At 70.6% G+C, this 57671-nt stretch carries 46 protein-coding genes and 1 pseudogene (1 of these 47 running past the window's edge); 15 read left to right on the plus strand and 32 right to left on the minus strand.

Annotated features, from left to right (window positions below; translation table 11 throughout):
• On the minus strand, window positions 1-1272 hold a 1272-nt coding region (locus AB0I18_RS17025), incomplete at its 3' end, for a diacylglycerol kinase family protein (protein WP_363106275.1).
• A gap of 156 nt (window positions 1273-1428) precedes the next feature.
• Here AB0I18_RS17025 and AB0I18_RS17030 point away from each other — a divergent pair.
• Window positions 1429-2271 (plus strand): hypothetical protein, encoded by an 843-nt coding sequence (locus AB0I18_RS17030; protein ID WP_363106276.1) that lies wholly within the window; start codon window positions 1429-1431, stop codon window positions 2269-2271.
• 97 nt (window positions 2272-2368) lie between these two features.
• Here the strand turns inward: AB0I18_RS17030 and AB0I18_RS17035 are convergent, their stop codons facing one another.
• From AB0I18_RS17035 to AB0I18_RS17055, 5 genes and pseudogenes are all read right to left on the minus strand, one after another.
• Entirely contained in the window at window positions 2369-4078 is a 1710-nt protein-coding gene (locus tag AB0I18_RS17035) for a serine/threonine-protein kinase (RefSeq protein WP_363106277.1), read from the minus strand.
• A 121-nt stretch (window positions 4079-4199) separates the two neighbouring features.
• Window positions 4200-5471, minus strand: a pseudogene (locus AB0I18_RS17040) (serine/threonine-protein kinase); the annotation flags it as partial.
• A 156-nt stretch (window positions 5472-5627) separates the two neighbouring features.
• Window positions 5628-7598 carry a protein kinase gene (locus tag AB0I18_RS17045; RefSeq protein ID WP_363106278.1) on the minus strand — a complete coding sequence of 657 codons (1971 nt, stop codon included), beginning with the start codon at window positions 7596-7598 and terminating at the stop codon, window positions 5628-5630.
• A 161-nt stretch (window positions 7599-7759) separates the two neighbouring features.
• Window positions 7760-10657 carry a protein kinase gene (locus AB0I18_RS17050; protein WP_363106279.1) on the minus strand — a complete coding sequence of 966 codons (2898 nt, stop codon included), beginning with the start codon at window positions 10655-10657 and terminating at the stop codon, window positions 7760-7762.
• A 154-nt stretch (window positions 10658-10811) separates the two neighbouring features.
• Window positions 10812-12974: a serine/threonine-protein kinase gene (locus AB0I18_RS17055; RefSeq protein WP_363106356.1), complete on the minus strand. Its 2163-nt coding sequence runs from the start codon at window positions 12972-12974 to the stop codon at window positions 10812-10814.
• A 233-nt stretch (window positions 12975-13207) separates the two neighbouring features.
• Between AB0I18_RS17055 and AB0I18_RS17060 the strand changes: the two genes are divergently transcribed.
• Entirely contained in the window at window positions 13208-14356 is a 1149-nt protein-coding gene (locus AB0I18_RS17060; protein WP_363106280.1) for a serine hydrolase domain-containing protein, read from the plus strand.
• A 130-nt stretch (window positions 14357-14486) separates the two neighbouring features.
• Here AB0I18_RS17060 and AB0I18_RS17065 read toward each other — a convergent pair whose 3' ends face one another.
• Entirely contained in the window at window positions 14487-16193 is a 1707-nt protein-coding gene (locus AB0I18_RS17065) for a glycerol-3-phosphate dehydrogenase/oxidase (RefSeq protein WP_363106281.1), read from the minus strand.
• 272 nt (window positions 16194-16465) lie between these two features.
• Between AB0I18_RS17065 and AB0I18_RS17070 the strand changes: the two genes are divergently transcribed.
• Window positions 16466-17671, plus strand: a complete 1206-nt coding sequence (locus AB0I18_RS17070) for a nucleotide sugar dehydrogenase (protein ID WP_363106282.1) — start codon at window positions 16466-16468, stop codon at window positions 17669-17671.
• Between the two features lie 702 nt (window positions 17672-18373).
• Here AB0I18_RS17070 and AB0I18_RS17075 read toward each other — a convergent pair.
• The 4 genes from AB0I18_RS17075 to AB0I18_RS17090 all read right to left on the minus strand — a co-directional run bounded on the left by AB0I18_RS17075 (window position 18374) and on the right by AB0I18_RS17090 (window position 23066).
• Entirely contained in the window at window positions 18374-19498 is a 1125-nt protein-coding gene (locus tag AB0I18_RS17075) for a GuaB3 family IMP dehydrogenase-related protein (RefSeq protein ID WP_363106283.1), read from the minus strand.
• A 156-nt stretch (window positions 19499-19654) separates the two neighbouring features.
• Window positions 19655-21160 carry an IMP dehydrogenase gene (guaB, locus tag AB0I18_RS17080; protein WP_363106284.1) on the minus strand — a complete coding sequence of 502 codons (1506 nt, stop codon included), beginning with the start codon at window positions 21158-21160 and terminating at the stop codon, window positions 19655-19657.
• A gap of 366 nt (window positions 21161-21526) precedes the next feature.
• The gene (locus AB0I18_RS17085) at window positions 21527-22114 is read right to left on the minus strand and encodes a sigma-70 family RNA polymerase sigma factor (protein WP_363106285.1); all 588 of its coding nucleotides are present in this window, start codon (window positions 22112-22114) and stop codon (window positions 21527-21529) included.
• A 340-nt stretch (window positions 22115-22454) separates the two neighbouring features.
• The gene (locus AB0I18_RS17090; protein WP_003948568.1) at window positions 22455-23066 is read right to left on the minus strand and encodes a response regulator transcription factor; all 612 of its coding nucleotides are present in this window, start codon (window positions 23064-23066) and stop codon (window positions 22455-22457) included.
• Window positions 23067-23457: 391 nt separating this feature from the next.
• Between AB0I18_RS17090 and AB0I18_RS17095 the strand changes: the two genes are divergently transcribed.
• Window positions 23458-23787: a WhiB family transcriptional regulator gene (locus AB0I18_RS17095; protein ID WP_363106286.1), complete on the plus strand. Its 330-nt coding sequence runs from the start codon at window positions 23458-23460 to the stop codon at window positions 23785-23787.
• A gap of 109 nt (window positions 23788-23896) precedes the next feature.
• Here the strand turns inward: AB0I18_RS17095 and AB0I18_RS17100 are convergent, their stop codons facing one another.
• Entirely contained in the window at window positions 23897-24847 is a 951-nt protein-coding gene (locus AB0I18_RS17100) for a LysR family transcriptional regulator (RefSeq protein ID WP_363106287.1), read from the minus strand.
• A 79-nt stretch (window positions 24848-24926) separates the two neighbouring features.
• Between AB0I18_RS17100 and AB0I18_RS17105 the strand changes: the two genes are divergently transcribed.
• The 3 genes from AB0I18_RS17105 to AB0I18_RS17115 all read left to right on the plus strand — a co-directional run bounded on the left by AB0I18_RS17105 (window position 24927) and on the right by AB0I18_RS17115 (window position 27601).
• Entirely contained in the window at window positions 24927-25634 is a 708-nt protein-coding gene (locus AB0I18_RS17105) for an MOSC domain-containing protein (protein WP_363106288.1), read from the plus strand.
• A gap of 363 nt (window positions 25635-25997) precedes the next feature.
• Window positions 25998-26771 carry an SDR family oxidoreductase gene (locus AB0I18_RS17110; protein WP_363106289.1) on the plus strand — a complete coding sequence of 258 codons (774 nt, stop codon included), beginning with the start codon at window positions 25998-26000 and terminating at the stop codon, window positions 26769-26771.
• A gap of 122 nt (window positions 26772-26893) precedes the next feature.
• Entirely contained in the window at window positions 26894-27601 is a 708-nt protein-coding gene (locus tag AB0I18_RS17115) for an ester cyclase (protein ID WP_363106290.1), read from the plus strand.
• A 106-nt stretch (window positions 27602-27707) separates the two neighbouring features.
• Here AB0I18_RS17115 and groL read toward each other — a convergent pair whose 3' ends face one another.
• From groL to AB0I18_RS17135, 4 genes are all read right to left on the minus strand, one after another.
• Entirely contained in the window at window positions 27708-29333 is a 1626-nt protein-coding gene (groL, locus tag AB0I18_RS17120) for a chaperonin GroEL (RefSeq protein ID WP_363106291.1), read from the minus strand.
• 149 nt (window positions 29334-29482) lie between these two features.
• Window positions 29483-29791: a co-chaperone GroES gene (gene groES, locus AB0I18_RS17125; protein WP_003998759.1), complete on the minus strand. Its 309-nt coding sequence runs from the start codon at window positions 29789-29791 to the stop codon at window positions 29483-29485.
• Window positions 29792-30152: 361 nt separating this feature from the next.
• A complete protein-coding gene (locus AB0I18_RS17130) occupies window positions 30153-30917 on the minus strand; it encodes a polysaccharide deacetylase family protein (protein ID WP_363106292.1) in 765 nt (254 codons plus the stop codon).
• A gap of 11 nt (window positions 30918-30928) precedes the next feature.
• The gene (locus AB0I18_RS17135) at window positions 30929-31912 is read right to left on the minus strand and encodes a polysaccharide deacetylase family protein (protein ID WP_363106293.1); all 984 of its coding nucleotides are present in this window, start codon (window positions 31910-31912) and stop codon (window positions 30929-30931) included.
• A gap of 90 nt (window positions 31913-32002) precedes the next feature.
• Here AB0I18_RS17135 and AB0I18_RS17140 point away from each other — a divergent pair, with 90 nt between their 5' ends.
• Window positions 32003-33184: a methyltransferase domain-containing protein gene (locus AB0I18_RS17140; protein WP_363106294.1), complete on the plus strand. Its 1182-nt coding sequence runs from the start codon at window positions 32003-32005 to the stop codon at window positions 33182-33184.
• Between the two features lie 159 nt (window positions 33185-33343).
• On the opposite strand, the gene AB0I18_RS17145 is transcribed toward AB0I18_RS17140, so the two are convergent.
• From AB0I18_RS17145 to AB0I18_RS17155, 3 genes are read right to left on the minus strand one after another with little or no spacing between them, the layout of a single operon-like run.
• Window positions 33344-34534, minus strand: a complete 1191-nt coding sequence (locus AB0I18_RS17145; RefSeq protein WP_363106295.1) for a dipeptidase — start codon at window positions 34532-34534, stop codon at window positions 33344-33346.
• A complete protein-coding gene (purE, locus tag AB0I18_RS17150; protein ID WP_363106296.1) occupies window positions 34531-35100 on the minus strand; it encodes a 5-(carboxyamino)imidazole ribonucleotide mutase in 570 nt (189 codons plus the stop codon). The genes AB0I18_RS17145 and purE overlap by 4 nt, the downstream gene beginning before the upstream one ends.
• A complete protein-coding gene (locus AB0I18_RS17155; protein ID WP_363106297.1) occupies window positions 35097-36320 on the minus strand; it encodes a 5-(carboxyamino)imidazole ribonucleotide synthase in 1224 nt (407 codons plus the stop codon). The genes purE and AB0I18_RS17155 overlap by 4 nt, the downstream gene beginning before the upstream one ends.
• A 142-nt stretch (window positions 36321-36462) precedes the next feature.
• On the opposite strand from AB0I18_RS17155, the gene AB0I18_RS17160 reads away from it, so the two are divergent.
• Entirely contained in the window at window positions 36463-37023 is a 561-nt protein-coding gene (locus AB0I18_RS17160) for a GtrA family protein (protein ID WP_363106357.1), read from the plus strand.
• Window positions 37024-37067: 44 nt separating this feature from the next.
• Here AB0I18_RS17160 and AB0I18_RS17165 read toward each other — a convergent pair whose 3' ends face one another.
• Both AB0I18_RS17165 and AB0I18_RS17170 read right to left on the minus strand, forming a co-directional pair.
• Window positions 37068-38345 carry an ATP-binding protein gene (locus AB0I18_RS17165; protein WP_363106298.1) on the minus strand — a complete coding sequence of 426 codons (1278 nt, stop codon included), beginning with the start codon at window positions 38343-38345 and terminating at the stop codon, window positions 37068-37070.
• Between the two features lie 206 nt (window positions 38346-38551).
• Window positions 38552-39229, minus strand: a complete 678-nt coding sequence (locus tag AB0I18_RS17170; protein WP_363106299.1) for a response regulator transcription factor — start codon at window positions 39227-39229, stop codon at window positions 38552-38554.
• A 419-nt stretch (window positions 39230-39648) separates the two neighbouring features.
• On the opposite strand from AB0I18_RS17170, the gene AB0I18_RS17175 reads away from it, so the two are divergent.
• A complete protein-coding gene (locus tag AB0I18_RS17175) occupies window positions 39649-41145 on the plus strand; it encodes an oligopeptide:H+ symporter (protein ID WP_363106300.1) in 1497 nt (498 codons plus the stop codon).
• 75 nt (window positions 41146-41220) lie between these two features.
• Here the strand turns inward: AB0I18_RS17175 and AB0I18_RS17180 are convergent, their stop codons facing one another.
• The 6 genes from AB0I18_RS17180 to AB0I18_RS17205 form a co-directional block, all read right to left on the minus strand.
• Window positions 41221-42513 carry a hypothetical protein gene (locus AB0I18_RS17180; protein ID WP_363106359.1) on the minus strand — a complete coding sequence of 431 codons (1293 nt, stop codon included), beginning with the start codon at window positions 42511-42513 and terminating at the stop codon, window positions 41221-41223.
• Window positions 42514-42587: 74 nt separating this feature from the next.
• Complete coding sequence (locus tag AB0I18_RS17185; RefSeq protein WP_363106301.1) at window positions 42588-43844, minus strand: hypothetical protein; 1257 nt, start codon at window positions 43842-43844, stop codon at window positions 42588-42590.
• The gene (locus tag AB0I18_RS17190; RefSeq protein ID WP_363106302.1) at window positions 43841-44758 is read right to left on the minus strand and encodes a hypothetical protein; all 918 of its coding nucleotides are present in this window, start codon (window positions 44756-44758) and stop codon (window positions 43841-43843) included. The genes AB0I18_RS17185 and AB0I18_RS17190 overlap by 4 nt, the downstream gene beginning before the upstream one ends.
• A gap of 34 nt (window positions 44759-44792) precedes the next feature.
• Window positions 44793-45488 carry an LPXTG cell wall anchor domain-containing protein gene (locus tag AB0I18_RS17195; protein ID WP_363106303.1) on the minus strand — a complete coding sequence of 232 codons (696 nt, stop codon included), beginning with the start codon at window positions 45486-45488 and terminating at the stop codon, window positions 44793-44795.
• A 282-nt stretch (window positions 45489-45770) separates the two neighbouring features.
• Window positions 45771-46274, minus strand: a complete 504-nt coding sequence (locus AB0I18_RS17200; protein WP_363106304.1) for an ATP-binding protein — start codon at window positions 46272-46274, stop codon at window positions 45771-45773.
• A 318-nt stretch (window positions 46275-46592) separates the two neighbouring features.
• The gene (locus tag AB0I18_RS17205) at window positions 46593-46970 is read right to left on the minus strand and encodes an STAS domain-containing protein (RefSeq protein WP_363106305.1); all 378 of its coding nucleotides are present in this window, start codon (window positions 46968-46970) and stop codon (window positions 46593-46595) included.
• Window positions 46971-47221: 251 nt separating this feature from the next.
• Between AB0I18_RS17205 and AB0I18_RS17210 the strand changes: the two genes are divergently transcribed.
• From AB0I18_RS17210 to AB0I18_RS17220, 3 genes are all read left to right on the plus strand, one after another.
• A complete protein-coding gene (locus AB0I18_RS17210) occupies window positions 47222-48139 on the plus strand; it encodes an RNA polymerase sigma factor SigF (RefSeq protein WP_363106360.1) in 918 nt (305 codons plus the stop codon).
• A 749-nt stretch (window positions 48140-48888) separates the two neighbouring features.
• Entirely contained in the window at window positions 48889-50484 is a 1596-nt protein-coding gene (locus tag AB0I18_RS17215) for an RICIN domain-containing protein (RefSeq protein ID WP_363106306.1), read from the plus strand.
• Between the two features lie 210 nt (window positions 50485-50694).
• Complete coding sequence (locus AB0I18_RS17220) at window positions 50695-51969, plus strand: DUF418 domain-containing protein (RefSeq protein ID WP_363106307.1); 1275 nt, start codon at window positions 50695-50697, stop codon at window positions 51967-51969.
• Between the two features lie 227 nt (window positions 51970-52196).
• On the opposite strand, the gene AB0I18_RS17225 is transcribed toward AB0I18_RS17220, so the two are convergent.
• Window positions 52197-53108 carry a hypothetical protein gene (locus AB0I18_RS17225; protein ID WP_363106308.1) on the minus strand — a complete coding sequence of 304 codons (912 nt, stop codon included), beginning with the start codon at window positions 53106-53108 and terminating at the stop codon, window positions 52197-52199.
• A gap of 33 nt (window positions 53109-53141) precedes the next feature.
• Complete coding sequence (locus AB0I18_RS17230; RefSeq protein WP_363106309.1) at window positions 53142-53555, minus strand: ATP-binding protein; 414 nt, start codon at window positions 53553-53555, stop codon at window positions 53142-53144.
• A gap of 231 nt (window positions 53556-53786) precedes the next feature.
• On the opposite strand from AB0I18_RS17230, the gene AB0I18_RS17235 reads away from it, so the two are divergent.
• Together AB0I18_RS17235 and AB0I18_RS17240 are read left to right on the plus strand one after the other, a co-directional pair.
• Window positions 53787-54638: a helix-turn-helix transcriptional regulator gene (locus tag AB0I18_RS17235; protein ID WP_363106361.1), complete on the plus strand. Its 852-nt coding sequence runs from the start codon at window positions 53787-53789 to the stop codon at window positions 54636-54638.
• A 9-nt stretch (window positions 54639-54647) separates the two neighbouring features.
• Window positions 54648-54851 (plus strand): DUF397 domain-containing protein, encoded by a 204-nt coding sequence (locus AB0I18_RS17240; RefSeq protein WP_363106310.1) that lies wholly within the window; start codon window positions 54648-54650, stop codon window positions 54849-54851.
• Window positions 54852-54936: 85 nt separating this feature from the next.
• Here AB0I18_RS17240 and hutI read toward each other — a convergent pair whose 3' ends face one another.
• The 3 genes from hutI to AB0I18_RS17255 form a co-directional block, all read right to left on the minus strand.
• Window positions 54937-56130 carry an imidazolonepropionase gene (gene hutI / locus AB0I18_RS17245; RefSeq protein ID WP_363106311.1) on the minus strand — a complete coding sequence of 398 codons (1194 nt, stop codon included), beginning with the start codon at window positions 56128-56130 and terminating at the stop codon, window positions 54937-54939.
• A gap of 101 nt (window positions 56131-56231) precedes the next feature.
• Complete coding sequence (locus tag AB0I18_RS17250) at window positions 56232-57566, minus strand: formimidoylglutamate deiminase (protein WP_363106312.1); 1335 nt, start codon at window positions 57564-57566, stop codon at window positions 56232-56234.
• Window positions 57563-57671: the final stretch of an allantoate amidohydrolase gene (locus AB0I18_RS17255; protein ID WP_363106313.1), read on the minus strand. It continues 1094 nt past the right edge of the window; the window shows 109 of its 1203 coding nt (coding positions 1095-1203); its start codon lies beyond the right edge, outside the window; it ends in the stop codon at window positions 57563-57565. The genes AB0I18_RS17250 and AB0I18_RS17255 overlap by 4 nt, the downstream gene beginning before the upstream one ends.

Below are 57671 nucleotides of genomic sequence, written 5' to 3' on the forward strand. Positions count from 1 at the left end.
CTGGTTCAGGGCGGCGTTAGCCGTGCTGGGCGTCATTGCCAAGGCAGCGAACAGGAGCGCTGCCGAAGCTATGACCTTCTTGGTCTCCGGGCGGTCGGCGTCGACGACCACCTCGCGGGCCGTCAGCACCGTGAGCCCGGTGGAGTTCCGCCCCAGCAGCAGGCCCGCGGCCTCGGCGGCGCTCCCCACCTTGACGCCGAGGACGCCCAGCACACCGGACTCCAGCCGCTCGCGGTACCCGAGCCCCGCCGGATCGTCCATGCGGTAGGGGTTGTTGCTGACGAGCAGAGCCTGGGGCGCGTCGATGACGGCCGCCCCTCCGGTCTCACCGGCCTTCCCGGTCTCACCGGCCTCCCCGATCCGGGCGGTCAAGCGCGGTCCGCGCTGGTGCGTGAGCAGTTCGGGCAGCAGCTCCAGCGTCGTACGCACCTTGTCGTCCCGGTACTCGGGGCTCTGCACGACCGCCGCGTACGCCCCGAACGAGGCGTTGTTGACGAAGGGGTGACCGTCGGCGAAGCCGAGGTCGACGCGGAGTTCGACTCCGTCGGTGAGCGCGTCGAGGCAGCCGGCGGGGTCGTCCCGGTCGAGCCCGAGGTCCATCGCGAAGTGGTTCCGGGTCCCGGCGGAGACGACGAGGAACGGCAGCCCGTGCTCCGCCGCGACGGCGGCGACGAGGGCCTGCGTGCCGTCACCGCCCGCCACCCCGAGCAGATCCGCCCCGCCCGCGACGGCGCGCCGGGCCAGCACGGTGACGTCCTCCACATGGTCCGGGTCGAGGAGATGGACGCGCGCTCCGAGCCGCTCCGCCTTCTCCTTCAGCCCGAACCGCTCGACCTTTCCGCCCCCGGACCGCGGATTCATGATGAGAAAGGGGCTGGCAGGGGCGGGAGTCCGGAACTCGGGCACGCGCACGACATGCGACTTCGTGCTGCTGAGCGCGAACTTCCCCGCCCAGACCGCGAAGCCCCACAGGCCCAGGGACACGAAGGCGACCCACAACAGGTTCGCGGTGGCGAAGATACCGACCACGGCGACCGGTGCCGCGAAGGCCAGCGCCCCGGCCGCGCCCCGGGCCGGTCCCCTGCGGGTCAGCACCCACCACAGGGCGGCCACGGTCACCGCCGTGCCGAACACTCCGACCACCACCAGGAGCAGACTCCCTGCCCCGGCGTACGCGAGCGGCAGCAGGACGGCGAGACCGGCGGCCGTCAGGGCGCTGCGCGCCGCCCACCGCTGCCGGGCATGCGCCCGCCCGTCGAGATCCAGGCCCACGCCCGTCGCCTCCCTCTGCGGGGAAGGGTCCGCCGCTGCCGTTCCTGTTCTCCGTCAGGGCAGCAGTATGCCGTTCCCGGAACGGACTTGACGTTTCCTTGACCTCACCACAGACTCCACCTTTCACCTCATCTCCACCGAAGGAACATTCGAATAATGAAGAGATCCGCGCTGTCGCGCACCGGCGTCGCAGCAGTCGTGTCGGCCCTCTCGCTCGCCCTCATAACCGGCTGCTCGGACAGCGGTTCCGACTCCGCGTCGGACGCCGGCTCGGGCGACAAGGCCGGCACCAAGGAGCCTGCCGCGGCAGCGAAGACCCTCAGCGACAGCGAGTTGGAGAAGCTGATCGTCGCGTCGGCCGACGTCAAGGGCTACAAGGTCGGCCCGGCCGACCAGTCCGACGCGTTCGCCTCCTCCAAGGAGGAGCTCAAGGTCGTCGACGAGAAGTGCGCGCCCCTCGCGTACGTCCTCACCGGGTTCGCGCCCGGCGACTCGACCGCGTACGTGAACCGCATGGTCCAGGAGGACCCGACGGCCAAGCCGAGCGCGTCCCCCACCAAGAACATGGACGACATGACCGAGGAGGAGATGGAGGAGGCGCTGGGCTCGATCACCGACTCGCTCGGTCTGACGATGACCATCGTCTCGCTCTCCTCCTACGAGGGTGACGGCGCCGAGGAGACCATGTCCTCGGTCTCCGCTGCGCTGGAGGGCTGCGGCGGCGGGTTCACGATCTCGGCGGGCAAGGAGCCCCAGAAGTTCACGAAGATCGAGGCGGAGAAGGCCTCCGGGAGCGGCGACGAGTCGCTGGCGTTCGCGGCGACGGCCGACGCCGAGGACGGTGGCTCGCCCACCGTGCACGCCGAGGTCGTGCGGCACGGGAACACGGTCGCCACGTACTACGCGATCAGCCTCGCGGCCCTCGCCGACGACGCCAAGACCGGCGCCTACAACGTGCCGCCCGCCATCATCAAGGCCCAGACCGCCAAGCTCGGCTGAGCCTGCTCCTGATCTGCTCCTGACCTGTTCCTGATTCTGGATTGAGTGCGCTTGTCGCGAGGGCGGGCCCGGTTCTCCGGTCCGCCCTCGCACGTGTTCACAGTTTGCTGATGTCCAGGTTCGCGATGGCGGTCTTCGCGACCTCACGACCGCGCTCGGTGAAGTCGCCCCTGCCCGGATAGCCGATCATGAGCTTGTACATGTCGCCGGCCTCGGTCTTGTAGTAGAGGACCTGGATCTCGCGGGGACGCGGGTTGTCGGTGTCCGTGGTCGAGTAGACGACGGTGTTCCGGGCGGCCTTGCGCTCCTTGTACTTGGTGTCCCGGGGGTCGCTCCTGGGAACGGGTTCGGCGGCCATGCCCAGGCCGTAGGCACCGCTCTTCTTGTACGTGTCGTTGTCCTCGTACATCTCGGCCGACGCCGTCTCGGCGATCCCGTCGGCGGTGTCCTCGGCCTTCTTGTCCAGGGTCAGACTGATCCAGACGGCACCGCTCAAGTCGGTGTACTGGACCCAGTGTTCGTCCTCGGCGGCGTCCTTCTCGGGCACCGACTTCTGATAGCCGTCGGGTACGGCCATCGTCGCGCCCAGGGCCTTCACGTCCCGCGTCTTCCAGTCGTCCGGGAGCGGCCCCGCGAACGGGTCGCCGAGCGCCAGAAACGCCGACGCCACCACCGCCACGACCAGCGCCGCACCGATGCCGATCCACGCCTTGCGGCCGATCCGGATCGACCTGCCGGCCGGACCCGCGAACTGGACGACCTGGGTGGGCTGGACCGACGCCGGCCGGGGCGGCTCGGCTGCCTGTTCCAGAAGTCGGCGGACCTGCGCGGCGTTCGGGCGGCCCGCCGGGTCCTTGTTCAGGAGGCCGTTGATGGCGTCGCCGAGCGGGCCCTGGGCCGTGTTGGGCGCGGCCGGCGTGGCGTTGAGGACGGACTGGAGCGTCGCGGGCGTGTTGGTGCGGCGGAACGGCGACACGCCCTCCGTGGCCGCGTACAGGACCACGCCCAGCGACCAGAGGTCCGAGGCCGGCCCCGGCCGCTGGCCCAACACCCGTTCCGGCGCGATGAATTCGGGCGAGCCGACGAAGCCGCCGGTGTCGGTCAGGTTCGTCTCGCCCTCGATCTGGGCGATGCCGAAGTCGGTGAGGACGACCCGGTCGTTGCTGCCAAGGAGCACGTTGTCGGGCTTGACGTCGCGGTGCAGGATGCCGGCCGCGTGGGCGGCCTCCAGCGCGCCCAGGACGTCGAGGCCGATTCTCGCCGCCTCACGCACCCCGATCGTGCCCTCCTGCAACGCCGCACCGAGCGAACGCCCCCGCACCAGCTCCATCACGATCCACGGCCGGCCGTCCACGACCGCCACATCGTGCACGTTCACGACCGACGGGTGGTCGAGCCGGGCCGCGGCACGTGCCTCGCGGCGCATCCGCTCGAAGGCGTTGTCGCGTTCGCGCTCGGGAAGATGGTCCGGCAGGCGGGGCTCCTTGACGGCGACCTCCCGGTCCACCGTCTCGTCCTTCGCCCGCCATACGGTCCCCATGCCGCCGTGGCCCAGCTTGGCGAGCAGCCGGTAGCGGCCGGCGATGAGCCGCCCGGCACCCGGGTCCTGCGGCGCCTGCGGCCCTTGGTTCGACGGCGGCACCTGCTGCGCCTGCGGCACTTGCCGCTCGGGGACGACCTGGGTGGGTGCCGCGTACGGATTCCCCGGGTACGGAACGCCGGGGGCGACGCCACCAGGCTGGGGCGGTTGCAGACCAAAACTCGTTGGCTCGTCCGGCCCGTAAGGGGATCCCCCGCTGCTGCTCATGGGTCCATCCCTATCGCGGCAACGGCTCGGGGTACCACCCCAGACGCTTTCCGGTCACAGACCCGTGACTCACGACGTTCCTTATGTTCCTTTTATGAGTTCATCCGGCGTGCGCGGTCCCGGGGTCCTGGGTGAGGCGGTACCCGTAGGGCGCGGTGCCGGTGGTGGCGGGCGGCGGGGACGGGCTCGGGGTGCGGGTGACGGTGACCGTGGGCCCGGGGCTCACCGACGGGCTCGTCGTCGCGGAGGTCGTACGGGACTCGGAACTCGGGGGCGGCGTGGGCCCGTCGCTCCCGTCGTCGTTCATCAGCAGGGCGGCCGCCGACACGCCCGCCACGGCCATCGCGGCGACGAGCGTTGCCGCGATCAGCACGTTGCGCATGGACGATAAGGAGGTTCTCGGCCGCAGCGGCCCATAGGCCGGTCGCGTCGATGACGTCGGTGGCATCGAAGACGTCGAAGGCATCGGGCGGGCCGGCGAGAACACCGGCTCCCGTCTCGCCGACTCCCGTCTCGGCACGTGCCGCCGCGTCGGCGTGTACCCGGGCGCCACGGGCGGCGTACGGCCCGTTTCGAGGAACGCCCGCAGCAGCCGCTCGGCCTCCACCGCGTCGAGCCGCCGTTCCGGATCACGCTCAAGAAGGCCTCGTACGACGGGAAGCAGCGGGGCGGCAGCGGCGGGCGGACGTATCTCGTCGACCACCACCGCGTGCAGGATTCCGCCCAACGAGTCCCGCCTGAACGGCGATTCGCCGCTCAGGGCCGTGCAGAGCAGCGCGCCGAGCGACCACAGGTCCGACTCGGGGCCGGTCCTGACCCCGGACATCCGCTCGGGCGCCGTGTACTCGGGCGACCCGACGAACGACCCGCTCTCGGTGAGCGTCGTGGCGCCCGCGACCTGCGCGATCCCGAAGTCGGTGAGCACGACGCGGCCCTCGTCGGTGAGGAGGACGTTCGCGGGCTTCAGGTCGCGGTGCAGAACGCCCGCGCCGTGCGCCCTGCGCAGCGCGCCGAGGAGGTCGATCCCCATCCGGGCCGCCTCGGCCGCGTCGACGGGCCCGCGCCGCGAGATCCGCTCGGCGAGCGAGCCGCCGCCGATCAACTCCATGACGATGTACGGGCGTTCGTCCTGCTCGACGACGTCGTGCACGACGATGATGTGCGGATGGCTCAACTGCGCGACCGCGCGTGCCTCACGCAGTGTGCGCTCACGCTGGAGCCGGGACTCCTCCGCCGTCAGCGAGGCGTCGAGGGCGAGTTCCTTGACCGCGACCTGCCGGCCGAGGAGTTGGTCCGTGGCCCGCCACACGACGCCCATGCCGCCCCGGCCGAGCCTGGCCTCCAGCCGGTAACGGCCCGCTATGACCCGGACGTTCTCCCCCTCGGTCCCCATACGTCTCATCATGCCGCACCGGACGGAACCCCTCCGGGGTGCTGCGGCCGGGGTGGCCGACAAGCGACGTACGCGGCGAGTACGCAGCCGCCCCGGTCGCCACTGTGCTGACGCGGGACGGTCGCCGGGGTTTCACCGGACCGGTCATCGGGCCGGTCACCGGGCCGGCGGCCGCCAGCTGCGCAGGATCGCGTCGAAGCGCTCCCGGGCGGTCGCCCAGTCCGTCGCGGGCGCCGACATGTAGATCACGTACTCGACGCCGTCGCGGCTGAGATACGCCTGCTCGATGGCCCGGCGCGGGCCGGGGAACTTCGTGTCCTTCGGCAGCGCGGTCCAGGTGAAGTCCCACAGCGCGCCCGGGCGGTCGCGGAAGGTGTTGGACTCCAGGCTGACCCGCCGGTAGTCCCTCAGCCGCGCCAACTGCTGTTCCAGGTCGAGCAGATGTGCGTCGGGGCTGTCGAAGTCCGGGGAGTCGTCCATGGCGATGCGGACGAAGTGCTCGCCGTTGTCGGGCGTGTAGTCGACCTGCTGTCCCTCGACGACCTGCCGCTTCCAGCCCTTGGGCAGGGCGAGGCTGAAACCCTGGACGTCGTTGACGCGTTTCCAGCCGTCGGGGACGGCGTCCGGCCCGGTCTGGTTCCCCTGCCCGCCCTTCGTCGGGGCCGAGGAGGACGGGGAGGACGGGGAGGACGAGGACGATGTTTCGGTCATCCAGCCGTCCGCGTACATCATCGCCGCGGCGCCACCGCCACCGACGAGGGCGGCCAGGGCCACGACGAGGGCGACGGTACGGCCTCGGCGGCGCTTCCGCGTACCGGCCGCCGACTGCTGGTGCACGGTGGCACCGGCCGGGTCCGGCACCGGCCGGCCGTTGGCACCGTAGGTGTCGTGAGCGCCGTGGGCACCGCTGGCGCCGTAGGTGTCGTGAGCACCGTAGGCATCGGGAGGGCCGTACATGTCAGAAGGGCCGTAGCCACCTTGGGCCCCTTGCCCGACGGCCGGGGCTCCCTGGCCGATTTGCGTGCCGTGTGCCCCATAGGCGCCCTGAGCTCCTTGAGCACCATGGGTGCCATGGGTGCCATGAGAGCCGTGGGTGCCTTGGGGCCCGTGAATGCCCGGGGTCCCATGAGCACCCTGGGGCCCGGCAGCCCCTTGGGTCCCGGCCCCGGCAGACCCTTGGGTCCCGGGAGCACCCTGAGTCCCGGGAGCGCCCTGGGGCCCCAGGTTCCCGAAAGCACCCGAGGCTTCCTGGGCGCCCGGTCCGTCGACCACCTGCTGAGTCGTCGGCACATAGGCCTGCGCCGAGCTCGGCGCCCGCCCCTCCGCGGCCTCGGCGAGCATCTGCTCGGCCTCCTCCGCCCCGGGCCGCTCGGCGGGATCCTTGCGCAGCAGCGCGGTGATGACGGGTGCGAGCGGACCCGCGTTACGGAGCTCGGCGGGCTCCTCGCCGACCACGGCCTGCATGGTGGTCAGCGGTGTGGTCCGCCGGAACGGCGACCGCCCCTCGACCGCCGTGTAGAGCGTCGCGCCGAGCGCCCACAGATCGGCGGACGGGCCCGGATCGTGGCCGCGTACGCGCTCCGGCGCCAGATAGTCGACCGAGCCGACGATCTCGCCGGTGCGCGTGATCGTCGTGTCGCCCTCGACCTGTGCGATCCCGAAGTCGGTGAGCAGGACGCGCCGGTCGTCGGCGAGGAGTACGTTGCCGGGCTTGATGTCGCGGTGCAGTACTCCGGCGGAGTGCGCGGCCCGCAGCGCGCGCAGCACCCACAGTCCGATCCGGGCCGCCTCCCGGGGCTCGATACGCCCCGCCTCCTTGACCGCGTCGGCGAGCGAGTGCCCCTCGACCAGCTCCATCACGATCCACGGACGGTTGTCGTGCTCCAGTACGTCGTGCACGGTGACGACGGCCGAATGGTTGATCCGGGCGGCCGCGCGCGCCTCCGACCGGGTGCGGGCGAGGAGGATGGTCTGTTCGCTCTCGGACACGTACAGCGCGGCCGTCAGCTCTTTGATCGCGACGGCGCGGTGCAGCACCTCGTCGTGCGCGCGCCACACCCGGCCCATGCCACCGCTGCCGATGGCGTCGACGAGCCGGTAGCGCCCCGCCAGAAGCAGGCCCTGCATCTGATTCACGTTTCCCCGCAATGGTCTTGACAGGGTCAGACTAAGGACCGGCCTGCGCCCAGGGAACCGGCGGGGCCCTACGGAGACAGCACTGTGACGGTTGGTCCGTACGTGAACGAGCCGCCGCCTCCGGATGACCGGGCGTCAACTACCGAGCGGGGTCAACCGGTGACCTGATAGGTCGCCGACGCCTGCTCGTACAGCCGCGACACCTCGTCCCGCTCCGCCTCCGGTCCGAGCACCTGCACCACGTGGTAGCGCCCGTCGACGATGATCGCGAGATTGCGTACGAAGACCTCGCGCCCGCCCGAGTCCTGCCAGGTGAACTGACCCTCGGCCATGACCCGTCCGCCCACGTCTATCCGCCGCATCCCGCTGGACGTGGCCCAGGTCGAGTCGCGGAACGGCTGCAACTCGCGCTCGTCCTCGCGCTGGTACGTCATCGGGTCGCTGCCGTACTCGCTGGTGCTGTCCCGGCCGGGCACCACCAGCAGCTCGAAGTTGCCCTGGGAGTAGACGACTTGGCCGCGGCCGTTCTTCCCGGTCCGGTCCCAGCCGTTGGCGACCGCCACGCTGAAGCCCTCGGCGTCCTTGCGCAGGGTGAAGCCCTGCGGGAGCTCGGGACCCGTGGTCTGGGTCGTGGAACTGGACGACTTGGTAGGGCTGTTCGTAGGGCTGCTGCCCTTGTCCGGTGACTTCTCGTCCTTCGGATCCGTGCCCGCGTTCCCGTCCGTGCCCGTGCCGGTCCCCGCGTCGGCGTCCGAGGAGTGGCTGGGGGCGGGGCTGACGACGTCCCCCGCGGCACCGGTCCGCTCACCGTCCGTCTCGGCCTTGGGCATGAAGGCCATGGCGTACGCGACGGCCGCGGCCAGGACGAGGAGAATCAGCAGAAGCAGGGTGCGGCCGAGCCGACGGGGCTTGGCCTGCTTCTTCTCCGGTCGGCCCCGCTTGTGGCGGCCGTGCCGGTCGGGCAGCCCGGCGCGCCGCCTGCGGACGAGCTCGCCCCGGCGGCGTACGACGGGCAGCCGCTTGGGATCCACGGGCGGCGCCGCCACGACGTACGTCCCCGCCTCCGGCTCGGGCGCCGACCGCACCAGCGACCGCAGCCAGCCGCGCAACTCCTCGAAGTCCAGCCGCTCGGTGGGGTCCTGGCGCAGCAGCGACTCCACGACCGGCCGGAGCGGCCCGCACTCCTCCGCGTACGCGGGCGGCTCCGCGCACACCAGCTGCACGAGCTCGGCGGTGCTCTCCTCCGGGTACGGCGCATGCCCCTGCACGGCCCGGAAGAGCAGGGCACCCAACGCCCACAGATCGGTGGCCGGGCCGATCGGCGCGGCCAGCTGCCAGTTCTCGTGCACGGGCCCGGCCTGCTCGGGCGCCCACCGCTCGGTGACGGGGCCCACGACGGCCATCCGCGCCTGCCGCGCCCGCTCGGCCGCCAGCGCGGTGGCGGGGCCTCGGTGACCGGCGGGTGCGGGGGCGAGGTCGCTCCACTGGCCGGCGCCTTCACCGGTGGCCTGGTCGCGACCGGTGGCCTGGTCGGGCCGGTGCCCGGCCCCGCCGCCTGCCGGTACGCCGCTTCCCGGGAAGCCGGGACCGCCCTGGGCGCCGAGTCCTGACGGCTGGGTTCCTGCTCCGGTCGCCGGGGCGCCGGTTCCGTATCCCTGTCCCTGAACGCCTGCTCCGGTGCCCAAGGCCTGAGCGGGGCCCGCGTACTGCCGGGCCGCGGTGCCGTTGCCGTTCCCGGCGCGGGGCATGCCGATTCCGTTCCCGTGGAACCCGGTGGCGTCGCCGCCGCTGCCCGGTACGCCACCGCCGTTGCCGCCCCCGGGAGTACCGCCGCCGGGAAGCGCGGAAGGCTGGTTCTGACCGTTCCCGCCCGCTACGGGGGCGGCACCGCGCGGTGCCGCCCCATGCCAGGAACCCGGTCGCCCCACCCCGTACGGATCGGCGATCTGTCCGGGTGGCGGAGTGTGCTCCAGTCCGACCCCGGGGGTCTGCGCGCCCGGGCCATCGCTCCCGGCGGGCCGTGACCGCGGGGCGGGCAGGGCCGCGCTCTGTCCGCCCCGCTGCTCTTCCTGCACGCGGGCCGCGGCTCGCGCGCCCGCGCGGTAGGCCGCGATGGCCCCGGCCCGCGCGGCCCGTACATCACCGCCGGGCTCCAACGCCCGCTGTCCGGCAGCCGACGCCTGCGAAGCCTGCGCGACAGGCAGCGGCGAACCCGCGCCGCCCCCACGCACCGCCTCGACCGCGGCCCTGCCACCATCGCCGCCAACACGCGCCCCGGATACACCACCTGAGCCCGGACCTGGTTGGCCTGTCGGACCCGCCGGACCGGTCGATCCGGCCGGGCGGTACTGCCCGGAGGGCGGACCCACCGAACCAGCGACCGCCCCGGCCGCCCCTGGCCTCTGCGCCTCACTCCCGCTCTCGCCCTCACCCTCGGCAGGCGGCACCGGGTCATACCCGCACAGCGCCTCCTCCGCGGCCCCGGCGGCAAGCCCCGTGAGCATCACGCGCCCGTCGTCACAGACGAGCACCGTGCGCGCGGTGATGTTCCGGTGCACCCAGCCGTGCGCGTGCAGCACCCGCAGCGCGGTCAGCACGTCGGCGGCCACCTCGGCGGCCCGGTACGGACTCAGCGGCCGGTCCGCGAGCAGCGCCGCCAGTGGCCGCGCGGACACCAGCTCACTCACTATCCACAGCGACCCGCCCTCGGCGAACACGTCGAAGACCTGGTCGAGCCGGGGATGGTCGGGAATCTGGGCCGCGGCCTGCGCGGCCTCGATCGCCCGTCGCACCGCGGGTTCCGTGGGCCGCCGCGTGGTCCGCGCGGACGGCCGCCGCACACCGGCGTCCCGCGCCACGAACCCGTCGGGCAACCCGTCCGCGTCGAGCACCTCCGCCTCGACCACCTCGGGCAACGGCACCTGCCGGACCAGGACTTCCTGTCCGCTGTAGGTGTCGAAGGCCCGGGTCTCGGCGAGTTCGTACTCGTCCGACGGCGGCAGCGGCAGACGGTAACGGTCGGCGAGCACCCGTCCCGCATAGTCGTCCACGATGCCTCCCCCGGCCGCCCGGTTGGTCAATTCCGTTCGCCATGCGTCCCGTTGTGGCTACAGATGTGCCTGCGTACGGTCCGCAACCATTCACGATACGTGCCGGAGGCAAGCCGCAGTCAGGAGATGCGAGATCTCAGGAGTCCCATGCCCCTCAGGACTTCGGTTGGAACGACTTCGTCAGCGTCTGCCACGTGTCTTTACGAAGCCCGCTGTCCCATTTCGAGGCCTTCGCGGTGTACATGAGCCCATATCCCAGGCTGCTGTCGACGACGAGTCCGCGGTCTATCGACCGGTACTTCGTCCCACCCTCCACATAGGTGAACTCCCAGTCGGCCGTGTTCCAGCCGCGGTAGTCCACCTGCTCTATTCGGATCCGCTGGTACTGCGACCGCCGCATGGCCCGCTCCTGGTTCTTCCAGTCCGCCACCGGGTCGTCCTTGGGCGTCGTGGTCCAACCGACCAGCAGCTTCTGCCCGTCCGGGCCGGCGAACCGGTCCCCGGCCGCGCTCGTGGACTGGAACTTCCACCCCTTCGGCAGCCCGATCGTGAACCCCTGCCCGCTCCTGTACGTCGTCACGGTGCCGTCGCCCGAGCCCGAACCCGAGCCGGACTCGTCGTCCGGGCTGCTCGACGCACTTACGCTCGGGCTCGCGCTGGGCGAGTTCTCCGGGGTCGCGCCCCCGCCGGCCGAGTCCGTCTTCTCACCGCTGTCCGTCTTCGTACCGCTGTCCTCGTCCTGCTTGGTGTCGTTCCCCGCGGTCGCTCCGCTGGACACCGACTTGTCGTCGCCGTTCTTGTTGTCCTGCGACCCGTCATCGCCCCCGCCACTCAACGTGACGGCGAGGATCGTGCCCAGCACGGCCAGGACGACGGCCACCGCAATGATCATCAGCGTCCGCCGGGGCACCACATCCGTGAGCGACGCCCTGGGCGCACCGGTTCGCACGGGTGCACCCCCAGCACCCCCCGAAGCCCCGCCCACCGCACTGGAGTTCGCCCCGGAAGCGGCGGTGTCCCGGGTCTTCGCCGCAGCGGGCTCTCCCGTCCCGACAGAAGCGGACCCCGCAGAAGCGGACCCCGCGGCAGGAGAAGCAGCAGCCGGAGGAGGGGTGGTGGCAGGCGAGGCAGTGGGAGGAGCAGCGGGAGAAGCAGTGGGAGTGGTCGCGGCCGCAGCCGCCTTGCCCTTACCGCCCGTTTCCTCCGCCGTCCGGTCCGTCTTCTTCCCCGGAGTGGCCACCGCGGCAGCTCCCGCCGCCGCCCCGGCACCCCTGCCCTTCCGCACGGAGCGCAACGCCCCACGCAGCCGCTCCCCGGCCTCCTCGCCCTTCTTGCTCCCGGTCTTGCTCCCGACCCCGGACCTACCGCCCGAACTCCCCTTCCCGGAAGGGATGTCCGAAGGAATGTCCGGCAGCGGCACGACCTTCGTCGCGTCCACCGGCTCCGGCTCGTCCTCCTTGGGCTCGGGCGCGTGGATCACCTCGGTGAGCATCGCCCGCGCCCCGGCCTCGTCGAGCCGCTGCTCGGGGTCCTTGACGAGCAGCCCGTAGATCACGTTCTCCAGCGGCCCGGCGTTCTTCGGCTGCTCCACCGGCTCCGTCATCACCGCGGTGAGCGTCGCTATGGCGGAACCCCTGTCGTACGGCGGCACACCCTCCACCGACGCGTACAGCAATCCGCCGAGCGACCACAGGTCGGCCGCGGGCCCCGGCTTGTGGCCACGCGCCCGCTCCGGCGAGATGTACGAGGGCGCACCGACGAGCATGCCGGTCGAGGTGATGGACGGGTCGCCCTCGACCTGCGCGATACCGAAGTCGGTCAGCACGACCCGGCCGTCCTCGGAGATGAGCACGTTCGACGGCTTCACGTCCCGGTGCAGGATGCCCTCACGATGCGCCGACCGCAGCACGTCGAGCACGGCAAGACCCACCTCCGCCGCGCGCTTCGGCGTGAGCAGCCCGTCCTCACGGATCGCCTCGGCGAGCGACTTGCCCTCGACAAGTTCCATCACGATCCACGGCCGGTTGTCCTCGTCGACCACGTCGAAGACCGTCACCGCGCCGTTGTTCCGGATCCGCGCGATCGCCTTGGCCTCGCGCAACGTCCGGGTGATCAGCCGTCGCTTCTCTTCCTCGTCGATGCTCGACGGGAACCTCAGCTCCTTGACGGCGACCGTACGACCCAGCGTCTCGTCCTTGGCCCGCCAGACCGTGCCCATGCCGCCGCGGCCGAGGACTTCTCCCAGCCGGTACCGCCCGGCGAGGAGACGTTCGCTCTTGTCCTGACGGGATGCCCCGCCCCGCTCCGCCTCCGACATGCGTCCCCTCATGCAACCCGCCCTGACAGAGCCTCCATTGTCACCCACCCCGGCACCGCCCGGCGCCCAGGGTGCCTCTCAATCGAGGAGTACCCCGCATTCGAGCCATCGCCGGCACCGGGAGCATCCACACCCGAGCCACCTCTCATACGGGCCCCATCGCTCGCCCGGGCCCCGCCCGTCGCCCGGCCCGGGCCGTCCCCGATGATGAGCGGCGACGAGGAAGGAACCCGATGCCACCCCTGAGGACGCTACTGGCACTTCCTGTGTCCCTGGCCCTCCTCGGCCTGGCCCCGACCGGCTCGGTGGCTGCCGGCCCGCCACCGTCGGACACCGTCCTCAGCCGGTTCGTCGGCCGTGGCAAGGCACCGGCCGCCGCCCTGCTGGCCCACGAGGGATCGGTCTCGCGCTTCGCCCACGCGGAACCCGAAGCCGAAGCCGAAGCGGCCACCAGGCCTGACGCCGCGTCGGGCACCGCCGCCCCCGCCCCCGCCGACGCCATCCGCCCCACCGACCGCTTCCGGGCCGGCAGCATCACCAAGACGTTCATCGCGGCCGTCGTGCTGCAACTGGCCGCCGAGCACCGCCTGTTCCTGTCCGACTCGGTGGACTCCCACCTGCCGGGCCTGGTGCGCGGCGCGGGCACCGACGGTCGCGCCCTGACCCTGCGCGCCCTGCTCACCCACACCAGCGGCCTCGCCGACTTCACCGCCGTCACCCGGGGCTCAGTCCCGCTCACGCCTGTTCAGGCCGTACGCATCGCACTCACCCTCCCCCAGTCTCGACTTCGCTCGACCGGGGGGACCCCCATCCCGGCCCCACGCGGCCTCTTCGCCTACTCCAACACCAACTACGTACTGCTCGGCATGATCGTCGAGCAGGTCACCGGCCGCTCGTACGCCGCCGAGGCCATGCGTCGCCTCATCACTCCCCTTCGTCTTACAGGCACCTCCTTCCCTGGCTCCCGCCGCTCGCTGCCCGAGCCGCACGGCCGCGCGTACGCCGCCGACGGCTCCGACGTCACCGATCTGGACCCGCGCGTGGCCGGCGCGGCGGGCGAACTGGTCACCACGCTCGCCGACCTGAACCGCTTCTACGCGGCCCTGCTCGGCGGCGACCTGCTGCCGCCCCGCCAACTGCGCGAGATGCTCGACACCCGCACCGCACACGGCTCGTACGGCATGGGCCTCTATCCCGTGAAACTCCCGTGCGGCACCACGGTGTGGGGACACAACGGCCGCATCGCCGGCAGCTACGTCCGGACCGCAGCCACCCCCGACGGCCGTCGGGTCCTCACCTTCCGCGTGAACACGGACGCGACGGCAGACCCCGACCTCGAACCCGCCCTGCTCGCCGCCGAGTTCTGCCCCCGCACCTCGTAGAACGGCCGGGTTCCGAAGAAAGATCCCAGGCCAGGACACTCGTTCGAGTGACATCAACTCGGACCACGAGCCTTCGCCCCCTCCCCCGCGATCACTACCGCGGTCTCTACAGAGGTCTGCACAGGGGTCTCTACAGCGGCACGATGTCCGGCGCCCCCAGCCGAGCGGCGTCGGCCGTCAGGTCGTCCGGCTGGCGCTGCGACTCCCGCTCCGCCTCCACCCGCTTCTCGTAGTGCTCGACCTCCCGCTCGATCTGGTCCTTGTCCCAGCCGAGGACCGGAGCCATCAGCTCCGCCGCCTCCTTCGCACTGCGCGTCCCGCGGTCGAAGGTCTCGATGGAGATGCGCGTCCGCCGCGTCAGCACGTCGTCCAGATGCCGTGCCCCCTCGTGCGAGGCGGCGTAGACGATCTCGGCGCGGAGATAGTCCTCGGCCGCCGGCAGCGGCTCGCCCAGCGAGCTGTCCGCGGCGATCAGATCGAGCACCTCTTCCGCGAGCGACCCGTACCGGTTCAACAGGTGCTCCACCCGCACCACATGAAGGCCGGTCCGCTCGGAGATCCGCGCTCGCGCGTTCCACAGTGCCCGGTACCCCTCGGCGCCGATGAGAGGGATGTCCTCGGTGACGCACTCCGCGACCCGCTGGTCCAGGCCGTGCACCGCCTCGTCCACCGCGTCCTTGGCCATCACCCGGTAGGTCGTGTACTTGCCGCCCGCCACGACCACGAGCCCCGGCACCGGATGCGCCACGGTGTGCTCGCGCGACAGCTTGCTCGTGGCGTCCGACTCCCCGGCGAGCAGGGGCCGCAGCCCCGCGTACACCCCCTGCACGTCGTCGCGTGTCAGCGGGAGCGCGAGCACCGAGTTCACATGCTCCAGCAGGTAGTCGATGTCCGCGCTGGACGCCGCCGGATGCGCCTTGTCCAGGTCCCAGTCGGTGTCCGTGGTACCCACGATCCAGTGCCGCCCCCACGGAATCACGAAGAGCACGGACTTCTCGGTGCGCAGGATCAGTCCGGTCGTCGACTTGATCCGGTCCTTCGGTACGACCAGATGGATGCCCTTGGACGCCCGTACGTGGAACTGCCCCCGCTCGCCGACCATCGCCTGGGTGTCGTCCGTCCACACCCCGGTCGCGTTGACGACCTGCTTGGCGCGGATCTCGTACTCCCCGCCGGCCTCCACATCCTGGACCTTGGCACCGACGACGCGTTCGCCCTCGCGCAGGAAGCCGGTCACACGCGCGCGGTTGGCGACCTTCGCGCCGTACGCCGCCGCCGTGCGCACCAGCGTCGCCACATAGCGGGCGTCGTCCATCTGCGCGTCGTAGTACTGCAGCGCCCCGACCAGCGCGTCCTTCTTCAGGGCGGGTGCGACGCGCAGCGCGTGACGGCGTGACAGATGCCGGTGCGTGGGCAGTCCGCGCCCGTGGCCGCGCGCCATCGACATCGCGTCGTAGAGCGCGACGCCCGAACCGGCGTACCACCTCTCCCACCCCTTGTGCTGCAAGGGATACAGGAACGGCACGGGCTTCACGAGGTGCGGCGCGAGCCGTTCGAGGAGCAGCCCGCGCTCCTTCAGCGCCTCCCGTACGAGCCCGAAGTCGAGCATCTCCAGATAGCGCAGGCCGCCGTGGATCAGCTTGCTCGACCGGCTCGATGTGCCCGACGCCCAGTCACGCGCCTCGACCAACCCGGTGGACAGGCCGCGGGTCACGGCGTCCAACGCGGTACCCGCGCCGACCACGCCCGCTCCCACGACCAACACGTCCAGTTCGCGCTCGGCCATTCCCGCGAGTGACTCGGCGCGTTCCGCCGGCCCCAGTGTCGCTGTCCTCACTGCTGCCTCCCGCTGTCTGTCGCGCCTGGCTCACCCGTTCGGCGAGACCCGGCTCACATCCCCCATGCCCAAATTCTCAACCCGTTGCCCGCCTTCGGCCACCAGCGACCGTCGGCCTGTGGATATCTCTCGGTGACTTCCGGAGAAACACAGTCGGACAATCCCGCAAATCGGTCATATTTACTCCTAGTCTGACATTGCGCTCGTCCGTTCTGTCCACAGGGCTTGCGCCCTCGTCCCAACTCGGCTACTGGGAAGGACGGCCCACCGCCATGCCCGCAGATCTCGCCGTCATCGGCCTCGGCCAGCTCGGCCTGCCCCTGGTCCAGGCCGCCGTCGCCGCCGGCATCTCGACCCTCGGCTACCAGTGCGGCGACCCCGCGCCGCTGGCCGCCGCCGACCTGCGCCGGATGCTCTCCACCGGTTTCCGGCCGGCCACCAACCCGGCCGAACTCGGCCGCGTCCGCACCGCGGTCATCTGCGCGCCGACCCCGCGCGGCGCGGACGGCGCACTCGACCTGGGCCAACTCGCCGCCGCCGCCCACACCCTGGCCGGGCACCTGCGCCCGCACACCACGGTGATCCTGGAGTCCCCGGTGTACCCCGGAACCACCGAGGAATTCCTCCGGCCGCTCCTCGAAGAGGGCTCCGGACTGCGCGCCGGCCGCGACTTCCACCTCGCGTACTCGCCCAGCCGCGTCGACCCGGGCAACCGCGACCACAGCCCCGCCAACACCCCGAAGGTCATCGGCGGCCTCACCCCCGCCTGCACCGAGTCGGCCGCCGCCTTCTACGGCCGCCTCACCGACAAGGTCGTACGCGCGCGTGGACCACGCGAAGCGGAAACCGTGCAGCTCCTGGAGACCAACTACCGGCACGTCAACATCGCCCTGGTCAACGAAATGGCCGTCCTCTGCCACGACCTGGGCGTCGACCTGTGGGACGTCATCCGCTGCGCCGAGACCAAACCGTTCGGCTTCCAGGCCTTCCGCCCCGGCCCCGGCGTGGGCGGCCACGCGGTCCCCCGCGACCTCGCGGGCCCGAGGACCCGCTCCCTGCGCATGGTCGAGCTGGCCCAGCAGGTCAACAACCACATGCCCCAGTACGTCATCCAGCGCGCGGCCACGCTCCTCAACGAGCACGGCAAGTCGGCCCGCGCCGCGCGCGTGCTGCTCCTCGGCGTCACCTACAAGCCCGACCACGCCGACCAACAGGGCTCCCCCGCCCAGGAGATCGCGACCCGCCTGATGGAACTGGGCGCCGCCGTCAGCTACCACGACCCCCACGTCCCGTCCTGGAGCATCCTCGGCCGCCCGGTCCCGCGCGTGGACTCCCTCTACGAGGCCGCCGCCGACGCCGACCTGACGATCCTGCTCCAGCAGCACCGCACGTACGACCTCCAGGGCCTGTCGGTGAAGGCCCAGCTGCTGCTGGACACGCGGGGGGCCACGCCTACGGGGGCGGCGCACAGGTTGTGAAGGGGGGCGCGTGCGGGTGGCTGCGCCTCTGGGACTGGTGGCGTGCGGGGCGGCTGCGCGGCTAGCGTATGGACAGGTGGAACCCACCGCAGGTGGTACTGCGGCAGGCTCCTGAAAGTGATCGGAGTGTCCACCCCTGGTTGTGGCAGGGGTGGCCGCTTGCTTTCCGCAAGATCCACCTCTTCCGGTGCCGCGCCGCCCGACAGCGGATCCGGTACCGTACAAAAAGGTGGAGCCCACCGCAGCGGGTACTGCGGCAGGCTCCTGACGGGTTACGGGTGTCCGCCCCTACTGTCTTTAGGGGCGGCCGCTCACCGTCCGTGGATCCGCAAAATCCACCTCCACAGGCACTTCACCATCCAAAGACGGATCCGGTCCCAGCGGGTGGGCTTGCGGTGGCGGCCCATAGGCGCCCCCTTCCACGACGCCACCCAGAGGCCCGGTAGGCGGCTCGTCGGAACTCGGGCCGGGCCCCGAGGGCCGGGGTCCGGAACGTTCTCCTTGGAAGGGGACGCCCCAGACAACTGAGGCGCCGAACACGGACGCTATCGCCTCGACACGGCCGTCCAGCGCGCATTCGCCCCGAACGCAACCGTGCGCCCCCTTCCGTAAAACGCGCCCCACCAGGGCCACTTGGACACGCGAAGGGGCCCGGACCAAGCAGGTCCGGGCCCCTTCGCGTCGTTTATGTCGTACCGCCGCCTACCTCTTGTGCTGCGAGTCCGCCACGGTGACCTCGACCCGCTGGAACTCCTTGAGCTCGCTGTAGCCGGTCGTGGCCATCGCGCGGCGCAGGGCGCCGAAGAAGTTCATCGAGCCGTCGGGGGTGTGCGAGGGGCCGGTGAGGACCTCCTCGATGGTGCCAACCGTGCCGAGGTCGACCTTCTTGCCGCGCGGCAGCTCCTCGTTGACGGCCTCCATGCCCCAGTGGTGGCCCCTGCCGGGCACGTCGGTGGCGCGCGCGAGCGGGGAGCCGATCATCACCGAGTCGGCGCCGCAGGCGATGGCCTTGGGCAGGTCGCCGGACCAGCCGACACCGCCGTCCGCGATCACGTGGACGTACCGGCCGCCGGACTCGTCCATGTAGTCGCGACGGGCGGCCGCGACGTCCGCCACGGCTGTCGCCATGGGCACCTGAATGCCCAGCACGTTCCGCGTGGTGTGCGCGGCGCCGCCGCCGAAGCCGACCAGGACACCGGCCGCGCCGGTACGCATCAGGTGCAGGGCCGCCGTGTACGTGGCGCAGCCGCCGACGATCACCGGCACGTCCAGCTCGTAGATGAACTGCTTCAGGTTCAGCGGCTCGGAGGCGCCCGAGACGTGCTCGGCCGAGACCGTCGTACCGCGGATGACGAAGATGTCGACGCCCGCGTCCACGACGGCCTTGGAGAACTGGGCGGTGCGCTGCGGCGAGAGCGCGGCCGCGGTGACCACGCCCGAGTCGCGCACCTCCTTGATGCGCTGCCCGATCAGCTCCTCCTTGATGGGAGCCGCGTAGATCTCCTGGAGGCGGCGGGTCGCGGTGTCCGCGTCCAACTCCGCGATCTCGTCGAGGAGCGGCTGCGGGTCCTCGTACCTCGTCCACAGGCCTTCGAGGTTGAGGACGCCCAGGCCGCCGAGCTCGCCGATGCGGATGGCGGTGGCCGGCGAGACCACCGAGTCCATGGGGGCGGCCAGGAAGGGCAGCTCGAAGCGGTAGGCGTCGATCTGCCAGGCGATCGAGACCTCCTTCGGGTCTCGCGTACGACGGCTCGGGACGACGGCGATGTCGTCGAAGGCGTACGCCCGGCGGCCGCGCTTGCCGCGCCCGATCTCGATCTCAGTCACGTGTGTGGCCTTTCCCTCTTCGGTTCTGCGCCTCCCAGTATCCCCGACGCATACGACAAGGGCGGTCCCGGAGCCCCGGGACCGCCCTCGGACGTGCTTCACGCGCGCGTGGATGTCATTTACGGCTGTTCACAGCCCTGGGGACATCGTTTACGGCTACTGGCCGCGGCTGTAGTTCGGCGCCTCGACCGTCATCTGGATGTCGTGCGGGTGGCTCTCCTTGAGGCCCGCGGACGTGATGCGTACGAAGCGGCCCTTGGACTCCATCTCGTCGATGGAGGCGGCGCCCACGTAGCCCATGGTCTGGCGCAGGCCGCCGACGAGCTGGTGCAGCACGTTGCCCAGCGGGCCGCGGTAGGGCACCTGGCCCTCGATGCCCTCGGGTACGAGCTTGTCGTCGGAGGCCACCTCGGCCTGGAAGTAGCGGTCCTTCGAGTACGACCTGCCCTGGCCCCGGGACTGCATGGCGCCGAGGGAGCCCATGCCGCGGTACGACTTGAACTGCTTGCCGTTGATGAAGAGCAGCTCGCCCGGCGACTCCTCACAGCCCGCGAGGAGGCTGCCCAGCATCACCGTGTCGGCACCGGCGGCCAGCGCCTTGCCGATGTCCCCGGAGTACTGCAGGCCGCCGTCGCCGATGACCGGGACGCCCGCCGCGCGGGCCGCGAGGGCTGCTTCGTAGATGGCTGTTACCTGCGGTACACCGATGCCGGCGACCACACGGGTGGTACAGATCGAGCCAGGGCCGACGCCCACCTTGACGCCGTCGACACCGGCGTCGATCAGGGCCTGGGCGCCGTCACGGGTGGCGACGTTGCCGCCGATCACGTCGACGCCGACGCTCGACTTGATCTTCGCCATCCAGTTGAGGGCGTTGCTGTTGTGTCCGTGCGAGGTGTCGACGATCAGGAAGTCCGCGCCGGCCTCGGCGAGCGCCTGGGCCCGCTCCAGCGCCTCGGGGCTGGCGCCGACGGCGGCACCGACGAGGAGGCGGCCCTCGGCGTCCTTCGCGGCGTTCGGGTACTTCTCGGCCTTCACGAAGTCCTTGACCGTGATGAGGCCCTTGAGGACGCCCGCGTCGTCAACCAGCGGAAGCTTCTCGATCTTGTGGCGGCGCAGCAGCTGCATGGCGTCGTTGCCGGAGATGCCGACCTTGCCGGTGACCAGCGGCATCGGGGTCATGACCTCGCGCACCTGACGGGAGCGGTCGGTCTCGAAGGCCATGTCGCGGTTGGTGACGATGCCGAGCAGCTTGCCGTTGCCGTCGGTGACCGGCACGCCGCTGATGCGGAACTTGGCGCACAGCGCGTCGGCCTCGGCGAGCGTCGCGTCCGGGTGCACCGTGATCGGGTCGGTGACCATGCCGGACTCGGAGCGCTTCACCAGGTCGACCTGGTTGACCTGGTCCTCGATGGAGAGGTTGCGGTGCAGCACGCCGACGCCGCCCTGGCGGGCCATGGCGATCGCCATGCGGGACTCGGTCACCTTGTCCATCGCCGCCGAGAGCAGCGGAATGTTCACGCGCACGTTGCGGGAGATGCGGGACGAGGTGTCGACCGCGTTGGGCAGCACTTCAGAGGCGCCCGGCAGCAGCAGCACGTCGTCGTAGGTCAGCCCGAGTGTCGCGAATTTCTCGGGCACTCCGTCGACGTTGGCAGTCATGACACCTTCCCCAAATGGCCTTGATCGGTGCGGATGTCCATGCTAACGGGAAGCACGGCTCTCTCATTCCACGGTTACGGTGCCCCTGGACTTCGTGGGTTCGTACGGGCGGGGCGGCCTCTCTGTTCACCTGCGCCAGGGCCCCCGGGGTCACAGGCCGTGGCGGGACTCGCCCGGCACGGCCGGCTCCCGCCTCTCGCACCTCGGCGGCGCAGCGGAAAAAATGCCGCCCCACCAGGTCACGCCCCGCGGGGTACCGGGCCGAGCGGACACCGTCCCGGCGGGAGCAGCAGCCCGGTGGAGCGCCGACCCCGAAGCGGCCGGGCTCGAAAGAACTCCTACCGCAGGACTTCTGCCGCGGAACTCCTACTGCTCCGCCAGTGCCCTCAGTCGGCTCAGTGCCCGGTGCTGGGCCACTCGGACCGCTCCCGGTGACATTCCCAACATCTGGCCCGTCTCCTCCGCCGTGAGACCCACCGCGATCCTCAGCAGGAGCAGCTCCCGCTGGTTCTCGGGGAGGTTGGCGAGGAGCTTCTTGGCCCACTCTGCGTCGCTGCTGAGGAGGGCGCGCTCTTCGGGGCCGAGCGAGTCGTCGGGCCGCTCCGGCATCTCGTCCGACGGCACGGCCGTCGAGCCGGGATGGCGCATCGCGGCGCGCTGCAGGTCGGCGACCTTGTGCCCGGCGATGGCGAAGACGAAGGCTTCGAAGGGGCGCCCGGTGTCCTTGTAGCGCGGCAGGGCCAGCAGCACCGCCACGCAGACCTCCTGCGCCAGGTCCTCCACGAAGTGCCGGGCATCACCCGGCAGTCGGGACAACCGGGTGCGGCAGTAGCGGATCGCGAGCGGGTGGACATGGGCGAGGAGGTCGTGTGTGGCCTGCTCGTCGCCCTCGACCGCACGATGGACGAGCGCACCAATCGCCCCTTGGGAAGAGGCCGCCTCGTCGTCGCGCATCGGTCCATGGTGCCTTGGCGTAGTCCGATCCATGGCACCGCGTCCGTAGTTGTGCACCGAAGCGTTATGAGCAGGTGCGCCGGAACTCATCTCCTGCGCCCTCCCCTCCCGCTCGACCGACTCGTTCCCGAGGAACTCCACACCTCAAGGATGCGGCATCCGCCGGGAAACGTGGATCGGGCGCCCGAAGGGATGATTCCGATCCCCGTTCGGGCCCGGTCCCACCCGCCGTGCGGCGGGTGGGGGCTGCCGAACCGCCGCGCGGCGAGAGTGCGCCCGCCACGGCAGCGGCTGATATCACTGTGGCGTCGGCCGGCGAGCGCCACTTCCGACACAGGCCCTAGCGGACCAGGCCCCATCGGAAGCCGAGCGCCACCGCGTGCGCGCGGTCCGAGGCGCCGAGCTTCTTGAAGAGCCGTCGGGCGTGGGTCTTGACCGTGTCCTCGGAGAGGAACAGCTCACGGCCGATCTCCGCGTTCGACCGGCCGTGGCTCATGCCCTCCAGGACCTGGATCTCACGCGCGGTGAGCGTGGGCGCGGCACCCATCTCGGCCGACCGCAGTCTGCGCGGAGCGAGCCGCCAGGTCGGGTCGGCGAGGGCCTGGGTGACGGTCGCACGCAGCTCCGCACGGGAGGCGTCCTTGTGGAGATAGCCGCGGGCACCGGCGGCGACCGCGAGTGCGACCCCGTCCAGATCCTCGGCGACGGTGAGCATGATGATGCGCGCACCGGGGTCGGCGGACAGCAGCCGCCTGACCGTCTCCACGCCGCCCAGACCGGGCATGCGTACGTCCATCAGAATCAGATCCGAACGGTCGGCACCCCAGCGGCGGAGGACTTCCTCGCCGTTGGCCGCCGTGGTCACGCGCTCGACACCGGGCACGGTCGCCACCGCGCGGCGGAGCGCCTCTCGGGCAAGCGGGGAGTCGTCGCAGACGAGGACGGATGTCATGACCGTCCTCCGCAGCTGATGCGCGTCACCTTGAGCCTCCAGGCTGGTACGAAATCGTCACCTGTGCGGTCGACACTCGGTCGCGGATGGTGCCGCCTGCCCGAGCGCTTGTTCCTTCAACCGCCTCCGCACTCTCAACGACGGTCACTCGAAAGAGTTACGGGGCCGTGAGCCACCTTCGGCACTCTACGTGAGGGTGCGGACACGGTGCAGACACCCACAACGGACCCTCAAGGTTTCATCACAAGCGATGCCCCATTTAGCCGTTTTTCTTCCCATTTACTGGTGTCTGAGGCTAGATTCGCCATGAGTCATATTTTCATCTCCTTAGATAGTAGATGTACGGTCATGGGCACGTAAGCGCCCAGAACGGCTACAAGGGGACTACGCAATGGCAGATTTCTCCCGCCTTCCCGGACCCAACGCGGATCTGTGGGACTGGCAGCTCCTCGCGGCCTGCCGCGGGGTCGACAGCTCGCTCTTCTTTCACCCTGAGGGCGAGCGCGGTGCGGCACGGAGCGCTCGTGAGAACTCGGCCAAAGAGGTCTGCATGAGATGCCCGGTACGCGCGGAGTGCGCGGCCCACGCCCTGGCGGTTCGCGAGCCGTACGGCGTGTGGGGCGGGCTGACCGAGGACGAGCGCGAAGAACTCATGGGGCGGGCACGCAACCGCCTGGTCTCGGCGTCGATGTCGAGCGGGGGCACCCCGTCGCACAACTGAAGGAACGTTTTTCCAGAGCGGCACGCGCCCGCGTGCCCCTACATTTCGTCCCTCGCGGGATACCACTCGCCCCGTAGGAGCCGCTTTTCGTCCGCGGGCGAGTTCACACTCAGCGCGCCGCGGCCCGGGCCAGCTGGTCCAGCGTGGCCGCCACCGCGGGCACCTGGGCCAGGTCCGGCAGGGTGAGTGCGACGATCTCCCGCCGCAACGCGGGTTCCACCCTCACCATGCGGGCACCCCTGGGACGTACGGACTCGATGGCCAGCTCCGGCAGGACCGCGACCCCCAGACCCGCCCCGACCAGGCCGACCACGGCCGGGTAGTCGTCGGTCGCGAAGTCGATCCGGGGTGTGAATCCAGCCCTCTCGCAGACCTCGACCAGCTGGCCGCGGCAGCGGGGGCAGCCGGCGATCCACGGCTCGTCGGCGAGGTCTCCGATGGCCACCGACGCCGCCCGGGCCAGCGGGTGCCCGTCGGGAACCAGGCCGACCAGCCGGTCGCTGAGCAAGGGCCGTACCACCAGGTCGTCCCACTCCCCGGCGGCCTCCGCGCCCTCGTCTGCCCGCCTCCCGTCGCCGCCCGTGCCTCCAGGGGCCGCGCGCCGGTCCTCGTACCGGAAGGCGAGCGTGACGTCGCAGTCGCCCTCGCGGAGCATCTCGACCGAGCGCGGCGGCTCGGCCTCCTCCAGGGAGACCCGCGTGCCTGGGTGCGCGGCCCGCAGGGCGGCGAGCGCGGTCGGTACGAGCGTGGAACTGCCGCTGGGGAACGAGACCAGCCGCACCCGTCCCGCGCGCAGGCCCGCGATCGCGGCGACCTCCTCCTCGGCGGCCGTCAGCCCGGCGATGATGCCCGCCGCATGCCGTACGAGAGCCTCGCCGGCCTGGGTCAGCCGCATCTCACGGCCCGTACGGATCAGCAGCGGTGTGCCTACGGACGCTTCCAGAGCCTTCATCTGCTGGCTGACGGCGGGCTGGGTGCACCCCAGTTCACGCCCCGCGGCGGAAAAGGAGCCGGTGGCGGCGACGGCGCGCAGTACGCGGAGATGACGGGCTTCGATCACCTTTCGAGCATAAGCGAGCCTTGGATGCAGCGCCGAATATCGCGTCGACACTTTGATACGGATCACCTACCGTGCCGATATGAAGCTTTTGTCGCTGAATCTGGGCCGGCCCAAGGCAGTCGAGTACACGGACCAGGCCGAGGGTGTGAGCGGGATCGACAAGCAGCCGGTGGACGGGCCGGTGCGGGTGGCGGCGCCCGGGCCCAAGGGGGTCGGCGCGAGCGGTCTGGCCGGGGACGCCGTGTGCGAGACGCGACATCACGGAGGGGATCACCAAGCCGTGTACGCCGTCGCGCGCGAGGACCTCGACGACTGGGAGCGCGAGCTCGGGCGGCCGCTGAGGAGCGGAATGTTCGGCGAGAACCTCACGACGGAGGGTCTCGACGTGTCCGGCGCGCTGATCGGGGAACGCTGGCGCATCGGCTCCGAGGTCGTTCTCGAGGTCACCGCAGGGAGGATTCCCTGTCTCACCTTCCAGGGCCATCTGGGTGAGAAGGGATGGGTCAGGCGGTTCACCGCGAAGGGGGCGCCGGGCGCGTATCTGCGGGTGATCGAGCCCGGGGAGATCCGGGCGGGCGATCCGATCGAGATCGTGCACCGGCCGGACCACGACGTGACCGTCGCCCTGCAGTTCCGCGCGGTGACGACCGAGCGGGCGCTGCTGCCGCGGGTACTGGCGGCGGGGGATGCGTCTCATCCGGAGACGCTGAAGTTGGCGCGCAAGTATGCGGAGAAGTACGGCGACGGCGAGAGGGTGGGAAAGGGGAGCGAGGAGAGCGAGGGGTGAAGGAGGCTGAGGGGTTCGGGGTTCGGGGTTCGGGATGCGGGCTTCGGGATGCGGAGTGAGGACTGGCGGGTGGCGCACGGCGCTGCAGCCGGTCGCGTGGCCGCTGACGCCCTCGTCCGAACCAGCCTTCCAGCGGGGCGGCTTGGAGATTTCCGATGGTGAGGACGCGGTGCGGGCGGGCCACTTCGGTCCGAAGCGGTTCGCCGTCGACAGGCCCCGACGAGCGATGCCCCCGCGTCTTCGGGACCGTCACCCGGGCCCCGCCGAGGGCGGTTCGCGGTCGTGGAGCGGGGGCGGTGGGAGGGCACCGCACCAGGCCACTCCGCGCACGGAGACGGCTCGCCGGGTCACTAACCTTGGCCCATGACAACGGCTCTCATCACAGGATCGACCTCGGGCATCGGTGCCGCCTTCGCGCGGCGGCTGGCCGCCGACGGGCACAACCTCGTCCTGGTGGCGCGTAACACCGAGCGGCTCGGTGAGCAGGCGACCGAGTTGCACGACCGGCACGGCATCGAGGCGGAGGTGCTGACGGCGGATCTGGCGACGGACGACGGCATCGAGGCGGTGGCCGCCCGCCTCTCGGACCCCAGGAACGCGGTCGACCTGCTGGTCAACAACGCGGGCTTCGCCAACAAGGGTCTCTATCTGGACGTACCGATGGCGGACGAGCTGAAGATGCTCAAGGTGCACTGCGAGGCGGTGCTCCGGCTGACCTCGGCGGCGACCGAGTCCATGCGGGAGCGCGGGCGCGGGGGCGTGGTCAACGTGGCCTCGGTGGCCGCCTTCCTGCCGCGCGGCACATACGGGGCGTCGAAGGCGTGGGTCGTGCAGTTCACGCAGGGCGCGGCGAAGGATCTGGCCGGCAGTGGCGTGCGGCTGATGGCGCTGTGCCCCGGTTTCGTGCGGACCGAGTTCCACGAGCGGGCCGGGATGGGCACGGACAACATCCCCAACTGGATGTGGCTGGACGCGGACAAGCTGGTCACGTCCGCGCTGGCCGACCTGGCGCGGGGCAAGTCGCTGTCCATTCCGGACCCGCGGTACAAGGCCATGATGGGTGTCGTGAAGGTGACGCCGCGGGCACTGCTCGGCGGTATCAGTTCGAAGACGGGGCGGAAGTACGGGCCCCAGTGAGTCGGATGGTGCCGTTAGGCAGCGGCGTAAATGGAATCCCCTTCAACTAAGAAACCGTTGGAGGGGATTTTCACTAAAATGGTGGCATTCGACCGGACCCAGGGGGGCCGGAGGGCGGCGCCATGACATTCGTACAGCTCATCGACTGCAAGACGAGTCGGTTCGACGAGATGAACCGGCTCATGGACACCTGGGTCGAGCAGACCAAGGGCAGGCGGACCGCGACGCACAGCGTGATCGGGAAGGACCGGTCCGACGCGTCGCACTTCATCGAGATCGTGGAGTTTCCGTCGTACGAGGACGCGATGCGGAACTCGAATCTGCCGGAGACCGACAGGATCTTCCGGGAGATGGTGGCGCTCTGCGACGAGATGCCGACGTTCACGGACCTGGACGTGGTGCGGGACGAGCTGCTGTACGCGGCCACCATCCGGAGGTTCTTCGAGACGGTGGCCACCGAGGGAGAGCTTCCGCCGCTCAACGACCTGATCGCGGAGGACTGCCACGACCACAATCCCGCCAACGAGCAGGACAGCATCGGGCTGGACGCGATCCGGCGCGACATCCGTATGTGGCGCGGCGGGTTCGACTTCACGTTCACGATCGAGGACCAGATCTCCCAGGGCGACCGGGCCTGTGCGCGCTGGGCCTGGGACGGCACCCACAAGGGCGACTTCCTGGGGATTCCGGCATCCGGCAAGAAGGTCGGCATGACCGGAACGACCGTCTTCCGCTGCCATGAGGACGGGAAGATCGCCGAGATCTGGTGGCAGTACGACCTGCTGGGGCTGATGGGGCAGCTCGGCGCGCTCGACCAGTTCGAGATCTAGCCGGCGAGAGTTCGAGATGTAGCCGGGTCTGTCCGGGTGCGGCCGGCGAAAGACCGAGGCCCGGTTCCCCCACGGGGAACCGGGCCTCAGCTGTCAGCTACGAACCTCAGTGGGAGTGGCCGTGGCCGCCGTGACCGGCGTCGGGCTCCTCCTCGGCCGGCTTCTCGACGACCAGGGTCTCGGTCGTGAGGAGCAGGGAGGCGATGGAGGCGGCGTTCTCCAGGGCGGAGCGGGTGACCTTGACCGGGTCGATGACGCCGGCCTTCACCAGGTCGCCGTACTCGCCGGTGGCGGCGTTGAAGCCCTGGCCCGCTTCGAGTTCGGCGACCTTGGAGGTGATGACGTAACCCTCCAGGCCGGCGTTCTCGGCGATCCAGCGCAGCGGCTCGACGGCGGCCTTGCGGACGACCGCGACACCCGTGGCCTCGTCGCCGGTCTTGCCGAGGTTGCCCTCCAGGACCTTGACGGCGTGGACGAGCGCGGAGCCACCGCCGGAGACGATGCCCTCCTCGACCGCGGCGCGGGTCGCCGAGATGGCGTCCTCCAGGCGGTGCTTCTTCTCCTTCAGCTCCACCTCGGTGGCGGCGCCGACCTTGATCACGCACACGCCGCCGGCCAGCTTCGCGAGGCGCTCCTGGAGCTTCTCGCGGTCCCAGTCGGAGTCCGTGGACTCGATCTCGGCCTTGATCTGGTTGACCCGGCCGACCACGTCGGCGCTGTCGCCGCCGCCGTCGACGATGGTCGTGTCGTCCTTGGTGACCGTGACGCGGCGGGCGGTGCCCAGCACGTCCAGGCCGACCTGGTCGAGCTTGAGGCCGACCTCCTCGGCGATGACGGTGGCGCCGGTGAGGCTCGCCATGTCGCCGAGCATCGCCTTGCGGCGGTCACCGAAGCCGGGGGCCTTGACGGCCACCGCGTTGAACGTGCCGCGGATCTTGTTCACGACCAGGGTCGACAGGGCCTCGCCCTCGACGTCCTCGGCGATGATCAGCAGCGGCTTGGAGGAGTTGGTCTGGATGACCTTCTCCAGCAGCGGCAGCATGTCCTGGATGGAGGCGATCTTGCCCTGGTGGATCAGGATGTACGGGTCGTCGAGGACGGCCTCCATACGCTCCTGGTCGGACACCATGTACGGCGACAGGTAGCCCTTGTCGAAGGCCATGCCCTCGGTGAAGTCCAGCTCCAGACCGAAGGTGTTGGACTCCTCGACGGTGATGACACCGTCCTTGCCGACCTTGTCCATCGCCTCGGCGATGAGCTCGCCGACCTGGCTGTCCTGGGCGGACAGACCGGCCACGGCGGCGATGTCGGACTTCTCGTCGATCGGGCGCGCGGTCGCGAGGAGCTCCGCGGAGACCGCGGCGACGGCAGCGTCGATGCCCTTCTTCAGAAGGGCGGGGGACGCGCCGGCGGCGACGTTCTTCAGGCCCTCGCGGACGAGCGCCTGGGCCAGCACGGTGGCGGTGGTCGTACCGTCACCCGCTACGTCGTTGGTCTTGGTCGCCACCTCCTTCACCAGCTGGACGCCGAGGTTCTCGTACGGGTCGTCGACCTCGACCTCGCGGGCGATGGTGACACCGTCGTTGGTGATGGTGGGGGCGCCGAACTTCTTGTCGATGACGACGTTGCGGCCCTTGGGGCCGATCGTCACCTTGACCGTGTCGGCAAGCTTGTTGACGCCGCGCTCGAGGGCGCGACGGGCGTCCTCGTCGAACTTCAGGATCTTCGCCATGGGAGCGTTGGCCCTCTCGGAAATCTAGAGGTGTGAGTCTTGGGGTGAACGAACTGCGCCCCCGACGCCCGGCTTCTTAATGGTCGCGGGGGCCAGGGGCGCAGCTCTGAAAGCGGTGGTGCTCGGTAATGCAGTAATGCCTAGGTGAACTACTTCTCGATGATCGCGAGTACGTCGCGGGCCGAGAGGACGAGGTACTCCTCGCCGTTGTACTTCACTTCGGTGCCGCCGTACTTGCTGTACAGCACGATGTCGCCGGTCTTCACGTCGAGCGGCAGGCGCTCGCCGTTCTCGAACCGACCCGGGCCCACCGCAAGGACGACGCCCTCCTGGGGCTTCTCCTTCGCGGTGTCCGGGATGACCAGGCCAGAGGCCGTGGTCTGCTCGGCATCCAGCGGCTGGACCACAATGCGGTCCTCGAGCGGCTTGATGGCAACCTTGGAGCTGGTGGTCGTCACGATCCGACCTCCCCCTTCGGAGATCTCACGGGGTTAACTGTCTGAGGTGGCGACCAGGTGGATCCGTCGTCGCGGGTGCCGGACCTGCCCGTCGCTATTGGCACTCTCCTAGGGGGAGTGCCAGAGCTGAGACTATGACCGCGGTTAGCACTCGGTCAAGCGGAGTGCCAGTTGCCCGCGGCGGCTCAGCCGGATTTCGGTTGCCCGGAGCTGGGGTGAGCGTCACTGGGGGCTGCGCCCCCAGACCCCCTTTTCGGCCTGGACGGCCTCGTCCTCAAACGCCGGACGGGCTGGGTGGGGCTGGACTGGCCTCCGCAGAAAGTGCCCCGGAGCAGGGGAAGCCCTAGAGGCAGAAAGGGCCCTACAGGTAGTCCTCCAGGCGCGCCACCGTGAAGCCCTGCCTCTGGATGCTGGTCAGGATTCTGATCGTCGTCTCCGTGAGGGTTGTGCCGTGTGTGCCCTCGGGGCAGTGGAGGATGGCGCCCGGTCGGAGCCGGTGCGGGGTGCGCCACAGGACGACCGCCGCGACTCCGCAGTCGGCGGCCGCGCGCAGGGTGTCGTCGTCGTAGGCGCCGTACGGCGGGCGGAAGAGCCGGGGGCGGATGCCGAAGCGCTGCTTGAGCTTCTCCTGCTGGCCGCAGATCTCCGCGCGCTGGCCCGCGTACGGGAGGCCCGGCAGGTACGGGTGGTCGAGGGTGTGGTTCTGCACGCTCGCGCCGACCGCGCGCAGCCGGCCGAAATGGGCGTACCCCGGTCCGGCGACACGGTCCGTGAGGAACATGCTGACCGGCAGCCGCAGTTCACGGACCATGTCGACGAACCGCGGATCCTTCTCGGCGCCGTCGTCGAAGGTCAGGAAGACGACCCGGTCGCGGGTGGGCACCCGGTCGACGACGGGCGGCAGGCCTGGTCCCGCCGCGTGTACGGGGGTCTTGGCGGGGGCCCTGGGAGGACGGGCGAGCGGGGCCGGGAGCCCCCAGCGGCGGTACGTGTCCGCCGTGGGCCCGTGCGGGCGCACCTGCTGCGTGGCCTGCCTGGCCGGCCGCTCGATGGAGCCGTCGATGGAGGGGGCGGCGGACTGGGCGCAGCCGCTGAGGCCGACCACCCCGGCGAGCAGCACGGCCATCGCCCGCCGCCTCACAGGTAGTCCTCCAGCCGGGCCACCGCGTACCCCTTGTCCGTGACCAGCTTCATGAAGCGGCGGACCATGTCGGGCATCGTGCCCTTCCAATGCTCCCTGCCGCGGAAGTGGCTGAGGACGATGTCGCCGGGGCGGAGGGCGCGGTCCCACTCCCGGTAGTCCCAGCGGTCGACGAAGACCTCCTCGTTCCACAGCGGGACCGCCTTGATGCCACAGGCCCTGGCGGCGCGCAGGGTGTTCTCGTCGTAGTTGCCGAAGGGCGGGCGGAAGAGGGTCGGGCGGGTGCCGTACCGCTTCTCGATCACGTCCTGCATGCCGCAGATCTCGCGCTTCTGCGCGGCGTACGAAAGGCGGGGCAGGTAGCGGTGGTTGAGGGTGTGGTTGTTCAGTACGACGCCACGGTCCCGCATCTTCTTGAAGTAGCCGTAGTCCTCCTTGACCAGGTAGTCGCTGAGGAAGGCGGTGTACGGGATCTTCAGGTCGCTCATCATCCGCAGGAACGCCGGGTCCTTCTCGGCGCCGTCGTCGATGGTGAGGAAGACGACCCTGTCCTTGGTGGGGACGGTCGTGAAGACCGGCGGGAGTTTCCTGTGGCCGGCCACCTCGAAGCCTTTGCGGGTGGTGATGCGCGGCTTCTTCGTGGGGGCGCGGGGTGGGGACAGGGGGACCTTTGCCAGGCCCCAGCGCTTGGCGCGTGCGCTGGCCTGGGGGTGGGCGTGGGCGTCCAGGGCTGGGGTGCGTTGAGCCTTGAGGGGCTGTTGGCCTGCGGCCGGCTTGACGTGGGCGGGGCCTGTTTCCGAACAGCCGGAGGCGATTGCTGTGAGGGTCAGCAGGGCGAGAGTCTTCCGCGCTGCGCGCGACGGGCGGTGCGTGATCTGCGGGCCGGTGGGGGCTGCTCGCGCAGGTCCCCGCGCCCCTGGAGGGGCGTCATCGTTCGCCCCGCTTGCACTATTAATGTCATTTTGTCGTACAAGTCGCATGGGGTTGGATCCTCACAGGTCGTGGCCCTTACCGACCCCCGACACCGCCACCACGCGCGCGCCATCCACCGACTGGCCCACAATGGGCCGGTGAACGACCTCGATCCGCTGGCCTCTTTCATCTCGCTCCTCACCCCGGAGGGCCGTGCCCTGCTCGACGAGGTGCGCGGCACCGAACCGGCTCAGGAGCTGGCCGTGGCCACGCGGCTGCGGCGGGAGCACCCCGTGGAACTCGTCTCGGCGGCGCTCGGGCAGGCCCGGTTGCGGCAGCGGGCCGTGGTGAAGTTCGGCGCGGCGGACGCGGGGCGGATGTTCTTCACGCCGAACGGGGTGGAGCAGTCGACCCGGGCGACCGTCGCCGCGTACCGTGCCGGGCGTTTCCGGGAGCTCGGTGTGCGTTCCGTCGCCGACCTGTGCTGCGGCATCGGCGGTGACGCGATCGCGCTCGCCCGTGCCGGGGTCCGGGTCCTCGCCGTCGACCGCGACCCGCTGACCTGTGCGGTGGCCCGGGCGAACGCCGACGCGCTCGGGCTCACCGACCTCGTGGAAGTGCGCGAGGCGGATGTCACGGACGTCGACACGTCCTCGTACGACGCCGTTTTCGTGGACCCGGGCCGACGGGGTGGGCGGGGGCGGATCTTCGATCCCGAGGCGTACTCGCCGCCCCTGTCGTGGGCGGTCGGGGCGGCTCTCAAGGCCCCTGTCGCGGCTCTGAAGATCGCGCCCGGCATTCCGCACGAGGCGGTCCCCGTCGAGGCCGAGGCCGAGTGGATCTCGGACTCCGGGGATGTGAAGGAGGCCGTGCTGTGGTTCGGCACGCGGGGGTCCGGGGTCGTCCGCGCGACCCTGTTGCCCGGCCCGCGTACGCTCCTGGGCCGCGGGCTGCCCGATCCTCAGGTCCGGCCGCTGGGGCGTTACCTGTACGAGCCCGACGGTGCCGTCATCCGCTCCCATCTGGTCGCGGAGGTCGCCGAGGAGCTCGGCGGAGGGCTGATCGACGAGACCATCGCGTACATCACCTCGGACTCCCTCGCCTCCACCCCGTACGCCACGGCCTACGAGATCACCGATCAACTCCCCTTCAGCGTCAAGAAGTTGAAGGCGTTGTTGCGGCAGCGTGAGGTCGGCATCCTGACCGTCAAGAAGCGTGGCTCGGCCGTCGAGCCGGAGGAGTTGCGGCGCAAGGTGAAGCCTCAGGGGGCTAATTCGGCGACCGTGTTCCTGACGCGTGTGCGCAGCGCTCCGACGATGCTCGTGGGGCGCCCTGTCTGACTCGAACCGCGGGTTGTCTGTCGGCTGCGGGCGCGTCGTGGCTGGTCGCGCAGTTCCCCGCGCCCCTGAAAGACTGCGCCGTTCCCCGCGCCCCTAAAGCCCGCGCCCCTGGATACGGGGCACGGGACCCCCTCGGGCTCAGGAAAGCCCGTACGGGAACTAGCCGTCCAGTTGCTCCAGTGTCGCGTTCGACGGGCCCCTGTGGGACTGCTCGGTTCGTGCCACGGACTCTGCCGCGTCGAGTACCCGTACCGCGTTCTGCCAGGTCAGCTTGGCGAGGTCGGGGGGTGACCAGCCGCGGTCCAGGAGTTCTGCGATCAGGTTCGGGTAGCCGGAGACGTCGTTCAGGCCGTCCGGAGTGAACGCCGTGCCGTCGTAGTCGCCGCCGATGCCGATGTGGTCCACGCCCGCCACCTCGCGCATGTGGTCGAGATGGTCGGCGACCGTCGAAACGGTCGCGACGGGGCGGGGATTGGACTCCTCGAAGACGCGGTGGACCTTCATCGCCTCGGCGGTCGTGTCGAGGTGGTGGAAGCCCTGCTCGCGCATGTTCTCGTCGGCGGCGGCCGTCCAGTCGACGGCGGCCTGGAGGACGAACTTCGGGACGAAGGTCACCATCGCCACGCCGCCGTTGCCGGGCAGGCGTTCCAGCACGTCGTCCGGGATGTTGCGCGGGTGGTCGCAGATCGCGCGCGAGGAGGAGTGCGAGAAGATCACCGGCGCCACGGACGTGTCCAGCGCGTCCCGCATCGTCGTGGCCGCCACGTGGGAGAGGTCCACCAGCATGCCCAGGCGGTTCATCTCCCGTACGACCTCGCGGCCGAAGGCCGACAGGCCGCCGACGCCCGGCTCGTCCGTCGCCGAGTCCGCCCACGCGTTGTTGTCGTTGTGGGTGAGGGTCATGTAGCGGACCCCGAGCTCGTACAACCCCCGCAGGGTGGCGAGGGAGTTGTCGATCGAGTGGCCGCCCTCGGCGCCCATGAGGGAGGCGATACGGCCCTCGCCGCGCGCCGCCTCCATGTCGGCGGCCGTCCGGGCGGCCTTCAGGTCCTCCGGGTAGCGGGCGATCAACTGCCGTACGCAGTCGATCTGTTCGAGCGTCGCCGTCACCGCGCCCGGCAGGTCCGAGCGCACGTACACCGACCAGAACTGCGCGCCGACCCCGCCGGCGCGCAGCCGCGCCAGGTCCGTGTGCAGGTGGGCGCTCTGGTCGGCGGCGATGTCGCGGGCGCCGATGTCGTAGCGGACCTGCTCGCGCAGGGCCCACGGCAGGTCGTTGTGGCCGTCCACGACCGGGAAGTCGGCGAGCAGGTCCCGGGCCCGGTCGAGGGACGACGACATGGCCGTCACTTCCCCGAGCCGAAGCCGAAGCCGCCGCTGCCCGCGCCCTCGACCTTGGCGCGCAGCCGCTTGCCCTTCTCGGCGGCCTGCTCGCCCAGCTCCTGCTGGAACTCCCGCATCCGGCCGAGGAGTTCCGCGTCCTGCGTGGCGAGGATGCGGGCGGCCAGCAGGCCCGCGTTGCGTGCGCCGCCGACCGAGACGGTGGCGACCGGGACACCCGCGGGCATCTGGACGATCGACAGCAGCGAGTCCATGCCGTCGAGGTACTTCAGCGGGACCGGGACGCCGATCACGGGCAGCGGGCTGACCGAGGCGAGCATGCCCGGCAGATGGGCGGCCCCGCCCGCACCGGCGATGATCACCTTGATGCCGCGGTCGGCCGCCCCCTCGCCGTACGCGATCATCTCGCGCGGCATCCGGTGCGCCGAGACGACGTCGACCTCGTACGGGATCTCGAACTCGTCGAGGGCCTGCGCGGCCGCCTCCATGACGGACCAGTCGGAGTCCGAGCCCATGACGATGCCGACGACGGGCGACTCGGAGAGCTCGGCGGACGAATCTGCGGACGTACTCATTCGGTGATCGTGCCCTTCAGGTAGGCGGCCGCGTGGCGGGCTCGGTCGAGGGCGTCGTCCAGGTCGTCGCCGTAGGTGTTGACGTGGCCGACCTTGCGGCCGGGCTTCACGTCCTTGCCATACATGTGGATCTTGAGCTGGGGGTCGCGGGCCATGCAGTGCAGGTACGCGGCGTACATGTCGGGGTAGTCGCCCCCCAGGACGTTCACCATGACCGTCCACTTCGCGCGCGGGCGCGGGTCGCCGAGCGGCAGGTCCAGGACCGCGCGGACGTGGTTGGCGAACTGGGAGGTGATCGCGCCGTCCTGGGTCCAGTGGCCGGAGTTGTGCGGACGCATGGCCAGCTCGTTGACGAGGATGCCGTGCCGCCCGTCGGGTCCGCGCGTTTCGAAGAGCTCGACGGCGAGGTGGCCGACGACGTCGAGCTCCTTCGCGATGCGCAGGGCGAGCTCCTCGGCCCGGAGCGCGAGCTCGTCCGGGATGCCCGGCGCGGGCGCGATCACCGTGTCGCAGACGCCGTCGACCTGCCGGGACTCGACCACGGGGTACGCGACGGCCTGGCCGTGCGGCGAGCGGACGACGTTCGCCGCGAGTTCCCGTACGAAGTCGACCTTCTCCTCCGCGAGGACCGGGACCCCGGCGCGGAAGGGGTCCTCGGCGTCCGCCGCGGACCGTACGATCCACACGCCCTTGCCGTCGTAGCCGCCGCGGACGGTCTTGAGGACGACCGGGAAGCCGTCGCCCTCGGCCCCCTCGGGGAGCCCTTCCGCCGCGAAGGCCGCCACATCCTGCGGGTCGCTCACGATCCGGTGCCGTGGGCACGGCACACCGATCGCGTCGAGCTTCGCCCGCATGACGCCCTTGTCCTGGGCGTGGACGAGCGCGTCGGGGCCCGGGCGGACGGGAATGCCGTCCGCCTCCAGGGCTCTCAGGTGCTCGATGGGCACGTGTTCGTGATCGAAGGTGATCACGTCGCAGCCCCGCGCGAAGGTCCGCAGCGTGTCGAGGTCGCGGTAGTCGCCGATGACGACATCGCTGACCACCTGCGCCGCGGAATCCTGGGGGGTGTCACTGAGGAGCTTGAATCTGATGCCGAGCGGGATGCCCGCCTCGTGTGTCATACGAGCGAGCTGGCCCCCGCCGACCATGCCGACTACCGGGAACGTCACACCCCCAGGATATCGGCCGTATCGATGCGCTCCCGACGCGCGCATGATCATCAAAATTTCCGCATGTTCGTCGCAGGCCGGCCACATCTTGCGGTCCGGGCCGGGCGCGGAAGGGAACCGCTGGTTAGCATGGCGGAGTCGACGAAGGTTGACGAAAATCGCGAATCCGACGAGACGGGGGCTGGGCGACACCATGGGCACAGGTGGTAAACGCGGGGCTCACACCAGGCCGGCCAGTGCCGTGCGCCGCCGAATCGACCGGTTGACCAAGGAAGTCGCCAAGTTCGGCGCGGTCGGCGGAGCCGGTCTGATCGTCAACCTGCTCACGTTCAACCTGGTGCGCAGCGTCACGGACCTGCAGGTCGTACGGGCCAGTGTGATCGCCACCGTCGTCGCGATCGTCTCCAACTACATCGGGTTCCGCTACTTCACGTACCGCGACCGGGACAAGAGCCGCCGTACCAGGGAAATGACGCTCTTCGTGCTGTTCAGCGCGGTCGGCCTGGTCATCGAGAACGGCATCCTGTTCGCCGCCACGTACGGCCTCGACTTCCACAGCCCGCTGGCGAACAACGTGTTCAAGTTCGTCGGCATCGGTGTCGCGACGCTCTTCCGCTTCTGGTCCTACCGCACCTGGGTCTTCCGCGCGCTGCCCGCCCGTGAGGCCGTGGCCGACGCGGAATCGTTCCTGGAGCAGCCGGACCCCCTCCTGCGGGAAGACGGCTCGCCCCGGCAGTTCCAGCGCGTGCGCTGAGCCCGCTCCCGGACGCCCGCAGGCCACCGACTACGGGCTACCGGCTACCGCACGGTCGGTGCCGGCTCCTCCCCCGGCGTGGCCCGCTTCAGGGGCGTACGCGAGAGGAACAGGCCGAAGACCGGGGGCTGGGCCTGGAGCATTTCGAGCCGCCCGCCGTCGGCCTCCGCGAGGTCGCGGGCCACGGCCAGGCCGATCCCCGTCGAGTTGCGGCCGCTGATGGCGCGCTCGAAAATGCGGGCGCCGAGGTCGGCCGGGACTCCGGGCCCTTCGTCGGTGACTTCGATCACAGCCTGGTTGCCGGTGACGCGGGTCCGCAGGGCGACCGTGCCGCCACCGTGCATCAGGGAGTTCTCGATCAGCGCGGCGAGGACCTGGGCCACGGCTCCGGGCGTCCCGACGGCCTGCAGATGGTGTTTGCCGGAGTTGACGATGGCGCGGCCCGCGCTGCGGTAGGCCGGGCGCCACTCCTCCAGCTGCTGCTTGATGACCTCGTCGAGGTCGAAGGTGACGGCGGAGCCGGTGCGCGGGTCGCGCGAGTTGGTCAGGAGCCGCTCGACCACGTCGGTGAGGCGCTCGACCTGGGTCAGCGCGATGGTCGCCTCCTCCTTCACCGTGTCCGGGTCGTCGGTGAGGGTGATCTCCTCCAGCCGCATGGACAGGGCGGTCAGCGGCGTACGGAGCTGGTGCGAGGCGTCGGCCGCCAGGCGCCGCTCGGCCGTCAGCATGCGGGCGATCCGCTCGGCTGAGCCGTCCAGGACGTCCGCGACCCGGTCCAGCTCGGGCACGCCGTACCGCTTGTGGCGGGGCCGCGGGTCCCCGGAGCCGAGCCGCTCCGCGGTCTCCGCGAGGTCGGTCAGCGGGGAGGTGAGCCGGTTGGCCTGGCGTACGGCGAGGAGCACGGCGGCGACCACCGCGAGCAGGGCGACCGCGGCGATGATCAGGAGCGTCCGGCCGACCTCGCGGGTGACCAGGGAGCGCGGCTCCTCGACCGTGACCGTCTCGCCCTCCTCGCCCTTGGCGTCGAACTGGATGACGTCGCCGTCGGGCTTGGTCCCGATGTGGATGACGGTCCCGTCCCGCAGCTCGATCCGCGCGTACCGGTCGTCGCCCACCTGGTCCTTGAGGATGTCGGCGCTGATGTTCTCGTCGCCGAGGATGCGGCTGTCGACGATGCTCGCCAGCCGCACCGCCTCGGAGTTCACCCGGTCCTCGGCGCTACTGGTGATCGTGCGGGTCTCGACGATGACGAGCGAGACCCCGAACACGGCGATCACGACCAGCACGACAGCCAGCGTGGAGTTGATAAGACGGCGACGCACGGGGCCCTCCGGGCAGCTCACGATCAAGGCTGGGGCGCCCCCGAAAGGGGCGCGGGGCTGTGACCTTGTGCGGCTCCGCCGCGTGGGCGCGACCAGCCACGATCTTTTAGGGGCGCGAGGAACTGCGCGACCAGCCACATACGGCCCGCGGCCGCGCACCCACCGAAATCACAACGGCGGCGAGGCGCAGCCCAGCCGCAACCGCCCTAACTCTTCTCGAAGCGGAACCCAACACCCCGTACCGTCGCGATATACCGAGGGTTAGCCGCATCGTCGCCCAGCTTCTTGCGCAGCCACGAGATGTGCATGTCGAGCGTCTTGGTCGACGACCACCACGTCGTGTCCCAGACCTCGCGCATCAGCTGGTCGCGCGTGACCACCCGCCCCGCGTCCCGGACGAGGACCCGCAGGAGGTCGAACTCCTTGGCGGTGAGCTGGAGCTCCTCGTCCCCCATCCACGCACGGTGCGACTCGACGTCGATGCGCACCCCGTGCGTGGCGGGCGGCTGCTGCGGCTCGGAGGCGCCGCGCCGCAGCAGGGCCCGGACGCGGGCCAGCAGTTCGGCGAGCCGGAACGGCTTGGTGACGTAGTCGTCGGCGCCCGCGTCGAGGCCGACGACGGTATCCACCTCGTCGGCGCGGGCGGTCAGGATGAGGATCGGGATGGTGTGGCCCTCGGCACGCAGCCGCCGGGCCACCTCAAGACCGTCCATGCCGGGCAGCCCGAGGTCGAGCACGACCAGATCGATGCCGCCCTGGATGCCGGCGTCGAGCGCGGTGGGTCCGTCCTCGCGTACCTCAACCTCGTAGCCCTCCCGGCGCAGGGCGCGGGCCAGCGGCTCCGAGATGGACGCGTCGTCCTCGGCGAGCAGTACACGGGTCATGGACTGATGGTAGTCCGCCGCGGACCAGTGCAGTGTGAGTGATCGACATCCGGGGTTCGCTCCGGCGGCTCCGGGCATGCGGCACACCTGCGACCCTGGGCTTAGGCATGAAAATCTGTGAACGACCTTCGATTCATTCACATAGTTCCATCCATGCCTGTGATCCATCTCTCAAGTCATGCCATGTGCGGCATTGACATGCTGTATGGCCTTATCGTGACGAGATACCTGTAGCCCACAGGGACCTTTGGCGGCCGCTTGACCGTCGAAGGTCTCTTTTGTGTGCGGGCCGGTGCCCACCAGCCTTGACGGGAACGACCTGTGGCCGGGCCCCGAGCGCGAGGACGCGTGCCGGCCGCCTCCCCCACCGGGCGCGCGAGCTCCCCACTGCGGCACGCCCCGACCAGCAAGGAACGACCATGGCGTCCAGCCTGACGAAGGACTCGGTCTCTCCGGGCACTCCCGGGTCCGAGAAGACCTTCTTCGGCCACCCCCGCGGACTGGCCACTCTCTTCATGACCGAGATGTGGGAGCGGTTCTCCTACTACGGCATGCGGGCCCTGCTCCCGCTGTACCTGGTCGCCCCGGGCGGCCTGCACCTCAGCGCGACCACCGCGACCGCGATCTACTCGGTCTACCTGTCGCTGGTGTACCTGCTCGCCCTGCCCGGCGGCTGGTTCGCGGACCGCGTGCTCGGCCCCCGCAGGACCGTCGCCGTCGCCGGTCTGGTCATCATGCTCGGCCACCTGACGCTGGCCCTGCCCTCGTCCGGCACCTTCTACGCGGGCCTCGGCCTCGTGGCGATCGGCTCGGGTCTGCTGAAGGCCAACATCTCGACGATGGTCGGCCACCTCTACGACGGCCCGGACGACCCGCGCCGCGACGGCGGCTTCACCGTCTTCTACATCGGCATCAACCTCGGCGCCTTCGCGGCGCCGCTGATCATCGGCACCATCGGTGAGAACGTCAACTGGCACCTGGGCTTCGCGCTCGCCGCGCTCGGCATGGCGCTGGGTCTTGCCCAGTTCCTGATCGGCCGCGGCCACCTCGACGCGCGCTCCGACCTGGTCCCGACGCCGCTGTCCGCCGCCGAGAAGGTCTCCACCCTGCGCAAGGCGGCGCTGTGGGCGGGCGTCGCCGCGGTCTTCTACGGCATCGTCGGCTTCTCCGGCCACTACACGCTGAACTGGATCCTGGTCCCGCTCACCCTCATCGGCCTGATCATCCCGATCATGGTCATCGCCCGCATCAAGCGCGACAAGGACCTCGACGCCGTCGAGCAGTCGAAGATGTCCGCGTACATCTGGTTCTTCATCGCCGCGGCCGTCTTCTGGATGATCTACGACCAGGGCGGTTCGACCCTGTCGATCTTCGCCGAGTCCTCGGCCGAGAACAGCGTCTTCGGCTGGGAGTTCCCGGTCTCCTGGTACCAGTCGGTCAACCCGGTCATGATCATGGCCCTGGCTCCCGTCTTCGCCTGGGCGTGGCTGGCGCTGAACCGCAGCGGCCGGGAGCCGAGCACGATCGTGAAGTTCGCCTCGGGCCTGCTCCTGGTCGGCGCGTCCTTCTTCCTCTTCCTGGCTCCCCTGTCGATCGCCGAGGGCGGTCACAAGGCCGCCGCGCTGTGGCTGGTCGCCATCTACTTCGTGCAGACCGTGGGCGAACTGACCATCTCCCCGGTCGGCCTCTCCGTCACCACGAAGATGGCTCCCGCGAAGTACGCCTCCCAGATGATGGGCGTCTGGTTCCTCGCCGTCACCGCGGGCGACGCCACGACCGGCCTGCTCTCCATCGCGGGCGTCGGCCTCAACGGCATGGGCGTCGTCGCCCTGGAGGCCACCCTCGCCGTGATCGCCGGCATCGCGGTGTACATGTACCGCAACAAGGTCAAGTCACTGATGGGCGACGTTCACTGACGGCGCCCCGAAAGGGGCGCGGGGAACTGCGCGACCAGCCACAACCGGCCCGCAGTTCCCCCCAACGCTCCACCCCTACGGCGCCTTACGCGAAGCGTGCCGCCGCGGCATGAACGTGAACACGGCCCCACCCAACAGAACCGCAGTCCCCGCCACCAGCCCGAGCGCCTTCAACATCCCACCGTCATCAGCCCCGGTATCCGCCAGCCCCCCACCGGAGCCACCAGCACCGGAACCAGACACACCGGCCCCACCGGCGGAGCCACCCGCCGCGCCACCCTCCTGGGCGGCCGTATCCAGCGTCAGCGACACGGCGGACTTGGTGGGAGTACAAGTCGTAGTCGTACCAAGGGCCTTCACCGTCAGCACACCCGGCGACAGCGTCGACTTCCCGTCCGCCCCCGGCTTGTACGTGCCCGTCAGATCAGGAATCTCCATGGGATCCCCCGACTTGATCGCCTCGGAGTTCGTCGGCCCCTCGACATGGACCTTGCCCTTGTCGGCGCCCCCCAGCACGACCTCCATCGACGGCTTGACCGAGTCCGCCGGAATGTCCGCGGGGCTGTCCATCACGGACCCCTTGAACTGGACGGTGAGGTCGTAACTCCCGCCATCCTTCTTGGCGTTGATCTGCACGGGCGAGGTCGCGTTCTTGTCGCCGATAGGCGTCTTGCACGCGTACGGGATCGCGACTTCCTTGCCGGTGAAGTCGGTCTGGCCGCCGCCACCGCCGGAGCCTCCCGTGTCGCTGCCCCCGCCCCCTCCGGCGCTCCCGCTCTCACTCTCGGACGGGCTCGGCTCGCCGCTCGTCGGCGGCGGGCTGGTGCCCTCGGTCGGATCGGGCGACGCCGGGGGCGAACCCCCGTCGCCCGCCGTCACGTTGATGGTCGCCGCGGACTTCACCGTCTCCTTCGGCGAGCACTTCGTGTCCGTCGACATGACGTTGATGGCGTACGCGTCCGGTGTCAGCGTCACCTCACCGGGCGTCGTCAGCTTCAGCTTGCCCTTCATGTCGGACAGCACCATGGCCCCGCCCTTGGCGATGGCCGGGTTCTCGCGCGGCCCCTGCATCGCGATGTCGCCGCTCTGCGCACCGGCCGCCTTGAGCGTGCCGGACGGCTGGACCGAGTTCGCCGGCAGGTCGATCAGGTCGGGGTTCTTCGAGGCCGCCTGGACGAACTTCCACACCACCTCGACCTCGTCACCCACCTTCGCCGTCGCCGGCGCGGTGACCTCCACCTTCGTGGTGCCCTGGACGGGGTCGAGACCGGCGGCCGCGGGCGGTATGCACTCGGTCGCGTACGACACCTCGGCCGCCTGGGCCGGCGCCGCTGCCACGCCCAGCAGGACACCGGCGCCGCCGAGCATCATCGCGACCCCGGCCGCGCTCGCTCTCCGGCCGCCTCTCGGCCGGGCTCCCGGTCGGACTCTCCGTTGCGTGCTCACGTGTTTCCCTTCCTGGTCGGGGTCGTCGGACTGTTCTCTTGCGGTGCGGAGAGCTGACCGGCCTCGGCCGCCCCCGGATCGGTGTCCGGGGTGAACCAGGGCAGAGTCGGGTTCGTACGAGAACGGGCGTCGCGTTCAGTAGCGGCACCGGCATTGGCACCGGCTTGGGCTTTGGCGTCGGCTTTGGCATCGGCACCCGACGCCGTGAACGTCGACGGAAGGCTCAACTTCGGCAGCCGTACGGTGACTTCGGGCAGCCGCAGCCCTCCGCGCCGCACACCGTGCGCGCCCCGGCCGGGGCGCCCCGGCTGCCCGGCCCGGCCGACGCCGACGCGCCCGGAGCGACCGGAACGTCCGGCGGACCTGCTCGGCCGTATCCGGTCCACCACGGCCATCCCGATCCGGAACACGGCGGCCGGTACGACGATGCCGACGAGGATCCAGAAGAGCGTCACGCCCCAGGGGCGCCCCACGCCCCACGGCTGCTCGGCGAGCATCCTGCTGCCGAACTTCAGCGAGACCGTGTAGTCCCCGTGCGCGCCGGCGGTCAGCTCGACCGGCAGGGTGATCCGTGCCTTCTTGCCGGGCGCGATGGTGCCGCGCCACTGCCGTTCCTCCCACTGCGGGGCGAACACGCCGTGGGAGGTGCCGACTTGGAAGACCGGGTTCTTGACCGGAGTGGAGCCGACGTTGCCGACGGTGAAGACGAGCCGGCGGGTCGGCGCCGCGCCGAACCAGGTGAGCAGGCCGCTCGACCCGTCGAGCCGGGTGTCGGTGAGCACCGAGAGCCGCCCGCTGGTGTCCTGCTTCGGCAGCGGTTCGACGTCGTGTCCGGCGACCAGGAACGGGGCGTTCGCCGCCGCCTTCTCACCGGTGACCGTCGCGACATGCACCACGCAGGGGCACGGCTCGGGCGGCTCGGCGACCGGCAGCTGCTTGCGGAAGGCGCCCTTCGCGTCGGTCGTGACGGCCCGGCCGTCCGCGTTGGCACAGGAGTTGGTGCCGCCGATCACGCCCCGGTCGGTCGAGGACTGGCCGCAGATCAGCATCATCAGGATGGCCTTCGACCGCCACCCCTTGCCGGTCACGGTGATCGAACCGCCCGTCCCCGCCTGGGACTTGGAGAGTTCGACCGTCGGTTTCTCCGCCGCGGCCGCCGGTACCGCGGCCGGCACCCCGGCCAAGGAGAACAGGGCGAGCGCGAGCACCGCCACCACCGCCGGGACACGCACGATACGCACCTTGCCGCTCACGTCACCGCTCCCGTCAACTCGACTTCCGCACGCGGCTGTTCGGCCGCCCCGGTCCCCCGAGGCCGCCGACGACTCCGTACGAACCAATGGCCGCCGCCCGCACACAGCACGAGCCCGGCCGCCGTACCCGCCACCGCTCCCCAGGGCACGAACCGCGCCGACGTGCCCGCCTCGTCGCGCGCCCCGCCCGCCGCCGTGACCGTGAGCCGCACGTCGACCGAGTCGAGGGCGGGCCGGTCGGGCCAGGGTTCGGTGAGGGTGACGCGGCGGCCTGGGAGCAGTTCGACGGGCAGCGTGCGCGGGGCGCGGTCGAGCACCTCGCCGAACAGGCCGTCGGCGCGTACGGCGAGCTTCGGGGTCAGCACGGTGTTGCCGCGGTTGACCAGCTCGTACGAGATACGGCCTGAGCGGACGGCCACCTGCTCGACGGTGAGCGCCGAGAGGCTCGGTCCGCCGACCCGCAGATGGACGCGTACGGCCGCGGACCGGCCGGCGCCGCTCGCGACGATCGCGCCGGGGTGGTCGCCGGGGGTGGTGCCCGCCGGGATGCTCACGGTGAACGGCACGTCCGCGCGGGTGCGCGCCGGGATCTTCACCGTCCGCTCGGCGAAGGTGATCCACGCGCCGGTGTCCGTGGCCTTGGCGCGCAGCGAGAAGCCGCCGTTCCTGCTGTTGTCGGCGTCCGCGCCCCGCAGCCGTACGGTCAGCGGCTCCCTGCCCGGGTTGAGCACCGACACCGTGTCCTCCAGGACCGTGCCGGACGCGCCCTCCGCGTAGAAGTACGGCCGCCCGTCCGGCCCGCCCGCCGAGGGCACGACGGACCAGCTGTCGTCGGCCGCGGCGGTCGGGGCGAGAGCCAGCAGGGTGACGGCGGCGAGGCAGAGGGCACGGACGGCAGGCGGCACGGGCGGCATCGGCGGCTCCGAGTGGTCGAGCGAAGAGGGCAGGTCAGCGAGGGGCCTGATGCCTGCGCGTCAGCCACAGCACCCCGGCCGCGCCCGCCAGCAGCACCGTGCCGCCGAGCGTGCCGAGCGCGATCGCGGAGTCCTCGGGGCCGGTCTGCGGCAGTTCCTCGCCGCCCGAGGGGGCGCTCTGCGAGGAGCCCGACGTCCCGCCGCCGCCCTCGGCCGCCGTGACGTCCAGGGTCAGCGAGGGCTTCGGATTGTTGCCCGGCGTGCACGTGGTCGTGGTACCGAGCGCCTTGATGGTCAGCACGCCCGCGGTGAAGGTGACCTCGCCGGTCTTCTTCGGGGTGTACGTGCCGGTCAGGTCGGTGATCTTGATGGGGGTGTTGGCGGGCACCGCCTCCGGGTTGGCGGGGCCCTTGACCGACAGGGTGCCGCTGTCGGCGCCGCCCAGTTTGATGACGGCGCTCGGGTTCATCGCACCCTTGCCCAGTTCCACGGGGCTGGAGGAGACACCCTTCTGGAAGGACATGGTCAGCTGGTAGCCGCTGCCGCTCTTGACGCTCTTGATGTCGATGGGCGAGACGGCGGACTTGTCCCCGATGGGGGTCTTGCACTGGTAGTTGACGTCCACCACGTCGGCCCAGGCAGCGGGGGCGGCCATCAGCACCGCCGAGCCGGCCAGGGCCGCGGCGGACGCGAGCGCGGCGGTTCGTTTCTGGTACGTCCGGTATGACACGGTCCCCTCATTCCCGAAGGCATTCCTGACGGAACATCAGATCGGCCGTCAAGGTACGCCCGGGACCGTGCCGAGGGAAGACAAAGTGCGCGCCGGATCCGTGGGGATCCGGCGCGCACCGGGTGACGCAAGAGGAAAGATTCGAACCGCGGGTAACCCAAGGTGGCCACCAGCAGGCAGGTCCAAGGGCGCCGAGCGGTCACGCGCTCCGTAAGGGGCGCGGGGAACTGCGCGACCAGCCCCCACCGGCCCGCAGGTCAGTCACGCCCCCCAGCGGAGCGTTCACGCCGGGGCCCCGAGTTCCGCCCACACCGTCTTGCCCGCCATCCCGGGTGTGCGGATCACGCCCCAGTCCAGGCACAGCCGCTGCACGATGAACATCCCGTGGCCGCCGGGACGCCCGGCTCTGTGCGGGGTGCGCGGGGCGGGCTGGCCCGTACCCCGGTCGGAGACCTCGATGCGGAGCACCTTGTTGTCGCAGGTGACCCAGAGCTCGTCGGGACCTTCCGCGTGCAGGCAGGCGTTGGTGACCAGTTCGGAGACGACCAGCAGTACGTCCTCGGCAGCGGCCCGCTGGTCGGCGGTCGCGGCGGGCAGCCAGCCCCATTCGTACAGCGCCTGGCGGGTGAAGTCGCGGGCGAGGGGGACGACACCGCTCTCGCCGTGGAAGTTCAGCCGACGGACCTGACGGCCGGCGGGCGTGCCGCCCGGAGACACCCCGGAAGCGCCGCCGTCACCCGGTTCCGGGCCGCGGTCGCCCGGCGAGTATGGCCGGGTGGTGCTCATCAGCGCTTCACCTCACCGATTCACCAGTTCATGATTCAAGACTCAGTACTCAAGACATTCGGAGAGTTCAGGACACTCGGGATCATGGAGTCGTCCGGGACTGCCGCGCGCTTGCCGTTCGGTCTGCTGACATATTCAGGATGTCTCCTGCCCGACCGAACCGTCAGAACACCCACTTATTCGGGACGGACGCTGTGACCCTGGTAACGCACTGATCACACGGAGACAACTGAGGCATAACTTTGCCGTAGGACGGAACCACGGGCAGCCGGTCGGCCGGGCAGCCCGTCTGATTTTGCGGCCATTCAGGGCTGTCGGCTAGTCGGGTTCGTCGACCAGGGCCGCTTCGAGCGTGTCATGCACGGTGAAGACGGCGTCCGCCCCGGTGATCTCGAAGACCCGGGCCACCACCGGCAGCATGCCGGCCAGATGGACCCCGCCCCCGGCGGCCTCGGCCTTGAGCCGGGCGCCGAGCAGCACGTTCAGCCCGGTGGAGTCGCAGAACTCGAGTCGCGAGCAGTCCACGACGAGCCGTGCGAACCCGCGACCGAGGTAGTCCTCCAGCGGTTCGCGCAACAGATCCGCCGTGTGGTGATCCAGCTCACCGGCCGGGGTGACGACGGCACTAGCGCCCGCTTCCCGCACCTCGACCAGAAGCCGGCCCGACTGTGCGCTGCCGACCGTCCCGCGGTCCATGCCGTCTCTCTCTTCCGACCATCGTGGCTGTTGATTGACGCCCTCGAACCCTACGCCTTCCTCACGACCTCCGACACCCGAACAACCGCCAAGAAACGGACATTTCGCCACGTAGCGCACTTGCGGTGGACTCGCGAAAGCGGGTAGGGCTAGTAGAGACAGTTTTCGACACGGCCGGCTTTGGAGGCGCCGCACACCGCAGTGCACGTATCGGCATCGGCAGCCATATGCCGAGAACGATGGAGGACATCATGTCACCCCGGCTCGACGCATCGCAGACCCAGAGGGCGACGTCGGCACCCCCTTTGGAACGCCTGGAGAACGAGACCCTCGTCATTCTCGACGAGAAGGCCGAGAACCTCGGTCTCGCCGGACTTCCGGAGATCCCCCCGTACGACGAGGTGGGGCCGGTTGACGCACGGGCCCTGTCCAAGACCCTCTTCGAGCGGCTCGAGTCCTTGGAAGAGGGCACGTACGAGTACTCGTACGTACGCAACACCCTGGTCGAACTCAACCTCGCGCTGGTGAAGTTCGCCGCCTCCCGGTTCCGCTCCCGCAGTGAGCCGATGGAGGACATCATCCAGGTCGGCACGATCGGCCTGATCAAGGCGATCGACCGCTTCGAGCTCAGCCGTGGCGTCGAGTTCCCGACCTTCGCGATGCCGACCATCGTCGGCGAGATCAAGCGATTCTTCCGCGACACGTCGTGGTCCGTGCGGGTACCGCGCAGACTCCAGGAACTCCGCCTCGACCTGGCCAAGGCGGGCGACGAACTCGCGCAGCAGCTGGACCGCGCTCCGACGGTGGGAGAGCTGGCGGATCGTCTGGGGCTGTCGAACGACGAGGTCGTCGAAGGCATGGCGGCGTCCAACGCCTACACGGCCAGTTCACTTGACGCCCAGCCCGAGGAGGACGACTCCGAGGGCGCGCTGGCGGACCGGATCGGCTACGAGGACCACGGGCTCGAAGGCATCGAGTACGTCGAGTCGTTGAAGCCGCTGATCGCCGAACTCCCGCCGCGCGACCGGAAGATCCTGTCCCTGCGCTTCGTCGCCAACATGACCCAGTCCGAAATAGGCGACGAGCTGGGCATCTCGCAGATGCACGTGTCACGACTGCTGTCGCGGACGCTGGTGCGCCTGCGCAAGGGGCTGACGGTCGAGGAGTGACCTCGGGCCGACGGCAATCGGTCTTGGCCGTGGCGCCCGCACGAACCCCGCCGACGGGGAGCGACCCCGTCGACGCCGGGGTTCGGCGGGCGCCACCGCCGTTTTTACAGCTGCCCGGGCGCTCGGATTCGGCCCCGCGCGCGGCGAGACCCAGGCCTGCCGAACGACCTTGCGCCACAGGCGCTTTGCGGCGCAGGGGCTTCACGGCACAGGCGTTTCGCGACGCAGAGGCTTCACACGGCGCAGGCGCTTTGCGGCGGGGGCGCTTTACGACGTAGGGGCTTTACGACGTAGGGGCTTTACGCCCCAGGGAGGCCAACCCGCCAAGCGACCTCGCCCCGCAGGAGGACCCGGCCCTCGGAAGAGCGCGACCGCCCGTGCGGGCATCATCGCCGTTTCGACGTCCGGCCCGGCAACGAGCTCCGCGCGCGGGGAGGCCTCGGCCCGCCGACCTTCCTTGCGACGCACGGGCCTTGCAGTACAGGGAGGGCCTTGCAGCGCAGGGAGGTCCGGTCCGCTGAGCGGCCTCGCCGCGCGAGAGGCCGGGCCCGTCAGTCCGCCTCGCCTCGCAGGCGGGCCCGGCCCGGCTCTCAAGGAGAGCCTGACCGCCAACAGCCTTGTGCCGCATGGAGTTGTCGGCCGGAACCCCTTTCCCCATTGGTTGCCTTCCAGCACTATGGTCACCCGCCAGACTGGCCGGTACGTCAGGAGTCCGGCAGGCGTGAGGGCGCGGGCGAGGAGGCGGGCGGATGGTGCGGGCCCGGGACGAGCGGACGGACGACGACGCCGAGGACCACGGGAGCGGCGGGAGCGGCGGTGCCGAGGACGGCGGCGTGCACGCCGGTGCGTCCGACACCCGCCTCACCGAACTGCTGCGCGCCCCCACCCCCACCGCCTACCCGGCACTGCGCGAACTGCGAAGACGCCACCGGCCTGCGGTCCTCACCTACGCCCGCCTGTGCACCGCGCACGACTCCGCCGCACGGCAGCTGACGGCCCAGACCTTCACCCTCGCCGCCCAGGAGACGGCACGCGGCACCGACCCGGCCGGACCGTGGCGGCACCAACTCCTCCTGCTGGCGGTGCGGGTGGCCGCCGCGTGGGCCGAGGACGAGCGCGCCGTCCGCCTCGACCCCGGTCTGCTCATCCTGCTGCGCGCGGAGGGTCCCGACGGCCCGGTCCCGCCGTTGCTCGCCGCCTTCCGGTCACTCCCCTCCAGGGTCCGGGGCCTCGTCTGGTACGGGGTCGTGGAGCGCGAGCCCGAGGACACCACCGCCGGATACCTCGGGCTCAGCCGCCAGGACGTGACGTACGAGACGGAGTCGGCTCTCCAGGCGCTCCGCCAGGCCTGTCTGCGGACCCGCCTCGCCGCCTCCGACGATCCACGCTGCCAGGACTTCCGCCGGCTGATCGAGGAATCGGTACGCCCCGACAACGCCCGCCACAGCGCCGACCTGCACGACCACATGGCGCACTGCGTGCACTGCACCACCGCACACGAGGATCTGTCGGCCCTGCGGGACGACCCGCGTAAGGCGGCGGCGGAGGGCCTGCTGCCGTGGGCCGGAACGCGGTACGCCCGGGACCGTACGGACCCCGTACCCGACTCCGGCACCCGCCGCCCCGCCCCGGTTCCGGCGCTGTGGCCCCCGTCCCGCCGCCTCGTGCTGGCCTCGGCCGCCCTGGGCGTGGCCCTGGCTCCGCTGCTGCTCTTCCTGCTGTCCTCGGGCGGTTCCCAGCCCCGGCGGGCGGCGGACGCCGTCACCACCCCAACGAGCCCGCCACCACAAGTGACGGCGACGGCAACGGTGTCGGTCACCCCGTCGCCGCCACCCCCGTCCAAGTCCCCGACTCCGACGAAGAGTTCATCCCCGTCGAAGAAGCCGACCCCCTCGAAGTCGTCGTCGCCCACTCCCGCCCCGGCTCCCCCACCGAACGGCAGCTACGCCCAGGTCGTGAACCTCACCACGGGCCGTTGCCTGGACATCCGGGACGGCGACCTGGCGAAGGGCACGGACGCCGTCACCGCCTCCTGCACCTCGGCCCGCACCCAGCGCTGGCGCGTCGACACCGACCGGGGCGTCCTGCAGTCGTACGCGGACCCCGACTTCTGCCTGGACAGCCGCGGCGCGACCGACGACGGCGTGGGCATCTGGGAATGCGACTCGGTCGACGGCAGCAACGGCCAGAACCTGAGGTTCGCGGTGACCGCGGCCGGCGTGATCCGACCGGGCATCGCCCCGGACCACGCGCTGACGCCGGCCGGCGGCGAAGGCCTGGCCCTGTCCCCGGACACCGGGCAGGCGGAACAGCGGTGGCGGGCGGGGGCGGCCCCGGCGGCCTGAGGCCGATCGCCCAAGTACCTTCCTCGTAGCGCCCGATTCGGCCTCGTAACGCCCGATTCGGCCTCGCACCCCCGGGAAGGGCCTCGCACCCCGGGAGGGCCCCGCACCAACTTTGGTCGCGGCCCCCCACCCCGGCGTCATCCCTTGGTCGGCCGCCGCACGACCGTCGACCGATATCGGGACGTGTCAGGACCTTCTTAGCGTGGGTTCATGACAATCGCCAGCAACGCGAGCAAAGAGAAGCCCGTTCGGCGCGGGGGCGTACGGGTCGAGGAGCGGGCGCTCGCACCCGACCTCGCGCGCGGCTTCATGTTGCTGCTCATCGTCCTTTCCAACACGGCCTTCCATCTCTGGGCGGCGCGGAGCGGACCTTCGGGATGGCAGCCGGTGGACGGCTCGTGGCTCGACCACGCGGTGCAGTTCACCATGATCACCGTGCTGGACCTGCGGATCTATCCGCTCTTCGCGTTCCTCTTCGGCTACGGGATGATGCAGCTCTATCTGCGGCAGACGACCGCGGGCACCTCCGAACGGGACACGGCCCGGATCCTGCGCAGGCGCAGTCTCTGGCTGATCGTCATCGGCCTGACGCACTCCACTCTGCTGATGGCGGGCGACATCGTCGGCTACTACGGAGTGCTGAGCCTCGTCCTCGGCCTCGTCTTCCTGCGGCGGAGCGAACGCGCACTGAAGTGGTGGATCTGGATCGGTGCCGTCCAGCTGGTCTTCGTGTCGCTGCAGCCGGTCGTATCGGCTCTGCTCGAGGGAGAGTTGGGGTCCCTGGGAAACGCCGCCGACGCGGATGCGGGTTACGTGGCGTATGCCTCGGAGGAGAAGAGCTGGCTCGACGCGGCCGGCACCCGCGTGTCCACCGGCCTGTACGTCACCTCCGGCGGCCTGCTCGCACTCGTGGGCGGCGGCTACGTCATCTTCCTGCTCGGTTTCTGGGCGGCCCGCCGCCGTGTCCTGGAAGAACCCTGGCGCCATCGGACCCTGCTGCGCGGCACGGCCGTCATCGGCATCACGGTCGGCTGGCTCGGCGCACTGCCCGCCGCGCTCGCCCACGTCGGCGCCCTCGACGTACCGGACGACGCGCAGAGCGAGACGGGAGCGCTCTACGCACTCCGGGAACTCACGGGCAACGCCGCCGGACTCGGCTACGTCGCCGCCGTCGCCCTGTTCGCGCACTGGTGGACGGGCAGGAGGGCCCGCCGGGGTTCAACGGCCGTGGCGGCGGTCTCGGCGGTCGGCAAGCGGTCCCTGTCCTGCTACCTCGCACACTCGCTGCTCTTCGCCCCGGTGCTGGCCGCCTGGGGCCTCGGGCTGGGCGAACACCTGACCAGCGCGACCATGGCGCTCTTCGCGGTCGGCGTCTGGCTGATCACCGTGGCGGGGGCGTACGCCCTGGAGCGCGCCGGACGCCGCGGTCCGGCCGAAGCGGTACTGCGCCGGCTGATGTACGGGGCGCGGGGCCGGGCTGGGTGACGCGGCCGAGCTGGGCCCCTCGGGGGATGGGGCCCAGCCCGGCGGTGTGACTTGGCTTGGTCGCTGCCGAGCGTTCCGGGGGACGGTGACACGACGTCCGCGGGTTGTGTGTGGCTGGTCGTGGAGTTCCCAACGCCTCTGACAGGGCGGACGGAGCAACTGTGGCGGACGGGGGGGCGGGCTGACTCGCCCCTCACCTCTCGCCCCTCGCCGTGAAGCCGTACGACTCAAGCACCCTCGGCGAACAGCTCCCACGCGTCGCTGACCTGGTAGGAGCGTTCGAGCCAGGTGCCGAGTTCGTCCATGTCGGTGGAGGCGAGAACACGCTCGCGGACGGCATCCGGTACGTCGATCCGGCGCCACTGAAGATTACGCAGAACGCTCTCCGCCCTTTCCTGGGCCCGCCCCTCCTCTCGGCCTTCCTCACGGCCTTCCTCACGGCCTTCCTCACGTACCTGCTCGGCGAGCGGGTGCCGCCAGAAGTACTGGATCGCCGTCATCAGGTCCCTCCACATCTGCTGTGCCTGGGGATCTGCCAGGCATGAGTCGACGAACTGCACGAAGACCGCGGCACTGTCCGCGTCAATGGTCCGCAGGGCGGCTGCCAGGGATTCCAGTATGGCGGCGGAGCGCGGACCGCGGCCATGTGTCATGGCCGAGAGCACCGCAAGAGGTACGTCCCGTGCGGCCTCCCGCTCGTCCACGATCACCGGCACGTTGTCCGGGCCGAGCACGAACGGGCGCACCGTCAGCGAGGGGCACCCCCGCACCCCGAAGTGAATAGGCTCCGCCGCCCAGCGGGCCGTGGCGCTGCTCTGGGTGACGACGATGAGAACCGGCTCGCAGCGGTACTTCTCGTACAGGTAACTGAGGTAGTACGGCCAGCTGCCGCGTTTCCTCTCGTCCGGCTTGCCCTGCGACTCCACAACTAGGAGATACGTGCCCTCATCGGTCCCCGCCCGCAGCAGCGTGTCCACGCGTCGCTCGACCGGCTCGATTTCGGTGAGGTCCACGTTCATCGCGGCGAACTCGCGCGGCTCGGGGAAGGGGATGCGTAACACGCTCTGCAGGGCACGGGTCAGTAGCGCGGGATCCTTCTGAAAGATCCGGTGCAGTGCCTCGTGTGACGAGCCGACCATCGGCTCTCCTTTCTGTCAGATGTGATCAACGAACTAGACGGCGGCCAGGTCACACCACACGTACTTGCCGCGGCTGCCGTGCCTCGACAGCGGCTGCCAGCCCCAGACGTCGGAGCAGGCACGGATCAGGGCGAGGCCGCGCCCGCCTTCGCGGTCGGTGGCTTCGTCCAACGGGTGTGGCGGTTCCGGCGGTTCGGGGTCCGTGTCCCAGGCGCCGATCCGCAGGACGCCGGCCGACCAGCGGACACGGAGGGTCGCGGGGCCCTTGGTGTGGAGCACGGCGTTGGCGACCAGCTCCGTCGCGAGGAGTTCGGCCGTGTCCACGAGGTGGATCAGGCCGTGCACAGTGAGGATCAGACGGAGGGTGCGGCGACAGATGGTGACGGCGCGCGGGTCGTTGGGAACGGAGAGGGAGTACTCCCAGGGTTCGGTTCCGTTTTCGGGCATGCGGCAGCTCCAGAGGGACAGCAGGGATGGGGACCGCTGCGCGGGGTGGGCGGTGGCGGGGCCGCAGCCGTCGTGGCAGGACGGAGTGGTGCACTTCCGGCATCCCGGAGTTCCGCAGCGTGCACTTCGCGTCACTGACCGTAGGTATGAAAGTTAGTACCACGCAAGCCGTTCGCGTAATCTGACGCCAAACGGGGCACCCCAGCCACCGAGTTGAACCAGGAGCTGTACATGGCGACACGGCGACATCCCACGGCACGGCAGGCGCGCCTGGGCGCCGAGCTACGCAAGCTTCGGGATGCCGCAGGGCTGAAGGCGACCGAGGCGGCGACCCTACTGGGGGTGAGCTCGGTCCAGATGAGTCAGATCGAGTCCGGCGTCGCGGGGGTCAGCGAGGAGCGCGTGCGTCGCCTGGCTGCCAACTACGCATGCCCGACAGCCGAGTTGATCGACGCCCTGGTGGCCATGGCCACCGACCGGACACGCGGCTGGTGGGAGGCCTACCGGGGCATCCTTCCCGCTGCCTACCTGGACCTCGCCGAACTGGATCACCACGCGACGTTCCGCCACGACGTGGCGGTCATCCATGTGCCCGGGCTCTTCCAGACGGAGGCTTACGCACGTGCCCTCTTCGCCTATATGAACCCGGAGTTCCCGGAAGACGAGGTGGAGCACCGCGTGAGCCACAGGATGAAGCGGAAGGTGGTCATCGAGGGCCCGGACGCCATCCCGTACGAGACGGTGATCCACGAAGCGGCGCTCCGCATCAAGGTCGCCGGCCGGACGGCTTCGCAGGATCAACTAGCCCGCATCCTGGAGCTGTCCGACGCGGATCACGTCGTCGTGCGCGTCATCCCGTTCGGCTTGGACGACTTCGCAGGTGCCGGAAGCGCAATGGCGCATCTGGGCGGATCGGTGCCTTGCCTGGACACCGTGGTGCGCGACGCCCCGCACGGAACGGCATTCGTCGACTCCGGAGCCCAACTGGAGCATTTTCGAAAGCTGTTCCGTAGGGTGAAGGAAGCGTCGCTCACCCCCGAGCAGTCTCGCGACCTCATCCACCAGCTGGCCAAGGAACTGTAGGGAGCAGCTATGACCACCCCCGCCCATTGGCAGAAGTCGTCCTTCTCCGGCGGCGGTGAAGGCAACGACTGCGTCGAACTGGCGGCCACCACCGGAGACCACCTCCGCCTCCGAGAGAGCGACGAACCCGGCACCGAACTCACGATGGCCGCCGCCCCGTTGGCCCACCTCATACGCGGCGTGAAGGCAGGCCTGTTCCGTACAACCGCCTGATCACAACCCACCGTCGGCTTCATCGAGGTCATCCAGGAGGCCCCCGGAGGGCGACGCGCCACCAAACCACCCCGGTGGCAACGGGTCAGACCACACGGACCCCGCGCCGCCACACCCCCGACACCAGCGGCACCCCCGGCCGGTACGCCAGGTGGACATGGCTCGGGGCGTCCAGCAGTGCCAGGTCGGCGTAGGCGCCCGGGGTGAGCCGGCCGATGTCCGTGCGCCGCAGGGCCGCCGCGCCTCCCGCCGTCGCCGACCACACCGCCTCGTCCGGGGTCATACCCATGTCCCGTACCGCGAGCGCGACGCAGAACGGGACCGAGGACGTGAAGGACGAGCCCGGATTGCAGTCGGTGGACAGGGCCACGGTCACGCCCGCGTCGAGCAGGCGCCGGGCGTTCGGCCACTCGGCGCGGGTGGAGAACTCGGCGCCGGGCAGCAGCGTCGCGACGGTCGTGCCGTTGGCCAGCGCGTCCACGTCCGCGTCCGTCAGGTGCGTGCAGTGGTCCGCGCTCGCCGCGTCCAGTTCGACCGCGAGCTGGACGCCCGGGCCGTACGTGAGCTGGTTGGCGTGGACGCGCGGGTGCAGGCCCTTCGCCTTGCCCGCCGTGAGGATCGCGCGGGCCTGGTCGCCGTCGAAGGCCCCCTTCTCGCAGAAGACGTCGATCCAACGGGCGTACGGGGCACAGGCGTCGAGCATCTCGCCGGTGACCAGAGCGACGTACGCGGCCGGGTCGTCGGCGTAGTCGGGCGAGACGATGTGCGCGCCGAGGTAGGTGACCTCGTCGGTGTGGCGGGCGGCGATGCGCAGGGCGCGGGCCTCGTCCTCGACGGTCAGGCCGTAGCCGGACTTCGTCTCGAAGGTGGTCGTGCCCTGGCGGAGGGCCTCGGCGAGGTAGTGCGTGAGGTTGCGCTCCAGCTCCGCGTCCGTCGCGGCGCGGGTGGCGGCGACGGTCGTACGGATGCCGCCCGCGCTGTAGGCCCGGCCGGACATGCGGGCGTTGAACTCCTGGGTGCGGTCGCCCGCGAAGACGAGGTGCGAGTGGGAGTCGACGAAGCCCGGGATCACCGCCCGTCCACCGGCGTCGACCCGATTGTCAGTGGCGGGTGCTTCTCTTGAATCACCGGTCCACGCGATGCGGTCGCCGTCGATGACGACGGCCGCGTCCTGGATCAGACCGAGGGGGGATCCGTCACCGAGGGAGGGGTCGTTGGTGACCAGGCTTGCGATGTTGGTGATGACGGTCGTGCCGGTTGTGCCGGTCGTGCTGCTCATGGCGTCCTCATGGGCGGTCGGGTCGAGGGAAGCGGGACGAGCGGGGAAAACGGGAGAGGTGCGGGAAGCGGGGGCAGCAGGGGAAACGGGGGAAACGGAAGTCAGCCGCGCAGGGCTTCGACGGCGGCCGCGAGGGCCTGCGGCACGTTCGGTACGAGGGTGTGCGCCCCGTCTCGTACGACATGGCGGCCGGCCACGACCGTATGGCGCACGTCGGCCGCAGTCGCGGCGAATACGGCCGTCTCGGCGCCGAGGCGCGGCAGCGGTCCCGCTGTCCTGACCGAGTCGAGTGCGACGGTCGTGAAGTCGGCGAGGGCGCCGGGCTCCAGGGTGCCCGCCTGATCCCAGCCGAGGGCCGCGTGACCGTCCGCCGACGCCGCCCGCAGCAGGGCGGCGGCCGTCCAGTGGCCGCGGGTGCGGGTGCGCAGGCGCTCGTTCAGCTCCATCGCGCGCGCCTCTTCGAGCAGGTCGATGACGGCGTGGCTGTCGGAGCCGAGGGAGAGCGGCGAGCCCGCCTTCTGGAGCGTGGCCGCCGGTCCGATGCCGTCGGCGAGATCGCGCTCGGTGGTGGGACACATGCAGGTCCCCGTCCCGGAACCGCCGAGCAGCGCGATGTCCCCGTCGGTGAGGTGTGTGTTGTGGACGCCCGTCGTGCGCGGGCCGAGCACACCGTGGTCGGCGAGCAGCCGGGTGGGCGTGCGGCCGTGCGCCTCCTGGCAGGCGTCGTTCTCCGCCGTCTGCTCGGACAGATGCACATGGAGCGGGGCCCGCCGCTCCTCGGCCCACCCCGCCACCGTCGCCAACTCCCGTGCCGGCACGGCCCGTACGGAGTGGATGGCCGCCCCGATCCGCACGTGATCCCGGTCCTTGAGAACTGAACAGCGTTCCGCCCAGGCCTCCGCGGTGCCGTCGGAGAAGCGGAGCTGATGCCGGTTCGGAGCCTGTCCGAAGCCGGACGAGAGATAGGCGGTGTCGAGGAGCGTGATGCGGATGCCCGCGTCCGCCGCGGCCTCGATGAGCGCCTCGCCCATGGCGTTCGGGTCGGCGTAGGGGGTGCCGCCGGGCGCGTGGTGGACGTAGTGGAACTCGCCGACCGCCGTGACACCGGCGAGGGCCATCTCGGCGTACACGGCCCGGGCGAGTGCGTGGTACGTCTCCGGGGTGAGCCGGTCCGCGAAGGAGTACATGACCTCGCGCCAGGTCCAGAAGGTGCCGGAGCCGACCTGGACGGTGCCGCGCAGGGCGCGGTGGAAGGCGTGGCTGTGCGCGTTGGCAAGCCCGGGGAGGGTGAGCCCGCGGAGGATCTCGGCGCCGGGGGGCTGGGCCTCGGTGCCGGTGCGGACAGCCGTGATCCGCCCGTCCGTGACCTCGACGGCCACACCCGGCTCGACGTGGGTGTCGAGCCAGGCGTGTTCCAGCCAGTACGTCTGCGTCACCTGCGGACCAGCCCTTCCAGTACGTCGGCGAGTGCGGTCACCCCGGCCACGCAGTCGTCCTCGGCGGCGTGCTCGGCCGGCGAGTGCGAGACGCCTGTGGGGTTG

This window comes from Streptomyces sp. NPDC050704 (assembly GCF_040654355.1).
Taxonomy (GTDB): Bacteria; Actinomycetota; Actinomycetes; order Streptomycetales; family Streptomycetaceae; genus Streptomyces.

Bases quoted from the DNA above. Each gene is read 5' to 3' on its own strand.
- AB0I18_RS17030 (WP_363106276.1), top strand. From the start codon at position 1,429: ATGAAGAGATCCGCGCTGTCGCGCACCGGCGTCGCAGCAGTCGTGTCG.
- AB0I18_RS17035 (WP_363106277.1), bottom strand. From the start codon at position 4,078: ATGAGCAGCAGCGGGGGATCCCCTTACGGGCCGGACGAGCCAACGAGT.
- AB0I18_RS17045 (WP_363106278.1), bottom strand. From the start codon at position 7,598: ATGCAGGGCCTGCTTCTGGCGGGGCGCTACCGGCTCGTCGACGCCATC.
- AB0I18_RS17055 (WP_363106356.1), bottom strand. From the start codon at position 12,974: ATGTCGGAGGCGGAGCGGGGCGGGGCATCCCGTCAGGACAAGAGCGAA.
- AB0I18_RS17060 (WP_363106280.1), top strand. From the start codon at position 13,208: ATGCCACCCCTGAGGACGCTACTGGCACTTCCTGTGTCCCTGGCCCTC.
- AB0I18_RS17070 (WP_363106282.1), top strand. From the start codon at position 16,466: ATGCCCGCAGATCTCGCCGTCATCGGCCTCGGCCAGCTCGGCCTGCCC.
- guaB (WP_363106284.1), bottom strand. From the start codon at position 21,160: ATGACTGCCAACGTCGACGGAGTGCCCGAGAAATTCGCGACACTCGGG.
- AB0I18_RS17085 (WP_363106285.1), bottom strand. From the start codon at position 22,114: ATGCGCGACGACGAGGCGGCCTCTTCCCAAGGGGCGATTGGTGCGCTC.
- AB0I18_RS17090 (WP_003948568.1), bottom strand. From the start codon at position 23,066: ATGACATCCGTCCTCGTCTGCGACGACTCCCCGCTTGCCCGAGAGGCG.
- AB0I18_RS17095 (WP_363106286.1), top strand. From the start codon at position 23,458: ATGGCAGATTTCTCCCGCCTTCCCGGACCCAACGCGGATCTGTGGGAC.
- AB0I18_RS17105 (WP_363106288.1), top strand. From the start codon at position 24,927: ATGAAGCTTTTGTCGCTGAATCTGGGCCGGCCCAAGGCAGTCGAGTAC.
- AB0I18_RS17110 (WP_363106289.1), top strand. From the start codon at position 25,998: ATGACAACGGCTCTCATCACAGGATCGACCTCGGGCATCGGTGCCGCC.
- AB0I18_RS17115 (WP_363106290.1), top strand. From the start codon at position 26,894: ATGACATTCGTACAGCTCATCGACTGCAAGACGAGTCGGTTCGACGAG.
- groL (WP_363106291.1), bottom strand. From the start codon at position 29,333: ATGGCGAAGATCCTGAAGTTCGACGAGGACGCCCGTCGCGCCCTCGAG.
- AB0I18_RS17130 (WP_363106292.1), bottom strand. From the start codon at position 30,917: ATGGCCGTGCTGCTCGCCGGGGTGGTCGGCCTCAGCGGCTGCGCCCAG.
- AB0I18_RS17135 (WP_363106293.1), bottom strand. From the start codon at position 31,912: ATGCGACTTGTACGACAAAATGACATTAATAGTGCAAGCGGGGCGAAC.
- purE (WP_363106296.1), bottom strand. From the start codon at position 35,100: ATGAGTACGTCCGCAGATTCGTCCGCCGAGCTCTCCGAGTCGCCCGTC.
- AB0I18_RS17155 (WP_363106297.1), bottom strand. From the start codon at position 36,320: ATGATCATGCGCGCGTCGGGAGCGCATCGATACGGCCGATATCCTGGG.
- AB0I18_RS17160 (WP_363106357.1), top strand. From the start codon at position 36,463: ATGGGCACAGGTGGTAAACGCGGGGCTCACACCAGGCCGGCCAGTGCC.
- AB0I18_RS17170 (WP_363106299.1), bottom strand. From the start codon at position 39,229: ATGACCCGTGTACTGCTCGCCGAGGACGACGCGTCCATCTCGGAGCCG.
- AB0I18_RS17175 (WP_363106300.1), top strand. From the start codon at position 39,649: ATGGCGTCCAGCCTGACGAAGGACTCGGTCTCTCCGGGCACTCCCGGG.
- AB0I18_RS17180 (WP_363106359.1), bottom strand. From the start codon at position 42,513: ATGCTCGGCGGCGCCGGTGTCCTGCTGGGCGTGGCAGCGGCGCCGGCC.
- AB0I18_RS17190 (WP_363106302.1), bottom strand. From the start codon at position 44,758: ATGCCGCCCGTGCCGCCTGCCGTCCGTGCCCTCTGCCTCGCCGCCGTC.
- AB0I18_RS17200 (WP_363106304.1), bottom strand. From the start codon at position 46,274: ATGAGCACCACCCGGCCATACTCGCCGGGCGACCGCGGCCCGGAACCG.
- AB0I18_RS17205 (WP_363106305.1), bottom strand. From the start codon at position 46,970: ATGGACCGCGGGACGGTCGGCAGCGCACAGTCGGGCCGGCTTCTGGTC.
- AB0I18_RS17210 (WP_363106360.1), top strand. From the start codon at position 47,222: ATGTCACCCCGGCTCGACGCATCGCAGACCCAGAGGGCGACGTCGGCA.
- AB0I18_RS17215 (WP_363106306.1), top strand. From the start codon at position 48,889: ATGGTGCGGGCCCGGGACGAGCGGACGGACGACGACGCCGAGGACCAC.
- AB0I18_RS17220 (WP_363106307.1), top strand. From the start codon at position 50,695: ATGACAATCGCCAGCAACGCGAGCAAAGAGAAGCCCGTTCGGCGCGGG.
- AB0I18_RS17225 (WP_363106308.1), bottom strand. From the start codon at position 53,108: ATGGTCGGCTCGTCACACGAGGCACTGCACCGGATCTTTCAGAAGGAT.
- AB0I18_RS17230 (WP_363106309.1), bottom strand. From the start codon at position 53,555: ATGCCCGAAAACGGAACCGAACCCTGGGAGTACTCCCTCTCCGTTCCC.
- AB0I18_RS17235 (WP_363106361.1), top strand. From the start codon at position 53,787: ATGGCGACACGGCGACATCCCACGGCACGGCAGGCGCGCCTGGGCGCC.
- AB0I18_RS17240 (WP_363106310.1), top strand. From the start codon at position 54,648: ATGACCACCCCCGCCCATTGGCAGAAGTCGTCCTTCTCCGGCGGCGGT.
- hutI (WP_363106311.1), bottom strand. From the start codon at position 56,130: ATGAGCAGCACGACCGGCACAACCGGCACGACCGTCATCACCAACATC.